Raw genomic sequence first — 57,671 nt, forward strand, 5'->3', positions numbered from 1 at the left:
GAGGAATGGCCAATTTCTACGAGTTTCTTCAATTCGTTTTAAGTCGATATCGACAAGCAGCACTTCTTCTTTTTCGACAGAGGCTTGAGCTAGAATCACTCCAAACGGATCACAGACAAAGGAACTACCCCAAAACTCGATTCCATCTCCACCTTCTGACTGAATCTCATGACCGACCCGATTCACTGAGACGACAAATACTCCATTGGCTATCGCATGGCTTCGCTGAATGGTGATCCACGCCTCACGTTGCGCGGTGCCCTCTTGCGTCTTCTCAGCAGGATGCCAACCAATCGCTGTGGGATAGACCAGCAACTCTGCCCCTTGCAATGCCGTTAGCCTCGCTGCCTCAGGATACCATTGATCCCAACAGATCAACGGACCGATGGTAGCATAAGATGTCTTAATGGCTTGAAAGCCTTTATCCCCCGGCGTGAAATAAAACTTTTCATAATAGGCTGGATCGTCGGGAATATGCATTTTACGATACAGACCTGAAATTTCACCTTTTTCATTCATCACAACGAGCGAATTATGATACACCCCCGCTGCTCGCCGTTCGAACAGTGGAACCAGAATGCTCAATTTTTTCTCTTTGGCGATTTTCCCCAACACCTCTGTCGTCGGACCAGGAATCGATTCGGCTAAATCAAAGAGAGCCGCATCTTCGCGCTGACAGAAGTACTGCGAACGGAACAGCTCTGGTAAACAGACAATGCACGCACCTCCACGCTCAGCTTCTTCGATATGAGAAACAGCTTGCGCCACATTCTCCGATGGATTCGGAGAGCAGGACATTTGAATGAGTCCAATTTTCATCACTCCGTCATATCCTTTTTCAACCCTTCTCAAAATATATTTTCACAATAAGGGAAAGCACAAAAAAGAAAAAGGGAAAGTCATCGATGCCTATGAGTCATGCACGGCTGGAGATGGAACAGTCTCAGCTTCTTCGGCATGTATCAATCGAGGGGTTGCCAGATCTTGCGGCAAACGACCATTGAGTGCAAGGGATCGCAGAGTGACATCTTCGAGAGCGTCTTCGACAGCATCGTCTCTTCGTCGTAACATTTGGCCGACTTCCTTCATATCATCATTAGAAAAGAGAGCACAGGCTTGATCTTGAGCACGAACTAAATCAAGAATTTCTACAACTGATACTTGCTCCGGAGGCCGCCCGAGTGTGACACCAATCGGCTCTGCGGTCCTCACAAGTATTCCTCCCTCAATAAGCAGCTTCGTGGCATCTTCTACCACCGAAAGCGGAACGTTCAAGGCCTGTGCAAGACGCCACTCTTCCAATGGAGGTGAACTCCCAAAATACCGACGGGTGATCTGTAGCAGAATGGCTAGAGCAGCATGTTCACGAAACGTATGCGTGTTCTGTCGCCACCGTAACTGCATCAGATACGCCGATGGATGTTGATGGTAATAGGCAACTTGCGCCCCTGCCAAGACGATGAGCCATCCGACATAGAGCCAGATCAGGAAGAGAATGAGCACCGCAAAACTGGAATAGATTGCACTGTAGTTCCCTGAACTGGCGACGGTTTTGGCAAAAACCAGTCCAGCTAATTGCCACAGTACCCCGGCCGTTACCCCACCCATCAATGCTGACTTCAAATTCACAGTTGTGTAAGGAACAAATTTATAGAGAAAGGTAAACACAAAACAGATGAAAACAAATGGCAACAGCTTTGTCGCCCAGACCATTAGGTACCCGAAGGGCTGAATTGAGACGACTTGCTGCACAAGCCAATGACTTTGTGCCGATGCCGTCAATCCAAATGCCGTAAACACAAAAACAGGACCGACGAGCACGACACTAAGATAATCGGTAAATTGACGAGCAAACGGACGACCTTGCTGAACACGCCAGACCGAGTTCAAGGCTTCTTCGATTTTCGCGATTAAGGAATACGTCGTGTAGAAAAGCCCAGCGACACCGACAGCCCCCAACACTCCGACCTCTAGATTGTCGATAAATCCAATAATATTGCGAGTAACCTCACCACCTTTTTCACCTAATGGCTCTAACGCATGACCCAGAATTGGTTCTATTTCTTGATGAACGCCAAACGCTTTAAGCACTGAAAACATCACCGCTAAAAACGGCACGATGGAAAGCAAGGTGGTGTATACAAGACTCGTCGCGCGTATACTAAGAACACTTTCCTTAAATTCCCAGGCCGCCACAAACATCAGACGCAGGAAACTGACCCAATATCGCTGGAGCGGCTCCAGACTTTCGAGATTGGTTTCCCACAAATCCCTCTGGCAATATTCAATGGATCGTTGGATCATGCTAAGCCTTTCTCATCATATTCAAGCACCTAGCGTAACTCGCATGCTGTAAAATGTCTATACAAGAGCCTACGCATATTCCTTCAAAGTAATGTGGACATCTCCGTTCATCAATACTATACATGACGTTGGCATTCTCTTCGAATTAAACGTAACACTCTAGAACCATACTCATGATCAGGACCCATAAACTTCAAAGTGCAAATTCTAAAGAAACTCAGGAAAACAACCATTTGACTTCCTTCTCTTTCTCATAATAAACACAGAGTTAAAGGAGTCGAGCCGGTGAGTTTTTTCCGAACCACTCTGATGGGTTTCTAAAAACAAAGAGCCGTCTCAATCGCTAAGGATTCAGACGGCTTGTCGAAGATCTAGTATTCTCTTGTATAAACTCAGGACTTCCTCCCATCCAACAATATCACCACGGCCAGGACTTGGGTTAACTGGCCGCTGTCATCGAAGCAGAAATCGTATTGAGGGTCGTCCCAATCACATTGCCGAGCGTCGTGACTGATCCAATGATCACGGCGCTAATCAAGGCCGCCAATAAGCCATATTCCATAGCCGTCGCACCGTCTTCGTCGTTGATGAAGGTCATGATGTGGTTCATGGGGGATCTCCTCTGTGTAAGTTGGTGAGGGTTGTGAATGTCATTGTCGTGGTTCGCGTTCATACCGTCTACTAAAGCAAACGCAATGCCATCGTCCCTCACCAACCCTTTCGTTATCCACTCGTAGCCGTTAGACTCAACTGTTGTCCATCCGACGCTCTTACCGCTAAAAGTGATTTCCTATTCACCCATGCCCAATGTTAACCTACACGACAGCGGTATAGCAGAAATCCCCATCAAATCCAGCCACCGCATAACAAACGATAGCAAGTCGAAAAATCCCGTGCCATCGTCGCCTGTTTTCACATGAAAACAGAAGTCTGTCACTGGGATAAGCTTTCGAATCAATCGATCTGAATCCTTCTCAAACGACACGAGCCGAAACCATTCTAAAGTAACAGACAGCGTTAACTCTGCCGACATCCCACTTATAGCCATGTCAGTTATACCGAAACAGTAAAGCGCCAACCTACTCAATTTTGATATCCAATACGTGATATGAGACCTCAATCATTATCAGTACATCCAAGCGGGTATAACCTTCCGATGTTTAAGGCATTGCCTTGTGCTGTCTTGGCGACTTCTCATCAACACCTTAGGAGGAAAACCGGGGTCAACGTTCTCTGACTATTCGGTCTTCTGGCAGATAGGGAACAAATCGTTGCCAAGACGACCTCTAATCAACAATTCAGGAGAAAGCCCGAGTTCAACGTTCAATGCCTATTCGGCTCTTTCTCAGATAGACAACGATTGTAACTTCTGAATTTCCGAACTGGGATCGAGAGAGAAAATCCTAGATGTAGCGAGGTGAGACAAGGAGAATATACGTTTAGATCTCATGCCTGAGCAGGCATGAGATCAAACATCGCATTTCTTAGAGACAACTTCCTTGCTGAAGTTTGACGGCACGCCGTTTAAAAGGAGATAGTTTGGAAAGTTCTTTCTTTGCCAGAGTGAGATTTTTTTGTGCTTTTTCATAGAACGTCGTTTGCGCACTGACTGCGTTCTCAAAGCACTTCAACGCACGAGCTGTTTGCTTTTCTTCTAAAAAAAGAAGTCCGAGATTGTTATATGCTTTAGGAGCATCAAGCCCTCGTTGAAACGCATCGTAAGACGATGAATATTGACCAATTTTTGCGTAGGTCATTCCAATATTATTCCAAATTTTTGAGTTATTCGGATTGATATGAATGGCCTGTTGAAAAATATCAATTGCTTTACCGTATTCCTTGTTAAGAAAATGTGCCATGCCGAGATTATTCAGAACATGAGGTTCATTTGGTTTAATGAGAAGAGCGTGTTGATAGTGATCCATAGCCGTAGAATGCCGAGATTGGCGATCAGCAATGATACCTAGAAAATTATGGGCACGCCACAACTGACTATCGAACACCAGCGCTTGCTGAAATTCAAGTTCAGCTTCCGCATCTTTATTCATTCGTAGAAGAGCCTGCCCCATGCCTTCGTATGCCAACGCATAGTTAAAATCATAATCTAGAATTTCATGATACCGCTCATAGGCCTTCTCAGCCTTTCCATGTTGCAGATAGACCTGTGCAGCCTTATATCTGGCAGAAACCCGTGATGGTTCTAACTTCAATGACGCTTCATATTGCACCGCAGCAAGAACAATTTTCCCCTGCTTCATATGTGAATCCCCAAACTGCTCATACTCTTCAGGTGTGTATTCTTTGATATCCACCTTACTGACACTTTCATCAAACGGGAGCCCTGCCTTTTGACGTTCTAGGACCGGTTGATAATGCTCGTCCTGCATTTCAAAGAGTGAATCAGACGCGCAGCCGGATAGAAAAAGCAGACATCCCAATGACACGAACGCAATCCGTATTAACGAAGAATTCTGTTTTCTCTGATTATGTAACTGCCCTGGTTGTTTTCTGTTTCGGCCTCTCATGATCCCACCGACCTTTCTTACGTATCCATACCTGTGACGAGTTAAAGATAGTGCATGTTTCATTATCCCCCTCCCATGGCCGGGAAGACTTTTTTCATAAGGAGAATGACGCCTGGTCCCATAATCACGATCAAGAGCGCTGGAAAAATGCACAGAATGAGTGGCCCCATCAATTTCACCGGCAATTTGGCGGCCATTTCCTCGGCCTTCAAGCGACGATTCATTCTCATCGAATCAGAATGAACTCGTAAGGCTTGTCCAATACTGGTTCCAAATCGATCGGTTTGAATCAACAATGCGACAAGACTGCGGATTTCATCCACGTCGGTCCGTGCATTTAAATTTCTGAGGGACTGTTCTCGTGTGAGTCCTGCCCGCAACTCCAAGCTTAAAATTTTGAATTCCTCGCCAAGATCCTTATGCCCGATACTAATTTCTTCTCCTACTCTCGCGATCGCTTGATCCAGACCGAGACCTGCCTCAACACAGACGACCATGAGGTCTAAGGCATCAGGAAATCCATCGAGAATACGTTCACGACGCTTTTGGACAGAGGTAGAGAGCCACAATTGAGGGGCATAGAATCCTGCCATGGCTGACCCGACCATCCCACCGATAAAATACGACATCGGTTTATCTTTCGTCAGATCTGAGCCAAACAGAAAAAACAGACCGAGGAAGATCAACATCAAAAATATTTTCGTTCCAAGAAAGATAATGGGCGCGCGCGAACTTCTGTAGCCTGCAGAAACTAACGTTTTACGAAGCCTTGACGTTTCAGCTTGATCCTTGGGCTTATTAGCTTGCCCTAACTTCTCCAAGAGATGAAGCATTTGCGCTTTGAGATACCCAAGACCTTCATCTTGCTTGGCTTCTTCTTTAGCTTTAGCCTTCCCTTTAACTCGTTCACCCCACTCTTTCGCACGCTGTCGAGATTGGAAAAGAGCATAGCTCCCTACCATGAGCACTAACATGCCGACAAATACCAACCCACTGATGACTAATGCCATTTCCATAGTCTGCCTATTAAGTCTTGATATTGATCATCCGCTTAATAACCACGCCACCAATCGACATCCACACGATAGCGACGGCCAACATCAATTGTCCGGTTGGATCGTTGTACAAGGGGTCCATATATTCAGGATTAATCCATGAAAGTCCAAAGAGCAAAACAATCGGTAACGCCATCAAGACAATGGCCGACCATTTCCCTTCAGCCGACAAGGCTTGAACTCTTCCCAGAAGCTCAAACCGCAATCGAATCAATCGACTAATGGCTTCAATAATTTCTGCTAAATTACCGCCAGTTTCTCTCTGAACAATCAATGCGGTCACAAAAAACTTTAAATCCACACATTCAATGCGTTTTGAAAGACTTTTTAGGGCTTCTGGAATTTCAATGCCATACGAAATTTCTTCGACAGCTCTCCCCATTTCCGGCCCAATCGGATCAGGAAATTCATCGCCGACCATTTTCATTCCAACGGAAAAAGCGTGACCAGCTCGTAATGCTCTTGCCATCAAATCTAACGCGTCGGGTAACTGCTGTTGAAATACTAAAAATCGGCCTTTCCGCTTCCAGCGCATGTATATAAGTGGAAGAAATAAACCAACCATCCCACAGCCTAACATCCCAAGTACTCCCAATTGATAAAGCGCGGCCGCCACAGCCGCGAATGCCGCCGTGACAAATGAGATTAAGACAAACACGCTGAGAGGCATGTGACTATTCGCTTGAATCAACAACGTTTCGACTGCTGAAAGGCTTGTTACTTTCGACAACAGAACATTGAGCCATTGCACATTGCCTGTCGCCCGTTGTCGAATAACATTCGCTTGCTGCAACTGCTCATGACCTGATGTCTTAGGCTTTCCCGAGTTCCGCAATCGTCGTTTAATTTTTTTGTTTCTCGGACTGATATACGTGTGATAGATATGAAATCCACCTTCAAGAAACAGAATGATACTGACGAAGATGCCGATGCTGATAAGAATCGTCATCTCAATTCTGTCTCCTCAAAATACTGGCACCACTCCGTCATTCCGTTATATTTCATACACTTTAGTCGGATCGAAAATTTCCTGATCAATATCAATGCCTAAAGCTTTAAATCGTTCAACAAATTTTGGTCGAACACCAGTCGCTGCAAATTTCCCTTTGACCATACGATTTTCGTCTAACGAGGTTTGATGAAATGAAAAAATCTCTTGCAATGTAATAATTTCACCTTCCATACCCGTAATCTCTTGCAAACTCGTCATTTTCCTCGTTCCATCAGACAACCGCGTCATTTGCACCACAACATCAAGGGCCGAACTAATGTAGTGACGTAACGCCTTGGTCGCCAAATTCAACCCGGCCATGGCTACGAGTGTCTCGACACGCGTTAACGCATCGCGAGGTGTGTTTGCATGGATGGTCGTCAACGATCCATCATGACCAGTATTCATAGCTTGAAGCATGTCCAAGCACTCTCCCGACCGAACCTCTCCAAGGACAATCCGGTCTGGTCGCATTCGAAGTGTATTCTTAACTAACTCACGTTGCGTCACTTCACCTCGGCCTTCAACGTTTGGAGGTCGAGTTTCCAGTCGCACCACATGGTCTTGCCGGAGTTGAAGCTCGGCGGAATCTTCGATGGTAATAATACGCTCGTCTGATGGAATAAAACTCGACAAAATATTTAAAATTGTTGTCTTTCCACAACCAGTACCGCCTGCAATCAAGATATTCAGACGGGCTTCGACAATGCCCTTGAGCAATACCGCAATTTCCGGAGTCAGAGATCGTTTCGCCACCAAGTCGTCAATCTGCAACTTATCTTTGGAAAATTTCCTGATGGATATTGAAGAGCCATCTAACGCAAGTGGTGGAATGATGGCATTCACCCGGGAGCCATCAGCTAATCGGGCATCAACCATGGGAGAGGATTCATCAACTCGCCGGCCAATGGCCGAGACAATTTTTTCGATAATTTTCCGTAAGTGCGTCTCATCACGAAATTTAATATCCGTCGGTTGTAGTTTTCCTGCACGTTCCACATATATCTGATCAGCCCGGTTGACCAGAATATCGTTCACCGTGGGATCTTGAAGTAATGGTTCCAATGGACCAAGCCCCATCACTTCGTATTGAATTTCTGTAATCAGTTGTTCCCGTTCACGTGCATTTAAGGGGACGGGTTCTTGTTCTAAAAATTTTTCGACTAAGTTGCTCAATTCAGCTTTGAGCAAACCTTGATCAAGCGTCGCGACCACAGACAGATCAAGCGCTTCAATGACCTGACGATGCAATCGACCTTTTAATTCTTCGAGGTTCGTCCCTCCGGTTCCGACTTGTTCCCACTCAGATGCAATCATCGTTCGTTCACACCTTTAATTTTAGATAAGAAATGGTCAGGCTGGCGCCGCATTCTGATGAGCCCGCTTCCCCTTGACAGACTTCATCCAATTTCCCCAAAAAGAACTGCTCTGAGGTTCTGGAGCATGATCGAGGAACGAGGCCGCCAACCGTTGATAGGTTTTGGTCAACGGTGATCGAGGGGCAATCATCACGACTGGCTTTCCACTATTAATCGCGTTACTGGAAGAGACATAATCATTTGGCAGTAACCAGTTGGCTTCCTGTTTCAAGATATCCTTCGTTTCCGTTAAGACATCTTTTTCATGGGGAAGATACCGGGTAATGAGTAAATCAATTTTACTTTGCGGAACGCCGGAACCGCGCAGCAATTCGAGGATGCGTTTTGTTCGATGCACAACAGGAACCATCAAACTTGAGACCACCATAATACTCGAAGATAATTCCAAGGCTTTTTTCGTTGTCAAATCTAAGACATGGCCACAATCAATGACCACAAATTCGAACATCGACTGAAGAAGCTTGATCGTTGGCTCAATGCAGTCTGGATTCAGTCGCCCTGCACTCAAATCATCATACCCGGATGGCAGCACATGCACTCCGGACTCATGTTTAGTTAAGACGCTCGCGAGGAAGGCTAAATCCACACGACTGAGATCAGCGGCAATGTCTCGAAAACTATGAGCCGTCGGTAAATCAAGGTACAGGGGAATATCTCCACCATGTTGATTCACATCTACCAACACCACGGCAGGCTTTTTGGCACTCAGATGAAGACTGGCTGCAAGATTCACGGCAACACTGCTTGTTCCCGTTCCCCCTTTACCACCAAATAACGTTATCACCTTCCCCGCCTGCTTCTTCCCTTCATATGCCGTTTCACCATTCCGGGTTGTGAAGCGTTCTAACGCCGCCTTCACTTCATCTGGTTGAATGGGTTGCGGTAAAAACTCCTTCATGCCAGCCCGAAGCGCTTCCAACAAGAGTGTCGAATCAGTTTTGGCAGATGTTAGAAAAATCTCAGTCCCTTTGGCGGAACTCAAGACCGTCTTGACGAGAGAAAACGTTTTTTCTGGATCCTCATCTATCTCAAGTACTAAGAGATCAGGAACCTGTGTATCGCCCTGCGGTTTAAGACAAAACCCAGCATCAGCGCGAATCTGATCTTCAATGATTTTCTTGGCATCTGGTGTCATGATCGACACTTCAACGACTTTGACATCCGTGGAAGACTCTGAGCCGCTCACACCGACACGTGTTGGCTTCCAGCTAGACTCACTCATTTGCTACCTCCACCAGACGATTCAGTTTTAAAAGGAGGCGAAGAATAACCTTTTCGGTAGAGCTCTATAGAGTTGTATGTCGCAGTTCCATCTTTTCCCGTGACGACATCGAGATTTTTGGATGCATCAGGGTTCAGAATTTGATTGTCTCTTGCGGTTTGAAATGCATTGCCATAACTCTCACTTAAATGAACAGGTTGCGGCGCGTAAGGATGCATGACCTGGTCGGCTTTCCCCATATCACGAATTTTCCGGCCGTCTTCATTCGACATAATGGGCCAGAGTTGACATCCTGAGATGCCAGCAACAAGCACTACACTCACAACAAGATGGATTACTCTACTCAAGACGTTCCTCATGTGTTTTCCTCTCTATTCACCTGCTATGGAGCTAAATGCCCAAAAGATCCTTCTAGGCCACCACCATTCCAGGCCATTGCTTTGGAAGCACGTCCCATCTGTAGCAGGCCGTTCGCATTCTTTGTCTGCGGAACACCCTCAAGATACCCTAACAACATCAATTCAAAATCATTTGGCTCTAGATAGTCATCTCCCGGAAGAGATTGCTTAGCCAGATCCACGGGCTTCACAAGTCTTGGGGTCACGATCACCATCAGCTCTGTTTCACTTTTCTGAAATGACGTACTACGAAAAAGAGCGCCAAGAACCGGAATATCTCCAAGAAGCGGATACTTTGCGACCGTTTCGCGAATGTTATTTTGCAATAACCCTGCAATCACAAAACTTTGCCCATCGTCTAACTCCAACACAGTCTGGATCTTTCTTGTAGTAATCGCCGGAATCGTAAATCCTGCAGAATTTACTCCATTGGCAAAATCAAGCTCAGAAACTTCAGGAGAAATCTTCAACGCAATTTTGTCGTCATTCAATACCGTTGGATTGAAACTCAACCTCACGCCGAACTCTTTGAAATTGATGGTCGTCACGCCAAGTGCCTGCGGAACAGGAATGGGAAACTCTCCTCCAGCTAGAAACGTCGCCTCTTGACCACTAATAGCCACCAAGGTCGGTTCAGCCAGGACTTTTGATAAATTATGCTGCTTCAAGAAATCTAAGAAAATCATGTACAGATCATCCCCAAAAGGAATCCCAAATGTGGCATTGACAGCTGCAGATCTTAAGAATGTAAAGACACCATTCTCAGTGCTTAATTCACTCAAATCATTGAGCTCTCCGAAAAAGAAACTCTCGCCAAGTCTGGAGTAGTTAATACCCATACGTCGTGTGAGGCCACGATTCATTTCAACCATATGTACTTCAAGCATAACCTGTTGAACACCACCAACGTTCATAAGATTGATGACTTTTCCGGGCGCGTATGGCTCAGCCATTTCCACAATTTTTGTTAACTGCTCTGCCGTCGACACTTTGCCGGACAACGTAATATTATCGTGACCTGCGGTGACCTCGACATTTCGCTCTCCTGGAAACACCTGATGTATTTGAGCCTTGAGTTTCGTTAAGTCAGGAGTCACTAACACCTCTAACACATGACTCACGGTGCCATTTTTCCTCCATAATGTCAGCGTCGTCGCACCAACGGCTTTTGCAGTCAGATAGATCTGTTTCGGGGAAAGAATGAGCGTATCCGCAATAGCAGGACTCGCCACAGAAGCCCGGACAAAAGGTGTCGCACTATCGATGACAATTGAAGACCCAAGCCCCAGAGGGAGTGACTGAGGTACATTCGTCTCAATGGCCTTGTGTGTCAGCCCTTCAGCATAAACAGGTGAAAGTCCCAATATGACAACTGACACAGCTCCCAGAATAACTGTCACCCATGGTATTCGCCGGAGTGTTCTATGCATTGCCATATTTTGCCCTCCCTGGACATCTGCGTGATAACCAAACATCTCGTTTCTGGCCATATGATTAGCTCTCAAAAATTTAAATAGCTCTATACATTAAAACTTCACGACACTTTTTGCATTACCTTTGATCATCTCAACTCGGGTTTGCCGTTTAGCTTTGCGCTTTGGAGGAGCGGCATGAAATGACGCCCGCAGGTCAGGAATGGTCGCCCCACGCGTTTTCTTCAAAGCCGTATTAAGTGGACTGCGAAGCGCAAATCTCAGCTGTCCTCCATTTGACGCCATCGCCAGTAATTCGGCTTCTTCTAAGGTCACTTCAAAAGTAATAATTTTGACAGGATTAGGTTTCCCATCTGCTGGATCACGTTCCAGTTGTGTGCCAATGGCAAGCACAAGCATATTTTCGAGCACGGTCTTCGTAATCTGCTCTTTGCCTCCGCCAGACATGGTGACCATAATATCGACTCGATCTCTCGGCTTGACAAACCCAGGAAGCGCAACCACTTGATTCACTTTCACGGCCATCGCACGCTTGTCTGGGTCCAGGACGGCCACAACCCCACCGTTCTTGATGTCGATTGGGGCCAGTTTTGATTCAAGAATTGGTTCATTCCGTTTTACCGGAGACAATAATATGCGTCCTTGTAATTCCTCGAGGTTTTTGAAGTGCCCAACAGGAAGATTTTCCTGAGGGAAAGGAATTTCCCGAATCATGTCTTTTTTGATGGGCGTTCCCCAACCCATATCTGCACTGGCAACCGCAATAGGAATGCCTTCAATCGTCACAACCTTTTGCTCGACGACATCAGGACTTTCCTGTTTCTGTTGCTGAAGCCAATTGTAGATCAGGATCGTCGTGACTAAGGCTATGCCGACTGCAAGCCCCATGAACAGGACAGGTCGGTTTTGAAACATTTCGTATACCTCATTGTTCGTTAAGCTTTAAAAAAGGATAAATGAGTTCACGCATTTCACGTGAGGACCTTTCATGTCCTTCCTTCATCGGACAACTATGACTATTCTTAAATTCTCAAGACCTTATACCAACATCACAGTTGGATAACGTCCAACCAGTGCCAAACCTGTGAACACAAGGCACCGAGTCCTATCACCAGACCATACCGTAATTTTGGCTGCGTATGATCGACTGGAGGTGGGCTGGTAAAGATTCGAGCCACTAACCACGTTGTTAATATCACTTTGACTCGTTCTGCCGTGCTGGGAATTCCCCAGGTCAGCACCATAAGACCAATGGCATACAATCCGCCTAAACACGCTGTAATAAGAAATGCAAGAAACACATCAGAAGGACCGATTACCGCACCAACCGCACCAAAGAGCTTGACATCACCAGCTCCCATCCCTCCCAACATATAAAAAATCAGAAGAAGCCCAAAACCAAGACCTAACCCTTCAAGGCTAAACAAAAATCCGTTCAGTCCATTGGATACACCATGAATTAAAAGACCAAGTCCTGCTAAGGGAAGGGTAATTATATTGGGGATCTTGCTCCAGCGAACATCCGTAATAGCGGCTCCAACCAGGGCACAAGACAGTATGATAATCAGGAGAATATACGTCATGCTAATATACAAAACGTCAAAAGACTGCAGAACATTCCCTAGACACACGATAACAACAACGATCCTCACACAATACCCACACTTCCCCAATGGGGAAGACATCACAAGAATTAGCTAGGCTCTTCGGTAAAATCCATCAACATCTGAAGCCTATGTACCTCAAAAAAAAATGACCTCGTAGGACATTCCTACGAGGTCATTACTCTGCCTGCGGTATGACTATACGGTAGCTATTAAACTTGGATTAACCGCAATTTGATATTTTTTGCAATGTTCTGGAAGACTTCCTCCAATTGCTCAGACGTGAGTGCTGGATAGTAAAAGGCTTCTCCACTCGACATACTTTTCAATTGTGATGTATTGAGACTTCCGCCCAACCCAATGGTATACACTTTCACACCTTTGGCTTTCAGTTCTTCGGCATGTTCGATCGCCATCTGCTTGGCTTGATCTTCAACATACTTCACCATTTTATGAATCGGAATCGAACAATGCTCGGCATCATACCCTGAAATTGGCGAACCCTGATAATTCTTCCCATAGTTGGGATCTTGCAAAATCCACCACTTCATCGTATATGACACGCAACTTGAAGACAGAAGCGGCATGCCATCACCAGTCTGAAACTGTTTCGCATAACTCCCCAAAATATTGGGAAGTTGAGAGCCATCAAAGGGATCATACAATCGTGCATTCGAATCGTTAGACGCCGCCACAACCACATCAGGCTCATTGGTCGTGGTATTCACTTTATTGACTCCACCTCGCGTAAAGAGGCGGTACGGTGCCGTATTAGGATCATACGTTGAACGAAATGCTGTAGGAATTCCATCTGTGAAAAATACTAAGAACTGCTGGACTCGCTGATCTCCAGGCACTTCCGATTGATCCGTAAATCCTGAAGGGCCATCGGCTTGATCAATGGCATCTTCCATATTCGTCCACCCATTAGCAGACATCGAATTAATTTTAGTTTTCATTGAATCTACAAAATTTGTACTGAGTGGCTCATCAACGGTGACTGCCGTTGAATAGCTGATAAGTCCAATCTTGTCTTCTTCCTGGGTATCTTCAAAATAATCTACAAAACTTTTCGCCGCATTTTTGAGGTCATTCATTTCTTGCGACATCGAACCTGAACGGTCTAACACCAGCATAATTTCAACATCACGTTTTTGCGCACCACCAAGCGACCCGACATGAGTCGTATCGAACTTTCCACTGCTTTGAGCTGTTTCGAGTGTTCTGGCTGCATAATTCGTGACATCCGTGTTCCCTGAAACAATCACTTTTCCATCTTGCACTTGGCCAGATAATTCAATCGCAGCAGCACTAGCGCCTAAAAACCCTGGAGAAAAGTTTGCCGTACCGACTGCTTTTACTAATTGCCCTAACCCCTCTCCTTCACTCACATTAAAATGTTGATCAAGCCAAGGATTAGAGATATTTCTTGCGCCAATCAACGAAGCAGCGTCAACTGATTTGGAGAGTTCAGCCCGTACGATATACCACTTGCCAACCTCTATCCCCAAAGCCACAAAGCCAAAAAGTGACACAAGGGCTATCGCAGTCGTCAAAGCAAATATTCCTCGCTGATTATCCACCACATTATCGACGAGAGTCCGTAATTGATGTTGTTGTCTTGAAAAGACATTTTTCATATAGCATCCTCTCTTTATCATTGCCTATTCACGTTAAAACAGGAAGCATAAAACAGCCGTAGGGATTTCATGCAAATATGCGCTTTAGACAATTCGAACCTGCCTAAAAAACTGCCCTACTGCCCACTAGAAACGAATCATAATTGGCTACGTAGGGAGGTTCGGACATTGCTCCTGTACTGTCAAAATTGAGAATAGTGACCGTACCATCGCCGAAATACGGAACAGTCTTTAAGAGCGCAGACAATGGCGTTAATGGATCATGACGATAATACACCTTGACCACGGTTAATTGTGATAATAACGACGTCCCATAATCCTGCTTATACGTGAGGGTTTCCCACAACTCCTCGGTCAATCCACAATGCGGATCGTCATTGGGTTTAGTCATTCCGCTACCTGCGGGAGGAGTTTCTCCGATATCGACTAACAACTTTCCACTCTCAAGCGGAGTATGGCAAGTCGGGGAAATTGAGTCACTTGTCCCAGCATCAACTTTGGTAATATAGATTTTAAATTTGCTATCTTGCTCCGACTGCACGCAATTCGGGTCTTCGGCCGGGCATACAAAGTTCAATGGCCATGTGGATGCTTCCAGTAATTGTAATAAACTTGAGCCGTTCTTCAGATCGCGCGAGGCTAAGCTACCCCCTTCCCGAGTCACATTGGTCACCACCGCTTGAGCACGAATAAGAGAACCAAATTCTACAATGCCAAAGGCCAATGCCATAATCACCATTGCCACCCCAGTAAATTCAACACTTGCCATGCCTTTTTGTGATCGTATGGTTCTTCGTAACATAGATCTATGCCTCCGTCTGAATATCATAGAGTTCATTTCGATATGTGGCTTGTGCGCGCATTTTGGCTGATCCGTCATCTGAGAAAATATGCCCAACGAACGGGGTTAAAAATGTATGCTCATAATCAACAACCACACGCATATAGTCAGCAGGGTTTCCCGCATTTGGGGCAGCAGTTTCCCACCCTTCGGGGTTTTCATAATTGTTTCCAACTTTAAAAATCGCAATATCGTCTGCATTGATCGTCATCGCCCAAGACGCATTTTCCTGAATCGTTTTAATAATCGTATCTTCCCGACTCAGCGCATTCCCTTGTTCATCATTCGTCACTCCGCCCACCAATGCGATTCGCATGCCCTCACTCGTGGCGTGCTGCAATGTATGCTCATGAAAGTAATACCACCCAAATTCGAAGACAGAAGACAAGAGCAAAAGAAATGGAAGCAAGAGTAATCCGATTTCCATCATCGTATTGCCTCGAGTATTATTCAAATTCTTCTTGAAGAATTTTCTTGACGTACTAAAACCTTTCATAGACGTTCCTCCTCCGATAGTCTTATTTGAAGCGCATCTCGAGCCTACTGAACGCACGTCAGTCTCGACTGACAACTATACTTACTGAGGCTTACGCAGAAGGACGACAAGATGACTGTCAGTTCACTCTCCGAATTCAATTCACCGGCAAACTCTTCTTGCCGGAGAAGACAGAAGAGTTACTGAAGAAAGGTGGAATGATTCTGACGTTGATACTCTAATCTCTTCCTTGAGATTGACCGATCCATAACAGCACTATTCCCTTCTTTAACACTAGCTCAATTCACCAAGATAAGAAGATTATTATCATACTGCCGGTGTACAGCTATAAGCTGTTGACATCCCCGATACACAGACAGTCTACTGAACTATCCTCTCACACCTTACACACCAAAGCGAAAGAACAAGAAGACTCAAGGCAAATGTCTTTCGTCACCCTCAAAAACAATTATTGAGTGAACATAGACAGAACTAAACGCACGTAAAACTTAGGAAGCTGCCTTCATCGATGAGGCAATGTTGTTAAATGTATTCCCAACCACTTGCCCCAGTGTGGTGACAGCGCCAATAATCACCGCAGCAATCAATGCGGCTAACAGCCCATATTCCAAGGCCGTCGCCCCGTCTTCATCTTGAAAAAATGCAAGAAGTGTCACCAAAGTTTGCTTTTCCATAATTGTTTCTCATTTCTACATCATGCATACACAGCATGATATTGTTGCGCACATTGACTGCCAGTTCTTTCCTTGAGCCTCCATGACTCAAGGGACAGAGAAGTCCAAACTTTGCAGTTATCTAAAACCGCTATGTTTATGAAGCAGCCTTCATCGATGAGGCTATACTATTGAATGTATTCCCAACCACTTGTCCCAGTGTCGTGACAGCGCCAATAATCACCGCAGCAATCAATGCGGCTAACAGCCCATATTCCAAGGCCGTCGCCCCGTCTTCATCTTGAAAAAATGCAAGAAGTGTCACCAAAGTTTGCTTTTCCATAATTGTTTCTCATTTCTACATCATGCATACACAGCATGATATTGTTGCGCACATTGACTACCAGTTCTTTCCTTGAGCCTCCATGACTCAAGGGACAGAGAAGTCCAAACTTTGCAGTTACCTAAAACCGCTATGTTTATGAAGCAGCCTTCATCGATGAGGCTATATTGTTGAATGTGTTGCTCACAACTTCACCAAGTGTGGTGACGGCTCCAATGATCACCGCAGCGATCAATGCGGCTAACAGCCCGTATTCCAATGCAGTCGCACCTTCATCATCTTGAACAAATCGCATAATAGCTTGAGTCGTCATTCCATCTCTCCTTTCGGGCACATTGAATAGATGTCAGTTTCGATGGTGTGCCCATACATACCCCATCACTGACCTACATATCTGTTATGAGCCTACGGTTTGATCCTCGCTCCCCTTACACTTGATACGACGAAGCAGCTCGACATTCTGCTCACAGCCTCTATGGTCTTTACAGAATGTAAAGAAGCAACTCGTAGACTTCGGAGTAATCTCGTTATGAGCTTCTGCCCATCGAAGCCGTCTAGAGCCATTCTGTTTCTGGACATATTGGAATGGAAAAAACGTACAGATTGCATCATCCGGTACGAACACACGAGACCACACTTTGTATTTTAGACACGGCTGCAGAAAAGAACAATTTCTTTGATTTTTCAAAAATGTTTGGGACGAAATGAAACGGGCCTGAGGACAGGGTTGTATCAACCAATGAAGAGGAAGCTTCCTCGCATTGGTCCAAGGTTTTGTTCTTTTTTCTTCTAAGGCAGATCGATCTCCTTCGATGTCATGAGAGGAGGGAGAACATGACCAAAATCTTGTCGGCATATTAGCTCCTTGACGTCGTCTCGGAACTCCATCCCAGCAAGATGTGTCGCTTTCCCCTTCGGCAGCTCGGCCATCAGTCCCACGACCAATCCGTAGCTTTGCGTCCCAGCGTTACAACTGGTTTGCCTTTTTCGGGAGAGAGTTCTTATTAACCAAATGTGACTTTGCTTATCGGATCGAGGATAAAAAACTTGAGACCCATTTGGGACAATATTTTTTCATGTGGACATTTATCACGTATAGGTACGGTTCTTATCCGTTCTGCTCTGGGCATAGATCAAGGAATCATTCCTTCTCCTATTTTATACAACTTACCCTACGCTCAAGATACACCACTGATAACCGACCTTTAAAGAAAGACTCGAAAGAAACACTGTCCTCTACAATCACGAACACATACGAAAATATCCAACACATGAAATCCCAAGGCAAAGTCGAAACATACTCTCTGAACATCCCTCCGGCTTTGACTGATGCTCAAATGAGTAGCACCCCAGAAGTATCAATCGTTTTGCCCTGCCTCAATGAAGTACGAACACTAGAAACATGCCTACGCAAAGCCAATCTCGCCATCGCATCTCATCATCTTTGTGCAGAAATCATTGTCGCAGATAATGGAAGTCATGATGGCTCACAAGAAAAAGCCGTCGCCTGTGGCGCACAGATGATTCAGGTTCAAGAACGGGGGTATGGAGCAGCACTGATGGCAGGGATTTCAGTAGCCCGCGGAAAATACGTGATTATTGGTGATGCCGATGACAGCTATGACTTCAGAGGTATCTACCTATTCCTAGAAAAACTTCGGGAGGGCTTTGATCTTGTCATGGGATGCCGCCTACCAAAAGCTGGAGGAACCATTGTGCCTGGTGCGATGCCATGGCTTCACCGGCATTTCGGAAACCCGGTTTTAAGCGGTATTGGCAGACTCTTCTTTCAGTGTCGTGTCACTGATTTTCATTGTGGAATGCGAGGATTTTCCCGCCACTTCTATCAACGTTTAGACCTACGGGCCACTGGAATGGAGTTTGCTTCAGAAATGGTCATCAAGGCTACATTGAACGGAGCACGCATTACCGAAATCCCTATTACTTTACACAAAGACGGGAGAGACCGATCACCTCACCTTCGTACCTGGCGAGATGGCTGGCGGCACCTACGCTTCATGTTACTGTACTGTCCACGGTGGCTTTTTCTCCTTCCAGGGTTTCTTCTTTTTATTATTGGCATGACGACCGGAACTATACTTCTCACTGGTCCCGTCACCATGAGTGGGATAACGTTCGACACCAATACACTATTGATTGCAGCTATGACTATTCTTGCAGGATTTAATCTCATCGCCTTTGGCGTGTTTTCAAAGACATTTGGAATTTCCGTGGGCTTTCTTCCCAAAGACAAAATCTTTGAACAGTTGGTCGAACGCATTCCAATTGAAATAGGAATTATCAGCGGCGGGCTCGTAACGATATTTGGCTTGGGACTACTAACCTTGGGGACCTGGTATTGGTATACCACCGGATTTGGACCTTTATCGTATCCGGAAAGTCTTCGACTCATTATTCCAGGGACGACAGCACTCACCCTTGGCGTTGAAATGATTTTTTCAAGCTTTTTAATGAGCCTTCTTTTAATGACTCATAAATAAGTCATATGCTGACATAAACTGTCTAAGCCAGATCATTTTCGAACATTGACTTCTATTGACCTTCCCTTTCGCTCTAAACCAGATTCCTCTTCCATCAACAAGTGCAAGAAAACCAACATTCAGTCACATAAGTTAACCAGGCCATGAGTGTTATTGACCGAGAAATCCCTACATTCACGAATGTCACTATGTTAAGGAATCACTTCAAATAAGCGGAATTTCTGCAATGGCTCGGAGGGAAGACGAATTTGACGAAGCCAGTTAGGATGTGTTCCATCGAGAAGTTTTTCATAAAATGTAGGGTTAGGGTCAGAAACCGCATAATAGCCCGGCTCTGCAGGCGAGGAAGGACAGATCAATATAAGGTTCACTTGTCGGGCCGTGATCAGATGTTGAGACAATTCTCCGCTTGTATCCGTCATCGTATTATAGGTATCAACCACTCCTACCGTGTTGCGATGATAGGGTGTCGCAATGACTCTATGCGGAGTTCGATAGAGCAATTCCGGTCCAAAATCAACAAATGCCATAATCGTTCGCACTCGGTCACCCCAACGAGTCGGTTCACTCAAATAGTCCGAGAGTGGTTTAATCGGGCAATCTGCTGCCGTGGTGCTCCCAACCCCACTCCCTTCATGCGCCATTAAGGTTGCTCCACCGACCACAAACCCCAATACTCCAACCATAACAATAACCGCTTTGACAAGACCCTGCAACGAAGCTCTCAGGTGTGATCCAACTCGCGAAACAAGGTGATGAATGAGATGAGCATACGGGAACACAAACAGCAGTTCAGCATACGGAACCCATCTCATTTCTTTGACGGCGAGTGGCAGATACACCATGACTCCAAGCATAATCATGAACCAAAAATGCCGTGCTTGAGAATCTCGTTCCTTCCAAAGTAATCTCAATAAGTATGGAATTCCTGGAAGCGCAATTCCTAACATGAACAGAAATCTTCCGAATTGCCAAGGGTTAACGGCAATCAGAGGTTGGGTCTCCGTCACCCGGTCCCATTGTAGTGTCTTAGCGAGAGGATCCACATCAACAAGCGGTCCTTGAAAAAACTTTGGAAACAACACGGCCATCAAGCTAAACATGACCAAACTACACAGAGCCCCAAGAAGCAGTCTACCGAACAAAACCGCATGAATAGGTTTCCAGTTTTTGATCGACCACATACCCAACCAGACACATGCAAGAATCGTAAACAACGTCCAATGAACGACAGAAAACCGATCATATTCCGCCAATCCAACATTTCCCACTCCACGTTCGATCACAAACACAACACTCGCCACAATCCACAGTGACACGGCCATAACCATGATACCTTTCCCCCGGTCTCCTCCGTGAATCACCCAACAGTAGGCAAGAAATGTCATACTGACAAAGACGCCAATCATAAATTCAATACTGACCCACACGCCAATCGCTGCAATCACGCCAGCCGCAATACAAGTTTTTCTTTCACAGGGTATCTGACTCATTCGGACGGTGCAGCCTAGCAGTAGAATCAAACAACAGAGGAGAATGCCATGATGGTCAACTCTGCCCACAAGATAATAGCCAATGACACCAGGCTGCAGGATAAAAATTCCTCCAACGATCAACAATTGCTCTCTATTCAAGATTGAACGCCCTAACCACATTAAACCAATAAGCGTAATCACTTGAAAGAATGGACTCATCAAGACTCCCCACCAATGTAATGCTGCCGAAAATGACATAAACGGACTCACCACTATAGCCCCAACGATCAACAGACTATCAACGGCTCTTGTCCAATGCGGCACCTCTCCATAAGGCGCATTACTTCGAGGATACGTCGAATCAAACCAATTCCCTGACTCAACTAAATATAGAACTCGATTCAATCTCATGAAACTGTCAGTATCAATGAGATCTCCTTCTTGTAAGACAATCGGACCCTGTGTCGCCCAAAGAATTTGAATGACCAAAGCCATAAATACAAGAAAAAGAATCGGACTTTTCCCTGAAGGGTCTTGAGGCCATGTAGTGGGGTGTTGAGGAAGTAACATATTGAGAAAAAACCAATTGATCTGAAACCGCGCACAGATTGACTCAATTACTCTCGTCACGCGAAGGCCAATACTTAAACTAGAAATAAATCACTTTCGTGAAATGGACAGAAATACGCCACAACACGTTTTTTCAAGCTGACCGACTTTCAGTCCGATACAGCCTTCAAAGGCCATTACAACTAAAAACACTGAAAAGCCTGTATTCACTACACCCAAAATTTGTTTATGCAGCAGAAAAAAGTGGCCTGCATGATTAGCACAGACCTTCACCCTTATCTGGAACAGTTAATCCAACGACAGACAGATCAAGGAGGATTTTCTGAGCAATCCGGTGGAATCGACCAACCCGATGCTACAGCTTGGGCCATATGCATTCTCCAGCACGATGAACAATTTACGAGTCAACTCAAGCCTGCTCGGGATTACCTAACCAAAAATCAATTAAAGAACGGGAGCGTCCCCATCGTACAAGAACATCCCGATACGGTATGGCCAACACCCTTAGCCGTCTTAGCTTGGCATAGCTCGTCAAAGCACCAGGCGCAACAGAAACAAGCTATTGAATTTCTACTAAGCCGCTATGGCCATCATTGGGCTTCTAATCAGCAAAAAGAAGATTCACTTCTTGAACATGACCCATCGATACACGGATGGCCATGGGTAGCCAACACTCATTCTTGGGTTAGTCCAACAGCACTCGCTATGCTTGCCCTTTCCGTCACCGGACATCGCAACCATGAACGAGTGAAAGAAGGAGCGGAGATGATAGTGAACCGACAATTACCTCACGGCGGATGGAATTACGGAAATACCTTTGTTTGGGGTCAAGAATTACGTCCTTTTCCAGAAACGACAGGAATGGCACTCAATGCCTTAGCTGGTCGTGTTTCGCCAAACCATGTGGAGCGGAGTTTGGAATATTTAGCTAGAGAACTCCCCACACTTCGTACTCCTGTAGCCTTGGGATGGGGTCTTCTTGGGCTCGCAGCATGGCAACAACGACCGGCTCAATGGCAAACATTGATTCAACGTTGTTTCGAACAACAAGCAAGGTACGGACTCTACAACACCACATCACTCAGTCTGTTACTCGCAGCCAGTATCGCTCCCGAAGGTTTGGAAAGCCTGTTTAAAACAATCGCACATCGTATAGCCATCTAAGCACTATCATGTCTTCTCCTGTTCCACAAAAGTCGGAATTGACTCGACGACAATTATTGAAGGTAGCACTCGCTGGGGGCGCACTCGCGGCGTCTGGTTTTGGCATTTTACAATGGCATCAACAGCCCCGAATGCATGCCTCAACTTTTATTGGGCGAGCCGAATCATACGACGTTGATTTACGATCAATTCTAGTATCCGGATTCAATGAATTGGGCGTCACGCCATCGGAAATTCGTGGAAAGCGAATTTTACTCAAACCCAATCTGGTTGAAACTCATGTAGATTCTGAACACATTAATACCCACCCTCTCGTGATTCGAGCCGCGATTGAAGCCTTTCTCGAACTCGGAGCCTCACAAGTGATGGTTGGCGAAGGACCAGGTCATCGTCGGGACACTCTAGAAATCTTGGAGGAATCCGGGCTCGCACAAGTCTTGTACGACGACCAGATTCGTTTCGTTGACCTCAATGAAGGTGGAGGACACACCGTTTACAACCAAGGTTCCCAGACGGGATTAGCAAACCTAACATTCCCTGCGATATTTCAGGAAATCGATTGGGTCGTCTCCATGGCAAAACTTAAGACTCATCACTGGGCGGGAGTCACTTTATCGATGAAAAATTTATTCGGTGTGATGCCAGGCATGTTCTATGGTTGGCCGAAAAACGTCCTGCACCACGTTGGTATACATGAATCCATTCTGGACATTACCGCCACGCTGAAGCCTCACTTTGCCATCGTTGACGGAATCGTCGGAATGGAAGGAGATGGACCCATCATGGGCACTGCCAAACAGGCTGGCGTACTGGTTATGGGTAGGAATGTCACAGCTGTTGACGCAACCAGTTCAAGATTGATGGGAATCAATCCCCACAAAGTAGGATACCTCGCAACCGCATCAAACTGGCTTGGACCAATACACGATTCGGCTATTCAACAACGGGGAGAACTTCTCAATCCTTTACGAAAAGATTTTTTCTTGTTGAACCAAATCCCTGCTCATCAAGGACTTCGATTACATGCATGAGGCATCCATTGGTTTCATGGCCTAAAAATCAACTCAACATACTGAGAGGATTAGAAGCCCATAGATCCAACTTCTCATGGATCAATTCCATCCAGTTTTTAGGATTCAGTCTTGCTTTTATTCTTTTAGTCTTCTGGAATACGTGTCATCTATGGACAATGATCCATGATCTCAACATGAATGACTTTGGAAAGTTCTACTATGCCACAGTGGACTTTTTAAACGGCCTAAATATGTACGGATCCAATCCTTCGACATTTATTCAAATCAACGACGACTACGGACAAGAATTCTGGAATCTCAACCCCCCTCATTTCCACATTCTTTTATTTCCTTTGGCCTTTCTACCGGAGTTGGCTGCTCTGAGCCTTTGGAGTTTGGCAAATTTACTCGCACTCTTGGTTGTATTACGTTTAATCCACAACGAGCTCAACCTTTTGTTTTCTCTCAATCAGCAACGCTTGCTCACTCTTGGCTTCTTAGCCTTTGCAGGAACAGGTGCTCACTTTGTGACTGGACAATTGTCGTTTCTACTTGCGCTACCCGTAACACTTGCGTGGATTTCTGCACGAAAAAATCAATGGAACAAAACAGGCATGTATCTTGGCATCGCATGCAGCATGAAGCTGTTCTTTCTTATCTTTCTTCCCTATCTTTTCCTACAACGACAGTTTAAAGCCATGTTTGGAATTATTGGTGTCTTATTTGGATGTTTTGGAATTGGCCTTGCGGTATTTGGAATAGAACCTCATTTGGCATGGCTCAATCGACTGTCAGCGGTTGATTGGCATTGGGCTGGAATGAATGCTTCTCTTTGGGGAACCCTTTCACGCACTTTCACCGAAAATCCAACCTATCAATCCGTTCTTCAAACTGAATTTAACATCTATCCTCTATGGGGGATTCTCAGCATATGTATGGCAATCGTCGTCTATTATATTTCATTTAGTGACACTTCGCATCGTTCTACAGACCGCGCCTTTGCCATCCTCATTGTCAGTGCCATTATCATCTCCCCACTCGGATGGACCTACTATCTCTTCCTTTTACTGGGTCCTCTCACAGCACTGATTTGGCAATATTACCAACGTTTTCAGCTTAATACCCCACAACAAATATCTGGACGTCAATACTTACAGACTTTCTTACTACTTGGATCCATCCCAGGTTTCCTCATGCCGTTAGTATTCATTTCTCAATTAGATTCTTCGCCACTCGGCTCTCTCACTATTGGATCGGCATACTTTTGGAGTACACTTATGCTCTGGGGATTTCTCGTCATTAATTGGTGGCTCGATAATCCACAAGGTACAAAGGTACAGGAATTCGTCAACTGATCTTTCACAACGCCTCAGGCCTTTCCAACCATGTTCCATTATCACGCATTCCTCATAACCAATTCTTGATAAGAAAAACTTGAATAATTTCCGGAAAAATAAAGCTCTACGTAGGGAGGTATAAATGTGAACGTATGATTTACACAGCGTATATTTGCAATTATCTAGTCCCTCAACTGGCATAGATAACCTCTGCAAGGGTCATAAACGAACATCCCATACAGAGATTCAAATATGGTTAACTTTCCACTATTTTTGTTGGGGCGAATAGAGACTTGGCAAGATCTAAGACTGAAGGGAAAGCATACAAGAATCCAAGAGAAACCAATGGGGCATACATCATTCCCCAGTATGAATTGTTCATTCTGCCGGCAATCAAATAGGCGACACAATACAACGCTAAGGTCAGGGAACTGCGTAGACCTTCTGCTCCTCGCCGACCATTCATACCAAGTAACGAAAGTGGAAGCACAATAGTGACGACCCACTGAGGAACAGCAAGTAAAAAAGCGTTCCAAGTCCCAGTACTTAAAACAAACGGCCACCCGCCAAATTGGACCCAACTTTCATTGACTTGATCGATTGACGAAAGCAGTCCAGAGACAGTCGAAGCATGCCATGTGAGAGCTATAGAAAACACCGTTAGTCCGGCCAACCATCCCAGTGTTTCTCCTTGCTGCCGTTCCTTCCAGGCCATGGCAAACATAATAAGAATATAGAGTAACGCTAATTCTCGTATTAACACGGCAAGACTTCCGGCAAGAATACTAGCGGTAATGTTCCCACGAGCACGTGCTGCTAATGATAATGAGATCATGACACCTGCCCATAATTCATGATAATAAAAGCCTTGTTCGCTGAAACAGAGAAGCAGCGGTCCGCAAAGCATCACCACACCAATCAGGGCAAACAACAATCCTTCTTCTCGCTCTAACACCTGAAACCACAGCAACATCGCCAAAAATGACAGTATGATCAGAAGCCACTTTCCCCATTCGTGATTTGGGAAATGTCCAATGGTCCATGCAATAGTTGGTAAGCGCCAATTAAAAAACGGGCGAGACGCATACCCTCGAGACCGTAGTTCTTCTCCAACGATTTGATAATAATTTTCACCTGCATGAATTCGATCAATGACATGACTATACATTCGAGCATCTTCGCCATCCGTCTCCTCTTGCTGACGTATTGGAAAAGCTTGGGTCAGCGAGATAAGCCCATACACAATAAGCAAACACACTCCAAGGACAATAAAGCCGGCCTGCTTCTTGCTCACAACACTAAACCTCGTCTTGGGAAAACTGAGACCACTCATATGTGATGTTTCATCCCTTCGCACGCCTCTTGAGAAGAACCTGCCAATCTTCCAACACCCGCACACCTTGCCTCCTATGAATGTTGTTCGGTCCTCATAGTCAAAACTTAAAAATAACAACCTCATGAACTATCCCATGCTCAAACGACATTTCACTTAAGTCAGCCCTGAAAAGACTAAGAAAATCATTCAGCAATGTGCCATAAACAAAAGTATTTCTTAAGAATTTCTATCATTTTCCGACATAGTTCATAACGAGTATTACCCTTTAGCCTTCATCTACACATTATCCAGAATGGTTATGTCTGCTTACAGCGATCACCATCCGGTCCCGCAATCAGTGTCTCTTCCGTCACAGCAATCTGGTCGTGCCTTTCTATTCAATCCGGACTACGGTGTCACATTATCGATAATCGTTCCCTTATATAACGAATCAAGCAGTATCGATCTGTTCCTTAATCGTACAGAGCATGTCCTGCATGACTTACTCTCCTCCTTGGGAGGAAGCTATGAGATCATCTTTATCAATGACGGAAGTACAGACGATACGGTAGATAAACTTCTTCAACACCGAGACCGCAATCCGTGGATAAAAATTATCAACCTATCGAGAAACTTTGGAAAAGAAAGTGCCTTATGTGCAGGCCTTCATTATTCTAATGGTGCAGCAGTGGTCCCGATGGATGTTGACCTCCAAGACCCTCCCGAACTCTTGCCGGATCTGTTTAAAAAATGGCTCGAAGGCTATGATGTTGTCTACGCCACTCGACGTGATCGACACGCAGACTCATGGATCAAACGTTTCACCGCATTTGGATTTTTCCGCTTATTCAACCGTCTTGCAGAAACAAAAATCCCCAAGGATACCGGAGACTTTCGACTCATGGATCGACGTGTCATCCAAGCTATTGGGGAACTTCCTGAACGAACACGCTTCATGAAAGGATTATTCACATGGGTAGGATTTCGACAAGTCGGAGTAGAATATGATCGTCCCTCCCGAACCAGCGGAAAAACAAAATGGAACAATCGAGGACTGTGGAAACTCGCGATGGATGGAATTACATCATTTAGTATTGTCCCGCTTCGAATATGGACATATATTGGGTTGACGGTTTCCTTCTTAGCGTTAAGTTATGGCCTGTTCCTTACGATTCGCACCATGGCCGGGGGCATTGACGTACCAGGTTATGCCTCACTGATGGTCACGATTCTCTTTCTGGGAGGATTAAATCTATTCACCCTAGGAATATTAGGTGAATATTTGGGAAGGATGTTCATGGAGGTTAAAGGACGCCCTCTCTACTTACTTCGTGAAACCTATGGTTTTGGTACCAACGCATCAAACCACATAAAATGAAACCATACCTCTACACTCAAATGGCTGCCCTGGAAACAAGCCATTGGTGGTTTGTCGGGCGACGGCGAATACTCACAACAGTACTTTCCACGTTCACGGACCTTCCATCCCAATGCAATATTCTAGAAGTTGGATGCGGAACTGGAGGCAACTTAGGGATGCTGTCACAATTTGGACAGGTTTCCGCACTTGAACCTAATGAAAAAGCCAGAGAATTAGCCGACCAGAAGGGCAACTTTGACATTCGTAAGGGCAGTCTTCCCAACGATATTCCCTTTGACATTCAAACCTTTGATCTCATTGCAGCACTCGACATCCTCGAGCATATTTCTGAAGATTTCGAATGTCTCACCACATTTCGAAACCTGCTACGCCCGGATGGATGGTTACTCCTTACAGTCCCAGCCTTTTCCTTTCTGTGGAATACCCATGATGACGATCATCACCATAAAAGACGGTACAACAAACCCCACCTTCAACACATCGTTCAGGAGGCTGGGTTCTCTGAAGTTATGATTTCCTATTTCAATACGCTTTTGTTTCCTCTAGCAGTCAGCATTCGTCTGTTCAAAAAAGTTTTAAGACTCAAAGCGTTTAATGAACAAATGATCTTGCCGACCTCAATTAATAATTTATTGACAAACTCATTCTCTTCTGAACGTCACATCATTAAAAATCGTCCACTTCCAATAGGCCTCTCCCTCCTTCTCCTTGCGCGAAAGGCCTCTTAATATGGCCTCTTCTACTTTGGAAATTCATCATGCAGATTCCCGCCGTTTGACTTTGTTTCGCTTTCTACCGCTTCTCACTATCTGTTTGCTCATCAGCTTAGGGTTTATCAATACTCTTTCAAAAACAATCAATCATGATGTGGCATGGCATCTCTATACAGCAGCCGAATATCTGGCAGGTGGCACGCTCTATCACGATATTTTCTGGGAACCCAATTTTCCTCTTACCCTCTACATCACGATACCCCCAGTCTACCTTGCATACATTACAGATCTTTCAGCTATCAATCTTTTTATCCTCTATATTTTCTGCTTAATATCGCTCTCACTATTTCTCACGTGGAACCTACTCACTCTCTCACCAGAATCGCCACTTCGTAATAGCTACGCTCTCTTATTGAGTGCGAGCTATGCCTTAGTCTTTGTTCCTGGAGCCGACTTTGGACAGCGAGAGCATATGATGAGCATTCTCACGATGCCTTACATCATATTGACCATCTTTCACATAACAGGTGGATTGTGCAACTGGCCATTAGGAGTTTTTATTGGATCACTTGCAGGTATTGGGTTTTCTCTCAAACCACAATTTCTTCTCATTCCGATAATCATTGAGTGTTATCGCTGGATTACGTTGAGACGCTTCAACGAAATGATTCCATGTGAGACATTCGCATTTATCTCCGTTACCGGCATCTATGGTATCACTTTGGCTTTTCTTAATTCAGAATATTTTTCAACGGTACTCCCATATGCGTTGACCGTGTATAACATCGCGTATCAATCAACACTACAGGAAATCCTCATTCAACCTGAGACGATTTTGCTACCACTTACTTGCCTCATGTATTTCAAAACTCGACAATCCCAAAACCATGTAGTAGCTACTGAAATGTTTCTTCTTTGTGCCATAGGCTTCTACTTCATTTTCTTCATACAAATGAAAGGCTGGCACTATCATATCTACCCTGTCCTTTCTTCCTTAATCCTTACCGTCACCTCTATGCTCATCCATGAAATACAGAGGTCGCGCACCTTAGTTTTCGGGTCAGGAAAAAATGAACGATTGCCTTTAAACGTATGGATCCTCATGACTCTCTTCCTCTGTACACTTGGCACTCCATACCTCAAGACCAACTATGAAAACCCCACCATTAATCAAATGATGCCTATCGTCAAAGAGCATGCAGCTGATTCGTCTATATTTACTTTCTCGTCTTCGCTTCATACAGCATTTCCACTCGTAAATTATGCTGAGGTAGGTTGGGCCTCACGGTTTCCTACCCTCTGGTTACTTCCGGGCATTGTGCGCTTACAACGCGATGCCACAACAAATCTCACGACCCATGAGGTGAAATACCTCCAAGAAATTAAACAGTTCGTAATCGACTCCGTGATTAGCGATCTATCGATGAAGCAGCCGGCCATTATTCTGCTGGATGTCAACCTACATAAGTATTTCTTTGACGATCATCCTTTCGACTATCTCAAATTCTTCTCATCAGACCCGAAGTTCATGGCCATTTGGTCGCACTACAAAAAGATAAATGATTTGGGTGGGTTTCAGGTCTTTCTTCGAACCTCGACTTAAGAAGTTCTTCTTGAATTTTTCACCAGATTAAACGCTCTAATTTTCCTTCTTTTCCATAAGGTTTCGGGCAACGAAGCCGATAATTATAGGTGTCAACGTGTGTCCTCTGGGACACCGATACCCGACGTACGATTTTGATGAATACGAGAACTATGCTTCTACCATTGCCTTTCCTAATCTTCCTCGGGCTTTGCACCGTGGAAATGCTGTCGATTCTGTACACCAACTCCGGGCATTTTCTGTATACACTTGACGATCCCTATATCCACCTCGGATTGGCGGAAAATATTGCACAAGGACACTATGGCATCAATCTCTCCGAATACTCGGCACCGTCATCGAGTATTCTTTGGCCTTTCCTCTTAGCCCCCTTCACTCTCTTCAACATTGGTCCATACGCCCCCCTTATCCTAAATATTCTTCCAAGCTTGGGAACAATCGCGATCTTTACCCACTTGTCGACTCAAGTCGTCGAGAACCGTGTCGGCGCAACGATTATTGCCACCGTTTTACTGTTCGCAAGCAACTTGATCGGCTTGACATTTACTGGCATGGAACACGGCTTACAAGTTCTCCTAACCGTCATCATTGCGGCAGGACTTATTGTCGATACTCAAAAAAGTTCTCCACCCTGGTGGCTTCTTCTCGCAACCATCATTGAGCCTCTCATTCGGTATGAAGGTGTCATGGTGACCGCCGTGACCATTCTCTATTTCGTCTGCCGCCGATACTACAAAATTGCTTTTTGGTGCAGTGTGGCCGCACTCTCATTACTCGGGGGGTTTTCTTGGTTTCTTATGTCTCTCGGTCTGGAAAGCTTACCGAATTCTGTCATTGTCAAAATGTTTACGCATACGAACGGTGGGGATTGGTCTATCGGAGTTTTCAGAGCTACGCTCAATCTACATTCAAGGGCAGGCGCCATTCTGCTTTGTGGACTGTTATTGCTCACTGGATTCCTGATGAGTGCAAATCGTCCCTTTCCTGAAAAACTCCTTGGGATCTGGGCGGCGGTCATTACCATGGGACACCTTGTCACTGCGCCATTACGAGATACCAGTCTCTTTATTCAAATTTCACGATATGATGCCTATGTTATGGCTATGCTGTTGGTCGTATTGTTGTATGGGTATCGTGACGTCATTCAACGTGTCTTCCAACAACAGAACCTCTTTTGGGTAGGAGGTCAAGCGGCGATGCTCTTAGTCTTCATTGCTCACCCTTACCTCATGGCCATCTTACTCACCCCCATTGCGTCTAATAATATCTATGAACAGCAATATCAAATGCAGCGATTTATTCAGGACTTTCATCATGAACCTATTGCGGTAAATGACCTCGGACTCGCGGCCTATGGAAACTCGAATTATGTTTTAGATTTGTGGGGACTTGGAAAACTCGAGGCCTTCTACGCGCGAGCGCACCGAAAACCGGAGGAATGGATGAATCAACTTGCCAAGCCTCACCATGTTCAAAGCGCCATCATTTACGATACATGGTTTCCAACCGTGCCGCAAAACTGGATACGAGTGGCCACCCTTCACCTCAGCAAATTACGGCTAACTCCCGCTGAATCCGAAGTCAGTTTTTACGTGCTGGACCGAGAAGCTTTCCCGCACATGTATGCAGCTTTGAAGGCGTTTAAAAAAGAATTGCCACCGAAGGTGGAACTCAAATTCGAACAACGCAAACATGAGAGTTTGGCACACACTGCAACCAAGCCATCGACAGCTCAACATCTACCGAAACCCCACGAAATGGAGACGTCTCAAGCAATGCTGTTCAATCAACCAATCATCTCCAAGCTGTCAACACTGTGACATGGTCTATGAAAAATATTGAATAACCTATCGCCACACATCATCTTGACTACCGACTGACACCATGCCATCCCCTATTGTTGACACACAAAACGAGACTTTTCAGACCGAACTTCCGACTCACATAAACAGGAAAAAGGAAGTCTTGTGTGTCGACCTCGACGGAAGTCTTGTCGCCACCGATGTGCTATGGGAATCCGTCCTTCTCCTTTTAGTACAGCGCCCGTGGCTCATGATGGCCCTTCCATTTTGGATACTTCAAGGACGTGCCACATTCAAGCGTCGCGTGGCAGAGCAAGTCATTTTAGAACCAAGCGGTCTTCCCTATCGTCAGGATGTCTTATCCTTTGTTCATCAACAAAAGGACCACGGACAAACGATCGTACTTGCGACAGCTGCAGACTACCAACCCGCTGAAGCCATTGCCGCCCATCTCGGTCTATTCTCTGAAGTGTTGGCAAGTAATGGGGTCGTGAATCTCTCCGGACACGAAAAACAAAGAATATTGGTTTCGCGCTTTGGCGAGCAAGGATTTGACTACATTGGCGACAGCGCCACAGACGTTCCAGTGTGGAGTTCCGCCAAACATGCGTTGCTGGTTGACCCTTCACGGACAGTGCTTAAAAAAGTCACAAATTCCTACCGAGTGACGAACGTTTTTCGCAGAAAAGCTCATTCTATTCGTAATATTGTTCAGGCACTTCGCTTAAGACAGTGGGTTAAAAACATCCTGGTCTTTTTCCCATTACTCGCATCGCATCAGTTCAATCATTGGGATTCAACTATTCAGGCGATCTGGGCATTCTTCTCATTCAGTCTCTGTGCCTCAAGCATCTATATTTTCAATGATCTTCTGGATCTCCCCGCTGACCGTCGACATCCCAAGAAAAAGTATCGTCCCTTTGCGAGTGGCGCACTCTCGATTCGCTATGGCCTCGTTCTCATTCCGACCTTATTCTTGTGTTCGGCCACCATCGCTCTCGCAACACTACCAATTTCATTTCTGCCGCTCTTAGGTCTCTATGTCGCAGCCACAACAGGATACTCCTTATTTTTCAAACAAGTAGCCATTCTCGATGTGTTAATCCTGGCAGCATTGTATACACTGCGAGTTTTGTCTGGAGGATTTGCCATCGATGTTCCGATTTCTGCTTGGCTCTTAGCATTTTCAATGTTCCTCTTCTTGAGCTTAGCTTTTACTAAAAGGCATTTGGAACTTCACCTCAGGAAAGTCGGAAAGAAACAAGGCCTAGAAAGAAGAGCGTATCAAGGTTTGGACAAACACGCCCTCGGCACCATGAGTATTATCAGTGGATACTTATCCGTGTTAGTGCTTGCGCTCTATATCAATAGTCAGGACGTACTCGCTCTCTACAATAATCCAAAGATCTTATGGCTCATGTGCCCACTGCTTCTCTATTGGACTAGCCGAAATTATCTTCTGGCTCATCGAGGCCTGTTAGATGATGATCCACTGGTCATTGCGATGAAAGATCCGCAAAGTTACATTATTGGTGCAGCGATGGGGATTGTGGCTCTCTTAGCTTTATAAATCTATTCATCATGCGAGACTATCAATCATGGGGCGGTTATCCTAAATCAAATCCCAAACAGGTACATACTTTGTCCTGGCGACACGAATCCATCGCATTCGAAAAGTGGGATACCCCCGTTCTTCCTTATGCCTACGGCCGAAGCTATGGTGACAGTTGTCAAAACAATGGAGGGGTCTTACTCCTCACCAAAGGACTTCAGCGCTTTCTCGCCTTCGATGCAAAACGTGGCATTCTTCGATGTGAAGGGGGAGTATCACTTTCGGAAATTCTTGAATGCTTTATTTCTCGTGGCTGGTTCCCACCCGTAACACCCGGCACAAAATACGTCTCCATTGGAGGAGCCATCGCGAATGACGTTCACGGCAAAAACCATCATCGGGCCGGGACATTTGGATGTCACGTTCTAAAATTTGAGCTCCTTCGTTCAACGGGAGATCGATTGGTTTGCTCTCCTGAACAACATTCGGATTTATTTCAAGCAACGATTGGAGGACTAGGACTTACGGGCATCATCTTATGGGCCGACATTCAATTAAAGTCCATCAGTAATCCTTTCATACACACAGAAAAAATTCAGTTTTCTTCACTTGATGAATTTTTTGAGCTCACAGAACGGTCAGATCACACAGCTGAATACACGGTGGCATGGATTGACTGTCTCGCTAATCGTCGACACCTTGGCCGAGGCATCTTTATAAGAGGAAACCATGCTGGAAGCGAAAACAAACCAACGCATCTTCCTCCAACAAAGCGCCTGTTCTCGATCCCATGTCATGCTCCCTCATTTTTTCTCAATCGATACTTACTGAAAGTTTTTAATACCGTATATTTTCATCGCCAACCAGCACGTCCAGCTCAAAAGATTGAATTCTACGATGAATTCTTTTACCCATTAGACCGCGTACAAAATTGGAATCGGTTATACGGTACTCGTGGCTTTCTCCAATACCAATGCGTAATCCCTACTCAATACGAACGTGAGGGAATCCACGAACTCCTCTCAATCATTAACGAATCGAAGCAAGGCTCTTTCCTCGCCGTTCTGAAAAAATTTGGGAATGTGAGGTCACCTGGACTTTTATCCTTTCCACGTTCAGGAACAACACTGGCTTTAGATTTTCCTTTTCTGGGAAATAAAACCCTTTCTCTCTTAGCCAAACTGGACCAAATAGTTCGGAAAACTGATGGAGCCGTCTATCCTGCTAAAGATGCTCGAATGTCAGCTCAAGACTTTAAGACATACTTTCCTAAATGGGAAACCTTTCGTCGATATACCGACCCAAAGTTTTCTTCAGATTTTTGGAAGCGCATCATCAACACAAGGGAACCTGATTCCTCAACTTTAAAGAATCCACCATGCCTACACACACACCGCCTCAGAGAGACATCGGGATGAAAATATTAATTATCGGAGCCACCTCTGCAATCGCTCAAGAAACTGCAAAGTTACTGGCACAAGACAGGACCGACATATTTCTCGTTGGAAGAAGTCAGGAAAAGTTATTGGCTCTCGAACAAGACCTACTCGTACGAGGAGCCAGGCAGGTACATAACATGGCCATAGATCTTTGTCTCCTTGATCACCACCAACACCTTATTGATACAGCCATTGATCGGCTTAATGGCCTTGACACTGTGCTCATTGCCCACGGAACCCTTAGTGACCAACAAGACTGCGAACAAAGTGTCTCAAAAACATTACAGGAACTGACGACGAATTGCTTAAGCACCATCTCTCTCCTCACTATTCTTGCGAATTACTTCCAACAACAACAATATGGCTGTCTAACCGTAATTTCCTCCGTCGCAGGAGACCGTGGGCGTCAGAGTAATTATGTCTATGGAACAGCCAAGGGAGCCGTCAACATTTTCCTCGAAGGGTTACGAAATCGCCTGACACACGCCAACGTGAACGTTGTTACTGTGAAACCGGGATTTGTTGATACTCCCATGACGGAAAAGGTCAAAAAGAATCTATTATTTGCCGATCCTAAAATAGTAGGGAGACGGATCTACGTAGCGTTACAGGGGGGGAAGGATATTGTCTATGTCCCACTCTATTGGGCACTGATCATGAAGATGATTCGAGCAATTCCGGAACGTATTTTTAAGACTTTAAAAATCTAGAAAAAAACTATTTCAGCGGAATGAACAAAGGAAGCTAGGTTCTTTTATAACGAACCCATTTCAATTTCATCTCACTTTTTACCATTGACTCTTGCAGACATACATCATCGGACCTAATAAACTCTCCAAAGCCACCTTCAATGAACAACCAAGTGGTCATGAAGAGAATACTTTTAAAAACTTCGTAAGCTATCTCGGATACTTAAACCAAAAATCTTTGACGTGTAGATGTTCAATTTTCTGAAAAATTGACTTGCTCTGTGATGTCAATAAACTTGTATGGGTTCTCCCATGTTGAATAGTAGCTCTTATTCTTAAGGATCTTGAAATCCGTGCCAAAGTAGGCATTGAATACCAGGCGAAACGTATTAACCGGAGAAATATCATTATACGCAGGACGAAATGTCATCCCAGGCAGATAAAGTGCACTAAAAATCGAATACGCTTCATTGAAATTTGTGTTCCTTGCGCTACCCCAATCTAGTTGCATTCGAGACCCATGATCAGCCTGAAGTATGATGACTGGGTCCTCTGGGGAACGATGTAAGATTTCTCGAATAGTCATTGCAAGTTTCTTGTTGAGATAGTGAATCTGCCTCGGATAATTCTTTAAATATTCCTCCCTTGTCCCACCTTTTTCGTAATAATGAGTCCCATCAACTGTTTCGTACTCTCTTTCCGGATCGATTGGCTCCCCATTTTCCCCAAAGACAAACGGTGGGTGAGGAGCCAACACATGAGCAAATGCAAAAAGTGGCGATTTCAACTTTGTAAGAGTGGGCAACGTATTCAACGCATACTCGATACGCTCTCGATGGGCCTGATAAGCCAACGAGGGTATTGGCATATGTTGAGCATCAGCAAGTTGCTGAGTCACATAGAATATTCCCAACAATGGCGTATACCGTAGTAAAGTACCAAGGAATTCGTCTACCACAGGTTTACGAGGAAGTACGATGTCAGCCTTTGCCATATCAGTAAAATCCATTCCAGAGTCAAAAGAGACAAACGTGTATGCATATGACTTCAAAAAATCTACCACCCAGTTATTCTGAATCATGTCACGTAAGGGAGTGCGGTCATGAGATACAATAGACTCAATGTCAAGCAATTGATCGACATAATTCAAATTTAGTGAAGCCGTTAATGACAACCAAGTTTGGCAATAGTTCGCATGCGCTCTATCAGAAACATAAAAATTATTTTGTCGTAAAAAATTGAGAAATTCATGGTTGTCGTAGTTAAACACCTCTTGAAGAATATCCTGTCTGGTATAGCCATCAATCATGATGTAGTAAATATCAGGAAGCCTGGATGGTCCCTGAACCTTATTAGCCTCAAGCGTTAATTTAGATGATGAAAAAGATACTTCAGGGCTCTGCCTCATTACTGCAGCAAGGAGATCACCAGGAATTATCGACATACTGATAAAAATTAGCCCAATAACATTGCCAGCATGGGATAGGAAAGTGAGATCTTGTGCCGTCCGTTTGATCCACCAAACCCAGCAGAGAAACAGAGATGGCCAAAGAATCAATAACAAAACATAGCGGTTAAATAAGGAGACGTTATTTGGCAAGAGTTCAAGCGCATGACCAAACGAAAAAAAAAGTAAAAAAAAGAGCGACACAGCGAGACCGGACTTCACAACGCCCCTAAGAAGGACCCCCAATAAAAGCCAAATGCCTATCAAGAGCAATACAGTGAACTCTAGCGGAAGCACCAATTGTTTGATGGTTACCTGACCATAGTTATGAAAAAAAAGAAAGATGATGGGAAACAACGCGAACAAAATAGGATGTAGAACAATGCTCCGAATAGACTGTTCACTAGACTCTGCCGCTAACTTCACAATGCTGCTACCCTTCTTTTCATTACATCTTCTCGGTCACCTTGAGAAAATCATAGGGGCGGTCCATCGTCGAAAAATAACTCTCATCTTGGAGAAGCGGTAGTCCCGTATTAAAATAATGATTCAGGATAATTCGAAATGTATTGACCGGAGTCACATCAGGGTACAAGCCAATAGGCTCATTATTGGGAATATGATACGCATTGAGAATCGACATACGTTCTTTCAATGATGTCTTCTCCACATCTTCCCAATCCAAGTCAGCTCCAGGGCCATGATCGGACTGCAAAATAATTACTGTGGGTCGGTCGGCCTCTGAAAGGATCTTCAGCAATACCGTTTTTATGTATTCATTAAGCGCATTCAATTGTTCAATGTAACGAGCCCGATACTCTTCGCTACTGACATGATAGTAATATCGATATTCGCTCCCATCCCTAAATGAAAAAGAGTGTTCGTGTTGCCATTCCACATCCTGATGTCCTAACACGAATGGAGGATGAGGCGTGACAAAATGAGCAAAAATAAACTGAGGTTGAGACGTTTTCTTTACTTTTGGCAAATTCTCAAACAGATACTGCAAACGCGTTTTGTGGACGTCATAGAGAGAATGACCAAACACGGTCTTCATGACTTGAGGAATAGGAGATTGTAAGAGGAAAAAACTTTCCCACTCATTCAATGTCCCAGCTGGAACAATGTAGGAATCCGTCTCTCGCAATTCAGTAAATGATATGCCTGATGAAAATGCTATCGTTTTATATCCAAAACCTTTTAACATTTCCACTAATTTATTCTGATGAATCAGGTCTCTTAAAGGTCGTCGGTTTGATGTTTCTTTTCCCCATTGCGTAGAGATGTCATCAAGATATTGAAAGTTCAAGGAGGAAGCGAGAGAAAGCGTTGTTTGAGCATAATTCGCGCGACTCTGCTCTGCGACATAAAACCCACTGTTCGTGAGGTCTGCTAAAAACTTCGAATTATCAAAATCGTACCGCTCTTGCAAAACATCATTCCTCGCATATCCATCAAGTATGATATACACAATATTAGGGAATGAGACATGGCTCTCATCTTGGGACACATTATCAAGCAACAGCGGTTGCGTCGGGGACACGTGAGTCAAATCATAAGACGTCGACAATGCATCAGAAGAATACTCAAACATCCCGAATACAGGAATGACGAGGAGGCATCCTCCAGTAATGTTCAAAATTTTTGTCGCCTGCTCGGAACAATCTTTGAGACGATACACCGCCAAACAGGCCGAAATCCAAAGCAAAAGCGGGATGAACCCGATATATGAATTTCTCACCATGGGAAGATGTTCCCAGACAAACTCACTCTGAGCTTTGTAGGTAAACAGCAGGAGCAAACTGACCCACACAAATAGTGCGCCCAACGTCCAGTTTCTCAGCACAAACCCTAAAAAAAACCAAGACAATAATGCAGAAGCCGGAATGAGGAATAATGCTCGAGAGATATCTTCTATTTGTACCTCCCCAAACTTCAAATGAGGTACATACGCTCCAAGCACAATCCAAATCGCAATGGCAAGGGGATAGAAAATAAATTGGCGTTTCACGATCGATTACAATTTTCGCATGACGTACAACAGTCGTAGAGAGTGACCAATCGGTATTGATTGTTCAATATGAAAGAATCTCTGAAAAGATTCTTCAAACTGACTCTTCGTATAGCCATGAAAAATGTCGCGACGACTCGAAAGCAATCGCCTCACTTGAGAATCGTCCTTTGGAACAAACTCAATGATGAGCGTTTCACACAGGTTGCTCAAGAGTTCAGCAATTTTTTCAAATGGGACATTATTGGCTATCGCCAGGTGATGAATCAGTGCCAACGCCAAGATCACATCGGCGGGTCCTCGCTCGACAAAAGATTGACGTTCGTGATGAGCCCATCCAATTGCAGAACTGGGGTTTGCCAAGTCCATCATCAATGGCAATATTATCTTTTCCCCTCGTTGAACACAGGCTTGATAGTGCTGTTCTGAACTAAGCGGATCACTTTCAAACGAAATGGTATGAATACCTTTTTCTGCGGCTAATTGACTGAAACGGCCCGTATTGGCCCCGAGATCCCACATGGTCCCCGGCTTAAGTTCATCTAAGATACACCCCACCAATACGATTTTTTCCGTCATATCGTTTCCTGCATACGAATGCTCATCGTAATACGAAGACCAACACGATTTCTCTTCCTGATACTGCAACTGATTAATCGTAGAATACAAACTGTCAATGAGTCCTAAGAAGGCATTGCGAGTCACTGGTCGGGAACAATCTGCAATATTGGCAGAAGCAAAACGTTTCTGACTGTTAGCGTGAAGATGAATATGCGAAAGTACCCCAAAGCGAAACCGTGAACTCCATGGAAGTAAGGAACTCGTTAAGTCTAATGGAATGCCATCGAGATGAATTTGCAGGAATTGGTTGAGTCGAATATCCCGATAACTCATGAGAGCAAGAGGTGCGAGGAAGTGTTGGCAGAACTGTCCATATGCAACCCACGGAAGGCCTTGCGTATATGATTCAAAAGAAAGGCTATCAATAAAAATAGGGGAACCTTTCCAATATTGAATATTATAGGCACTCGCATCCTTGAGTATCATGCCATGCCGGAACGCACAACGTAGAATTTCAAGCGTGAGAAGCGCAGCGTGTTTCAATTGAGAAAAACACCACTCATATGGATAGGAGATGAAGGGTATTGATTCTGGTTTCAGAATTTTATACGCGTCAGAATCGAAGAAAAATTCATCAGAGACATCCTGATGCGGAATCAGCAAATTCTCGTTAACAAGAGAATCATACAGCCCAGATTGAATCAATTGATCATAGTGGTCTTGATAGACTCTATTCACTTGACGATAGAGGGCACCCTCACGAAAGAACAAAAAACCACTTGGGTCTCGAAAGGAACTCGTAACGGGTGTATCAATCGTTCTCATGTTTTTGGGAATCACTCTGGGCGAAAAACCTGGAAAAGTAGACCCGAATATTTCGCCACATCATTTTCAGGGCAAACATTGAGCCTAATAAACCAGCCATTAACATTTGAAAAAGATAGCTTCCTGTACCAGGATCAATATACGCAAATGCATGACTGGACATGATGAGTTGGAATAACTGCATGAGCATCACCAGGCTCATAAAGAGTTTCAATTCTTTCATGGTATTTTTCCTTCCCTAATAATATGCCATTCACGGATACTGTCCTGTACAGCGATCTACTTCCAATATCCAGCAAGAATGCTGCAAGTACACAAACATGACGCAGTAAACTGCACTTATATCAAAGCTTGAAAATGACGCATTCTTCACCTATGAGGTCAATTCTTTTTCGGTTCAAAATGGAAAGTCTTGAACTCTACATTTTGAAATTGATTGAGAATTTGGCTGTGACAGTCGCATTTTCACAAGAAGGGTGACTTCGACAGGGTTCTTTGATCTTATTGAACGCCTTACACCTAGCATGCGCTGCCTGGGAGATTGTAGCCAATCAATTCCAGGCTTTGATCGGAAATACATAACGAGAGATAAAGACTCTCTATGTTATAACGTTGTTACGAAGAAAGTGGGGGAAGCAAGTTTCGTGAATGAGGAGATAAATCTTTTAACAGGGCGGTTTCAAGGTCCAAGTGCAACGGATGACTCATGACGGCATTGGGTAAAGACCTCAAGCGGCGTGGCATAGGCCAGGCCTTTTCTCGGGCGCGGATTCAACCGCCGCGCGATTGTGTTCAGATCTCGTTGGGTCTAGAGAGACAAGTCCGTGCCCTTGGGCTGCTACTGCCGCAAAAGTCCATTCGTGTGCTCATTGGTCCCGCGTTGCCACGGGCTATGCGGATCAGCAAAGTATACGTGGAGACGCAGGCGCTGCGCGAGTTGCTCATGCTCCGTCATTTCTTTGCCTCGATCATACGTCAACGTTTTGCGCAGCGCGGCGGGGATGATTCGGAGTTTCTTCGTAAACCCGTCACAAGCACTCTGGGCATCGGTGCCTGCCAGGCGGGCCAAGATGACCAAACGCGAGGTCCGTTCCACCAGGGTGCCGACAGCCGAGCCATTGCGGGCTCCCTTGATGAGAGCCCCTTCCCAGTGCCCGGGGACCATACGAGTGGCGACTTCTGGGGGCCGTTCAGAAATGAGCGTCATCTTGGGCATTGGGCCTCGACGATCTGGTCCGCGCGCCCGAGGCCGACGAGTTTGGTGAGCCTGGCGCAGCGTGGCCAACAGTTCACGGCGCACCGTGCCACGGGGAAGTACAGACAAGCTGGCATAGATCGTCTCCGGCGAAAGCCGTTTGTCCATGTCGGTAGGATATTCCCGCGGGAGCCGACCGGCAATCTGTTCGGGGGAAATGGCCGTGACGTAGTTGGGGTTGCACATACCGCCACAGCCAAGACTGCAGGAGTTTCCGTGGGCGTCGAGCTTGCCGACTTCGGTCGGTGGCCAGAGTCTGGGCCGGACAGGCTCGATAGGAAAGGTCCGACAGCGTATTGCGGGCACACTCACAACTCAGCGTTCTCGGCGTTCGCCTCAAGACGGTGGCTAGGGTGCGCAGGGACTGGTCTTGAGCGAGCCCCAGGCTCAAGGTCTCACGTTCTTCGAAACTCACGTGCGTATACGTGTTCTTGCTCAAGGCAACAACTTAGCCCAATTTGGCCGGAAGTGTTGCACTTGGAGTTAAAATTTAAGCAGGTAAAAAATGGAATGATTCAACTAGAGAAGACAGTAAACACGATAAACAGGAAACAACGAGCAAACCTATGTAAACAGACACGAGGAAGTCTCTCTATTGACTTTCAGGAGGTGAAACCGTGAATCAGGAAGCTCCGTTTCGAGGCCGATTCACTTCAGTCAGTCTGGCATAGGCTTTCGACGCGGCACGACTTTTGGGGTAGGTGCGGACGAGTTGACGAAACATTGAACGTGCGGCTTTGTCATCATGAAGACCTAAATGAGAATACCCGATTTTCAATAACGCGGCGGGCACCTTTTCACTCGTCGGATACCTGCTCATGACCCGTTCAAACTCTCGAATAGCTTGGCCGTACTGCCGTTGTCCATAATAACATTCACCCAACCAGTACTGAGCATTTGAGGCGAGGGAAGATCGAGGGTACTCCTGAAGAAACTGGCGGAATCCCTGATAAGCTCCAGGCAAATCACCGGCTTGCAATCTTTCATAGTGTTGCCGATAGATTGCCACTTCACGATCGGTTGGTGTTGCGTTCTGCTGAACTTGTCGAGGCAACGATTGGCGCGGGGCAACCTTTGAACGATCCAGCATTGCTAGTGACGCTTGAGTCGAGCTTTGCTCAAAGAGCCGATCTCGTGCCTGCACAGAGGCCGAGGGTTGATCCAGAGCGACTTCATCATGTTGAGGAGGTGAAAGACTGGCAAGTGACTTCCGAAGATCTTGAGTTGGAGTTGAGCTTGTGGTGCTGGAACGAGCTGCAGGACGCTCAGGACGTGAAGAAACATTCTCAGGCAGTGATCGATTCTGAACAACCTGAGCTAGTGTTCGTTCATGCTGATCAACTCGATCGGCAAGGGTTTGGCTCACCTGTTCGAATGCAGACACGACACTATCGACACTCTGCTTCATTTGCTGCCAATTTGCCTGCGCAAATTCGTTATTGCCATGCTGATCGCTCGCTAAACTGACCATCTGCGTATCGGCTTTGACTAATTTGGCTTCCTGATCGACAAGCGCTTGGCGAACCGTGTCCAACGCGTCTTTAAAGTCGACAAACGAGGTCTGAAACTCCGAAACTTTTTGAGCTTGCGAAGTCAGAACTTCGTTTTGCTGTTGAATTTGTTGTTTTAATTGTTCGACCTCGGAACGTAAATTTTCTTCACGCACCTGAGCCTCTCCTCGAGACTCCACGACCTCTTGGCCAAGTTGATCCACTTGCTTCGTGATCGATTGCAGGTGATGTTCGCTTTGATCAATCGCTCCGCGCACTTCAAATAAATCGCCATCTTTAATGGTCGTGACTTGATCCATCACTTCAGCACGCGCCACAAGCAGCTCCTGGATCTCGGCACGCTGCGTTTTAATAATTCCATTGGCTTCCTGAAGAGCCCGATTGGCATCCTCCACTGCTTGTTGCAGATCAACTTTACTCTTATCTAACTTTGTGATTCGGGCATCAAGATCACGCTTGATGCGAACCACATCTGCCTGCTGAGCGACGCATCCGCTGCTCAGTAAACAAGAAACAATGACCAATACGGCCGAACATGCCCTCTGAGTATTATTCACAAATCTACAAACCATTTCTCTAGCCGTACAATGATATTAAAGCGACAGAGGTTCAATCGATCCATTCATTCCTATCGGAATTCCACGGCCTGGCATCGGCAACCTTAACCCCAAGTAAAAAGTGAGCACGTCGATTTTGCTGAAAGCAGGACTCGGCACCTCCACGACACAAGGGATTATCTTTTCCATACGTCATGATCGTCAATTGTGAAGACGAGACCCCGAGGCTGGTTAAATATTTCTGCACTCGCAAGGCGCGCTTTTTCCCCAAAATATAATTGTAGGCTCGAGTACCTCGCTCATCGCAATGTCCTTCAATCGTCACAGCATTTGTCGGATTTGATCGTAAAATTTCAGCATTGTTCATCAAGGCCCGCTTGGCTTCATCAGTCAATTCCCAGCTATCTAATTCAAAAAAGACATCATTGAGCCCTGAACGGTCGGAGAGTAACTCGGCTTGCCGTCGTTGATTCCAATATTGTCTTGCAAGATCAGCTGGTGAAAGCGGTTTAATGTCCGCATCCTCTTCTTCCAACGACTCTTGAGAGAATAACTCGTTTAATGGAGAAAATTGGTTATGAGTTTTTTCTCCCGACTCGAAACCATCAACCCCGGCACCAGCAGAATTCCCATGTGACAATTCATCAAGAGAGGAAAGTCGCCCAGAATTTTCGTCCTGCATATTGTTCTTCTTGACCTTTTGACCATGGCCTGTTGCATGAGTTGAACGGTGACTGCACCCGCTTACCAACAAGATCATCGAAAGAAGTATGACAATGGTTACAAGTGATCGGTAGTACATGCCTAGTTGCTTCATGTCAGTCACGCTCCTTTCATTATTCTTCGCATAATGGATCGGTAAGAGATGTTTCGCACCAAATAAAATCGCACAAATTACCATGCATGCAATTACAAGACCAAGTAGATGGATAAGATAATTCTATCTTGTTCCAAATGGATTCTCCTTTAACCATGGCTAACTGACGACAAACTCATCACTCGGTCAACGGTCGCAAAAATTTGGGAGACCTCCCCAAAAAACACTTGCAGGCCAACAACATAATGTCACTCCAATCTCGTTTGACACAAAGATAACCACAGAGCAACTCGACGATGAATGAACGTCGGCATACTGTCTTGAGCAGGAATACTGACCAAAAAGTCTTTCTGAATCAAATCAGATGAAGGCCATGGGGTCGAAGCATTTATTCAACATCAGTGGTATTTCTCCAACGCACTCAAGATACACCACCACATATCGTCCTAAGGAAAACACACGAATTCTGGTTAGTAATCGCTCAGGGATGGTTGCTGGAAACGGATGTAGAGAGATAGGAGGCAGGAAGTTCTATGAGACATCAGGAACACACGACCGGGCACCGCCAGACGAAAAAGCCCATGCTTGCCCACCAAGCTCCTTCGCTTTATACATGGCTCGATCAGCTTGACGCAGAAGATCTTCAGGCTCCACCGCATCAACTGGAAACAGTGCGATACCGATACTCGTCCGGACCTGGATCATGTGATCATCAATGGAGATAGGGACGACGACGCAATCTAAAATTTTCTGTGCGACATGCTGGGCGTCATCGGCATGTTCAAGGTCTTGTAGAATCAAGGTAAATTCATCACCACTTAAGCGGGCAACAGTATCAGTGGCACGCACACAATGAGCCAATCGTTCGGCGACGGTTTTTAACAACTGATCACCCGCACGATGTCCATATTCATCATTGACGCGCTTAAAACAATCAAGGTCAATAAAAAACACCGCAAGTAGTCGTTGATGACGTCGGGCCTGAGCTAAGGCTTGTTCAAGACGGTCCTGAAACATCACTCGGTTCGGAAGATCCGTAAGCGGATCATGATAGACACGATGAATGATTTGCGTCTCGGCCTCTTTCCGGCTCGTAATATCCTGAAGAATCGCGACGATATTTGACACGTGTCCATCTTCATTCAAGAGCGGAGTCAGGACTTCTTCCACCGTATACTCTCTGCCATTCTTTCGAGTCGCGGTCGATTCGACCTTCCACGATTGTGCCGGCAATTCCTGTTTTGCGGCCCGTTTCAATAACAATCGAAACGGTTTGGATTGTGAGGACGGAAGGACCGTCCCGATGACTTCTGCGACTTCGTAGCCACTCATGCGGCAATACGCATCATTCACCCACTCAATACGTCCTGCTGGATTGGTAATGCAGACGGCATGCTCGGCAGAGTTCAACGCTTTACCCTGAAGACGCAAATGATCATAATTTTGGGAGACAAACATCGCTTTGCTGATATGCAAACCAAGTTGCTCCAACCAACTGACGATGCTAGGCTCAAATTCACCTGGATGATAAGAACAGATCGTTAAGACTCCCAACACCCGCCCATCGATTGACAATGGCACAACAATCTGTGAATGAAACCCCTGCGTACGAAGCCATTGCACACCTTGAAGGTCACTCGTATCGTCGCGTTTCAGCAATTGAGTGGTCTTCTGTTGGATCGCTTGATTCACGACACTCAGCAGCTCACCAGGATCATTTAATCGTTCAAGCCGTTGCAGGGACGTCACACACGAATTACCGTCATGAGCAAAGGAACACATCGAACCTTCAGCTTCCTTGGTCCCAATCCACACTAATGGATACCCAAAGGTCTCAACCAAGCGACGACAGAGAATGAATAACGCTTGCCGGACGGTCATGCCTGACAGGAGTAATTGGATCAGTTCATTAGAAAATTCTTGCGCGATGATCCCATGACGATGTTCGGTCACATCCCAGAGCAGCCAGTGCGCACCAACCAATTGTCCATCAGTATCTCGAAGAGCTGATAGCGTACAAACAACAGAACGGGGAGATTGCGAATACGGAAAAACCTGGAACTCTCCTTGCCAATTTTGCACATGGCCATTTAATGCTTGCAGACGTTGCAAAAGATTGGACCAGTTATCTTCACTCATCATGTTTGACAAGGAACGGCCAAGCAACTGTTGTTGCGTCAACTGAAACAGCCGAGCCGCCTGTTGATTAGCCATGTGAATGATGCCATCAGAGGAAGTAACAATATGGCTATCAGGAATACAATTTAAGATCTCTTGTACGGGTTGAGCAAACGACAGGGATGAGCCATTTGCTTGAAGATTGATTGGCTCATGGAACGGCAAATTCTGGCCGGATTCTGATGATTGAGGGATCTTTTCTAAGACCAATTCTAATTGATTACAGGCCAGAGTGAGGGATTCTTCTAGTGACGAATTTAATGGGACATCCTGAGACTCCAACGCCTGAAGAAGCCGCGAAAGCCTTGCTTTATATTTATCTAAGGAAGAAACCTGCATCTGAATACTCATATTACACTGGTAAATAACTCACGTCATTCTTGTCTATAGGCTGAGCGTTCCATTCCAAGTCAATCCCCTATTCGAACTATCCTCAAACACGTGCCATCGATTCATTTTTCGCATACGTCATTAAAACCTTATACGATTCAGGACTAAACATCTACCCGAGGCATCACCCAACCGCGCGAGAAGCCAAGGACAAACGCCCGGCATCGACATCTTGCTGAGCTTGTTCGTAACGTTGAGGAGTCCCAATATCAGACCAATAGCCGGAATGGAGATACCCCATAATCGTCGCTCCCCTTTGTAGCTCTGTGACATACGCATCGATAATGGATGAAGAGCGGCCAACCGGACAATGAGACAAAATACAAGGATTCAAGATATGGATTCCAGCAAACATGCGCTTGAGTATTTCGGAAGGATGATGGTGATCAGGTAGACCTTGTCCATTAATGCTTAACACATGATTATCGTTCGATGTTTCGACAACGCCCCACTGTTCGACGTGAGGATCATCTCGTAATACCATCGTGGCTCGGGCCTGGCTGGCGGAATGAACTCTCTGGACTTCACCGAGGTCGAGTTCAGTCAGCGTATCACCATTCAATACGAGAAAGTCTTCTCCTTGAAAAAAGGCCTCGGCCTTCCTCAGCCCCCCACCCGTCCCAAGAATCACTGGCTCTTGTGAGTAGGATAACTGCATTCCCCATTGAGCTCCACCACCCAACTCCTGCTGAATCATATGTCCCAAGTAATGGAGATTGATCATGACCTCATCAATGCCATACTGCCGAAGGAGGAAAAGGTTCCAGACAATGAGGGGAATTCCGCCAACGGGCAACAACGGTTTGGGCAGCGTGTTCGTGTACGGTCGTAACCGAGTACCCAACCCTGCTGCAAGGATCATTGCTTTCATAAACGTTGGCTATGATCGGTTATTGCCATTCCGGCACATGAGGGGAGAGATGGCTCAAAAGAGTACGCAATTCAGGGTATTTCGTCAGATTCTTCTGCACATATCCTAATGTGCGTGGGATATCTGCAAGAAATTTGGAGTTCTGCTTCACACGATCAATATAGACAAACCGACCTGCGGCCTTGAGATTACGTTGAATGCTTGTGTAGTCGAATAGTCGACGAAAGGCGACAGGATCTGTGAGCAACAACTCACCCTGTTTGGCACGCCCCACTCCTGCGCACATCCCCTGAACATAGCGATCAATCATCTGGTCAATCAGATGTTCCGGAAGTGCAATATAGGAATCTCGAAGCAAAGACGCTAAATCATAGGTCGCCGGCCCAAGCAAGGCATCCTGGAAGTCAATCACTCCCAATCGTTCTCCATCAACCATGAGATTGCGTGAATGATAATCACGATGCGTAAACACTCGAGGTTGCGCTACGAGGTACTCAGCCATGGTTTGAAACACATCACGTATCTGACGAGCCGCAGCATCGCCCAACGGCTTCCCCTGGCGAGCCTCGACACCATATTCCAGAAAATGTTCAAACTCCCACATCAACAACGGAACATCAAATGACCGTCCGAAGGCAAGACAGGAGGATTGCTCATGAGAAGAGGCACGAAGATGAATCTGCACCAAGGTATCTATCGCCTGACCATAGAGCTGTTCACGCCTAGCCGGATCTGCTGTTGAGCAGGCTTCAGTCAAAGTCAAATCGCCAAAATCCTCCAGGTACAATAACCCAGCCAGCTCATCAAAGTAGTATAAAGCCGGAACCACAATATCGAGTGATCGAAGAAAAGTCAGGACATTCAAAAAAGGAAGCTCGGTTAGGTCCTGAGTTGATCCGCTCACAGCTTCTTCCGACGCCTTAAACCCTTCCGGGTCGGCCAATTGCATGAGAATGAGAGAGTCGACCGGGGCCTCTGCCAGAGTCAGTCGATAATAACGGCGGTTGGATGCATCACCGGCTAACGGGTGACATTCAACAAACTGTGCGGAAAACGGAAGGTCTGCCTGAAGTGTCTTTTTCAGCAGATCATCATTCAATGCGGAGGGAGCTCGGAGGACATGACCCTTCATGGTACGGATTATACGGTCGATTGAAGGTTCTGTCACGGGTGAAGGCTTGAATTCACATATCCGGCATCATGCCATAAGAACCGACCATACAATCCACAGACCTATTTCTAGCAAAACGAAATAACTTCTTACCGAATGAATCCAGCTAACACGGCACGAGACGACACTTCCATAAGTGCAAATGTTCTTTGGAAACGGCTAGACAAAAAATAGGCTTGAAGGTTTAACTAACTGTCACATTTCAACCAAATCGTCGAGTTCTCTACTCGTCAAGAACCTTTCCCTTAGGTTTTTTTACAATTCTTCCGATACATTATGATAAGAGTAGGAATCGTACCCATTCCATTTAATTACTACTTCACGGAGGAGGTGGGTTATGGACATTGGAACAACGACACCTGTGAGTTTTCCGCAACATCGAACGACGACTGCCATCGGCGATCGTGATGCCGGGCAGAAGGGGGGATATTTTCGTCGCAAACCACGTGACAAAAAACCATCAACCCCTGAAAAATCAACAAAAACTCGTCAACCCGGCAAGGGCCCTCGACATACGATTGACATCCGAGTCTAGGAGAATTTGATGCTTCTTCATCATTGCCAGGACCCCACCCCTTGAACATTCGCCTGTCGAAGATAACACAAGCGAAAAAATGTACGAGGGGGGTAAAACCCAATATGCCCTAGTGGCCTCATTGCGACGCCTGAATATAGTGCTAAAAAAAATGAACCACACTATATATGGTATTTTGAAAATTTCACTGCTATAGTGAGCATCGATATATCATGGCTTACAAAAATATTGGCGACTACGGCATCATCGGAGATCTTCATACGATCGCACTCGTCGGTCTTGATGGCTCAATTGATTGGTGCTGCCTCCCGCATTTTGACTCTCCAAGTCTTTTTGGATCCATCCTTGACCACAAAGCTGGCGGACATTTCAAGATCGCTCCGGTGCAGGAAGGCAATACCCGCCAAATGTACCTGCCGGAAACCAATATCTTACTCACGCGATTCCTACAGGACGACGGCGTCGGAGAGCTCACCGATTTTATGCCGGTGGAATCAGACGAACCCGGGTACCGTCCAAGACGGCATCAAATCATCCGAATGGTGTCGGTTGTTCGCGGGAAAGTTCGATTCCGTTTGGAATGTGAGCCTGCGTTCAATTATGGCCGCGATACGCATACGGCAGAAATCGTTGGAAAAGGTGCCATCTTTCGAACAGCAACCAGCACCGTTGGACTCGTCAGCCCCATTCCCCTAAAAGTTCGAGAAGGAATGGCCTACAAAGAATTCGTGGTCAAGCAAGGCGAAAGCCTCACGTTTTTTCTCGAATTTGCTGAAAACAATGGGAAAACCGATTTACTGGCGAATCCCGAAACTGGAGATGAAGCTTTTCAAAATACATCGGCGTTTTGGCAACGATGGCTAGGACAGTGTCAATATGACGGCCGTTGGCGTGAAATGGTGCATCGTTCCGCGCTTACGCTCAAACTCCTCACCTACGCCCCAACCGGAGCCATCGTCGCCGCCCCGACCACAAGTCTTCCTGAACACATTGGCGGCCCACGTAATTGGGACTACCGATATACCTGGATACGCGATGCCGCCTTTTCACTCTACGGCTTGCTTCGTCTGGGATTCACGGTTGAAGCCGCTCGGTTTATGGATTGGCTCAACGCACGCTGCCATGAACTCAATCCAGACGGCTCCCTCCAACTTGTTTATGGAATTGATGGACGACGGGATCTCGCTGAAGAAGAACTGACGCACCTTGATGGACATCGCGGTTCACGTCCGGTCCGTATCGGCAATGCCGCAGCCAGTCAGCTTCAGCTAGATATTTACGGCACGATCATGGATGCCGTGTATCTTTATAATAAACACGGCTCTCCCATCTCGTATGATTTATGGGTCAATCTCTGTCGTTTGTTAGACTACGTTTGTGAAAACTGGGAACAGCCTGATGAAGGCATCTGGGAAGTGCGTGGCGGACGTAAACATTTCGTCTATTCAAAAGTCATGTGCTGGGTTGCCCTTGATCGAGGAATTCGCCTTGCCGATAGTCGAGGCTATCCAGGGAATCGGGCCCGATGGATGGCGGAACGCGATCGCATCTACACCGATGTCATGGAGAAAGGCTGGAATCCTAAAGTCGGGGCGTTTGTGCAGTCATATGGTAGTGAAGCCCTCGATGCGTCCAACCTCATCATGCCGCTCGTCTTCTTCGTCTCACCAACAGACCCGCGTATGCTTTCAACGATTGATCGAACGTTAGAACAACTGGCTCTTGGAAGTCTCGTCTATCGATATGAAGTTGGAAAAGCCGCGTCTGACGGACTTGAAGGCGAAGAAGGCACTTTCAGCTTATGTACCTTTTGGCTGGTTGAAGCCTTGACGAGAGCCGGTCGACTCACCGAAGCGCGCCTTATTTTCGAAAAAATGTTAAGCTATACGAATCATCTCCGTCTGTATGCTGAAGAGGTTTCCCACACAGGAGAACAACTGGGGAATTTCCCTCAAGCATTTACGCATTTTGGTCTGATTACGGCGGCGTCAAATCTTGATCTGGCATTGAATTCTCGAAAAGGCACCCATACCGTTGTACGGCGAAGCCGGTCATCTGCTCGAACCACCCGTAACAGATAACTGGCTCACCAGGCACACAATTACAGAAACGAAGACCGGCTCTACTATTCCAGGGAGGGAACACGATGGAAATTGGATTTATCGGCTTAGGCAAAATGGGTATGAATATGGTCACGCGGCTTCGCCAGCAAGACCACCGCATCATCGTCTATGATCGCGCCGCCAACCTCGTCAAAGAAGCAGAAGAAAAGGGATGCATAGGGGCCTCATCATTAGAAGACCTGGTCTCCAAACTTTCAGCACCTCGTGCCGTCTGGGTCATGGTTCCCTCAGGAGCTCCGACCGAAGAAACCATCGAAACCGTATCCGGACTCTTGGATCGTGAAGACACCATCATTGATGGCGGAAACACAAAATTTCATGACGATCTTCGTCGAGCCTCACATCTTCAATCCTTAGGATTACACTACGTCGATGCCGGAACAAGCGGAGGGATCTGGGGATTACAGATCGGCTATTGCCTCATGGTCGGAGGAGAAAAAGCGCCAGTCAACCGACTCGAACCCATTTTCACGACACTCGCACCACCAAACGGTTGGGCACATGTGGGCGGCCCTGGAGCTGGACACTATGTCAAAATGGTCCATAACGGCATCGAATACAGCATGATGCAAAGCTATGCCGAAGGGTTTGAACTCATGTCCAAGAGTTCCTACAACCTCAACCTTCCGCAAATTGCCGACTTGTGGATGCAAGGCAGTGTCATTCGTTCATGGCTCTTAGAATTGGGAGCCTCCGCGCTGAAAGAAGATCCCAAACTCGAAAAGCTCAAAGGCTTTGTGCAAGATTCAGGAGAAGGCCGATGGATGCTCATGGATGCCATCGAAAAAGATGTCCCTGTCCCAACCTTATCAACAGCGCTGTTTACACGTTTTCGTTCACGTCAAGAAGAATCGTTTGCGGAAAAAATGCTCGCGGCGCTCCGAAATGCGTTTGGCGGACATAGCGTGAAACGCTAGAATCACGACAATAAAAATTGACCGAAGCTCCCTGACGTATTAGGGTGAAAAATAGCTCATTTCACTGGCCATTTTTGCATTGATGACGTACAGTCTTCTTTCAGTGAAGACCACTGGTTCACACGTATAGGCTCTGGCCTCATCCTATCCTCTTGTCCTATTATCGTTTTTGCGGGGATGAGCGATTTGTGACATTCGACACTTAAACACAAAGGTCTATCATGCCAACGACTCCCCCAAGACAACAAACGTCAGACAATCCTGGAACAACCCAATCCGTTATCGCCGATCCCTGCACACTCATTATCTTCGGCGCCTCTGGAGATCTCACCCGTCGTAAGCTGTTACCGGCGATCTACAATCTGTTGCTCGACGGTCTCCTCCCCGAGAATTATGCCGTGCTTGGACTGGGGGGACGAACGAAAATGAGTGACGAGGCATTCGGAGATATCGCTCGGGAGGGAATCGAGAAATTTTCACGGCAAACGTTGGACGAAGAAAAATGGAAGGACTTTCAACGTCGTTTGTTTTATATGAATGGGCCAATTGATGATGCCGCGACCTATACCACCATGAAGTCCCGGCTGGAAACGATTGAGTCGACATTCAATTTACCGGGAAATCGTATTTTTTATTTAGCCATCCCTCCGACGACGTTCAAACCAGCCTGTGAAGGCTTGCACCAGGCAGAACTTATTTACGATGTTAATGACCCTTCACACTATTCCCGTGTGATTGTCGAAAAACCCATCGGCCGTGACTTAGAATCGGCAAAAGAAATCAATGCGATTACCGGTCAAGTTTTCGACGAATCACAGATCTATCGTATCGACCACTATCTGGGAAAAGAAACCGTTCAGAACATCATGGTTATGCGCTTTGCCAATGCCATCTTTGAACCAATCTGGAACCATCGTTATATCGATCACATCCAACTCACCGTCAGCGAAGCCGAAACGCTTGGCACCCGCGCCTCGTACTATGAAGAAGCCGGAGCGTTGCGTGATATGATCCAAAACCACATTTTGCAATTGCTGTGTCTGATTGCGATGGAACCCCCCTATTCGCTTGATCCTGATGTCGTCCGCAACGTGAGAATGGATGTCTTGCGCGGCCTTCGACCAATCCGGGGTCAGGACGTTGAACAAATGACCGTCCGCGCGCAGTACGCCCATGGCACCATTCATGACAAAGAGTTTCCTGGCTATCGGCGGGAAGAAGGAGTTCGCCCTGACTCGACCACTGAGACCTATGTGGCGTTAAAAGTTTTTGTAGAAAATTGGCGCTGGGCTGGTGTTCCATTTTACATCCGCACCGGAAAAGCCATGCCTAAACGAGCGTCGGAAATCGCCGTACAGTTTAAAGACATTCCGCAAATCCTCTTTAATGCCAATCCCAGCATTCCACAAGCCCCTAACTTACTCACCCTCCACATCCAACCCGAAGAAGGTATGGCCCTGCGCATTATTTCAAAACGTCCGGGCAGCAAAGCCAAAACCCATCCCGTGGAGATGAACTTTAAATATGGTGATGCCTTCGATGCTCCATCGCCAGAAGCCTACGAACGACTCCTTTTGGATGTCATGACCGGAGATGCCTCGCTGTTCATGCGACGCGATGCAGTCGAAGCCTCCTGGACATGGGTCACCGATATCCTCAAAGGATGGGAAGACCATGGAACCAAATGGCTCCCCGAATATCCAGCCGGCACCTGGGGACCTATTGAAGCTGATCGGCTCATCGAAACCGATGGCCGGAAGTGGCGGCTGGTATAAGGAATTACTGAATAGACCAGTAAATAGTGTGTCGGATTCCTCAAGCAGTATGACCCACATGTTCAAGGCCCGTCGGCATCAGTTCGTGCTCTTTCACGGAAGGATCCCCGGAAAAAAACGCCCCCCACCTGCTTCATACATTTAGAGAAGATCCGGCCTGCCGTATCTTCCTGTCAACCGATGCTGGTGGTGTCAGCCTTAACCTGCAACACGCCACGGCCGTTTGCAATGTGGACTTCCCTGGAATCCGGCCGTCCTGAAACAACGCATCGGGCGGTTCCACCGATTGGGCCAATATCGACCCGTGCAGGGCTACCATTTCATCGCCGAACACACCATCGAACATGACATGTTGGAACTCCTGGCCTTCAAACAATCGTTGTTTCCCGGTGTGCTGCAAGAAGAACAGGAAGCAATCTTTCTGGTGGCACGAGACTCAAGCGCTTCATGGATTCGTGGGACATAGACGAGAAGTGTATCGAGAGAAGTAACTCGCGGGATTCCGCGCAATCCCATAGAGCTTTATACCTACAATGGCAATAATGACAGGCGTCAACCATAGATTGTGAAGCAAGCGTGTTGACCTCCCACCAGGACTATCGTGGGATCGGGCAAATAGGACTGAATCCCGTGTCTGGAATGAGTGGACGGCAACAAACTGTCAAGATCAACGATGTCGCGTTGGGATCTGAGCGACGGCAAGGGAGAAGGTAGAGAAGGTAGGCTAACGAGCGAAATCGAGCATCGCGCGCATTTACTCTCCCTATTTAGTCAGTCCCATTAGTTGACTCTCACTGCCTTGTAACATACGATTTCAATGTTACTCACCTGTCATGTGGGGAGGTTGGTTTTGTCTACATCTGTCATGATGCAAGTGCAGCCAGAGACTATTATTCAAGCTGTCAAGCAAATGAAAAAAAAACAACGCGATGCTTTTCTAGAAGACCTCTTAGCTTCGACTTCACCCGACTATTTAGTCAGCATCAGAGAAGCGAGAGCTCAATATAAAAAAAGGAAAGTGAAGACGTTGAAAGAGGCGTTTGGATAGTGACGTTTCTCTATCTTATTACCCATCGGGCACTTAAAGATCTCAAAAAAATTGATGCCTCGACAAAAACCCGACTTCACAACGCCCTCCTTCGATTTCAATCTGACCCCCTCAAACATGCCGAGAAACTGACGGATTCTCAACTTGAATCTTACCGGTTTCGAGTTGGGGATTACCGTATTATTTTTGATCTTGTCGAGTCAGAAATTGTGGTATTACGTATAGGCCATCGACGGGAAATTTATCGAACGTAAGTTGAGCGATTCTTATGGATGAGATGTGCCAAGGCCTTGGGATGCCAAAAACGCTGGCGCGAAAGTTTGGTGCAGTTCGCCATGAAAAATCGCTCAATTGAGGTGAAAGGCCGTCCAGATAACATTTGTCACACAACAGAGAAGAATCAGACAAGCAATAGTTGCAGATCTCATCCTCTTGGATGCGCCAGCTTTCGCGTTTTCCTTCTTAAGTCTCTCAGGGAAACCCTTCCTATTTTCCTGCAAAAATACTTTTCATGTAGGTTCCAAAATCCTTGTCTGTCAAGGGATACAGACCATTCCGGACACCCAACTTTTTGAGAACGAGCATGCTTCCGTCGACAGAGTATTGGATGATGACCCACGATACTTGAGTGAAGCGGATAGCTCCATAAGAGTATTATGAAACAAGCGAATTGACCCCCTATTCGAGCTTCTTGAGAAAACGCTCGCTCCCACACGGCAAGCCTTTTTCGATATGGCGTCGAATCACGGTCAGCTTCTCCGGCTCATCGCCTTCCGCTAACCAGCTTGCCCAATCGTCGATGGCATTGAACTGGGCCCACCACCCCGCTTTGGTCGTAAGGACCGGATCTTCTCGGATATGACAATGCGCCGCGGCACTGGACCAGCGATAGCGTTCGGCCTTGAGCACCAGACCAGCTCGTACCGGATTCCGTTCTACATTCCGGATCGTGGCCCACAGATACGTGTCGGCCATCGGATCGGAAAAATACCGCCCTTGGCAGACATGGCCCTTGAACCCCCGTTGTCGATTGAAGCGTTGCGCTTAGCGCAATATGTAAGGGCTTGAGGACGCGTTCAAGCGCGGCTTCGGTGGCGGGAACGGCCACCAGATGAAGATGATTGCTCATCAGACAATAGGCCAGGATCTCCAGGGCGTGCTGCTGACAATACCTCACCAACCACGCCGGTAGAGTTCACGATCATCGTCGGTCAAAAAGATATCTTCCTGACGGTTGCCCCGTTGAGTAAGATGATGAGGCACCTTGGCAACGACGGTTCTCGCAACTCGGAGCATATACAAAGAATACTACAGCGGACCTCATAAAGGGTTGCGTCCACTTTTTGAGGCTATTGCTGTTTAGCCTTCTAACGAATATCGTCAAACATTCTGCCAGATGGGTCTCAGACGTCAAGAAAGCAGAAATAGAAAAAAGGCAACAAAGTATTTTTCATGAATGCCGCTCACCACATTCCATCATTTCATCAACAAGTATCCCCTCTTGGATTGTGCCCAGGTTCTCTCACGAGGATTAAGAAACGGCGGGAAGGACGACCAATTCTGAGTATTTGGCTATATTCGAAAAATCACGGTCGGCGGTTAATATCGGAAACCCATGGCTTATACAAGCCGCGGCAATTAAAAAGTCTACAGGACTGGCTTGTACGCCGTTAGATCGACAAGCATTCCTCAGTTGTGCGGCTTCAATATAGGTCTCACGATTCAGAACAAGATGAGGAAACGACTCAAGCAGTTTAATAAGACGATGAAAATTTTCTAGAGTTTTCACCCCATCTAAAAGTTCTTGAAGAATGTTCCCGATTAAAAACACACCATCTTCTTGGTTAATGTGAAACCGAAAGGCCTGCACAAACACGTTGCCTTCGTCTACTCGAGGACGACGAAGGACCAACGACCATACTGAGGTATCAACGACGAGATTCACGATCCTGCCGGTCTGTCTTGTAGTCCCAATTGTCCTGAAACTCAATAGATCCCATGGCCCTTAAGATTTTCTTTTGTTGGCGACGTTGAATGAATTCCTCCAATGCCTTCGTCACTGTTTCTTTCTTGGTGCGAAGACCGCCAGCCCTAAGAGCCTTTTTTAAGAGAGCATCTTCAATAGCTAGGTTTGTAGGCATTTCCTCCTCCATGTGTAAGTCTTACACAAAAATACTACTCAAACAACGTCTTACTGTCAAACTGACCGACCACTTGAGATGACGCAAGAAAGATCCTGCT

General features: G+C 46.0%; 52 protein-coding genes, 1 pseudogene and 1 riboswitch (1 of these 54 cut by a window edge). Of the genes and pseudogenes, 19 read left to right on the forward strand and 34 right to left on the reverse strand.

From position 1 onward, the window contains the following. From ACWQXP_RS12260 to ACWQXP_RS12350, 19 genes are all read right to left on the reverse strand, one after another. Window positions 1–819 carry the 5' portion of a carbon-nitrogen hydrolase gene (locus ACWQXP_RS12260; protein WP_454063159.1) on the reverse strand. Its footprint begins 60 nt before the window's first position, so the window shows 819 of its 879 coding nt (coding positions 1–819); the start codon lies at window positions 817–819; its stop codon lies beyond the left edge, outside the window. Window positions 820–909: 90 nt separating this feature from the next. After that, window positions 910–2,304 carry a YhjD/YihY/BrkB family envelope integrity protein gene (locus ACWQXP_RS12265; RefSeq protein ID WP_454063160.1) on the reverse strand — a complete coding sequence of 465 codons (1,395 nt, stop codon included), beginning with the start codon at window positions 2,302–2,304 and terminating at the stop codon, window positions 910–912. Between the two features lie 439 nt (window positions 2,305–2,743). Continuing rightward, window positions 2,744–2,914, reverse strand: coding sequence for a Flp family type IVb pilin (locus ACWQXP_RS12270; RefSeq protein ID WP_454063161.1), 171 nt, complete (start codon window positions 2,912–2,914; stop codon window positions 2,744–2,746). Window positions 2,915–3,094: 180 nt separating this feature from the next. Continuing rightward, a complete protein-coding gene (locus ACWQXP_RS12275; RefSeq protein WP_454063162.1) occupies window positions 3,095–3,352 on the reverse strand; it encodes a hypothetical protein in 258 nt (85 codons plus the stop codon). A gap of 436 nt (window positions 3,353–3,788) precedes the next feature. Continuing rightward, window positions 3,789–4,748, reverse strand: a complete 960-nt coding sequence (locus tag ACWQXP_RS12280; protein WP_454063163.1) for a tetratricopeptide repeat protein — start codon at window positions 4,746–4,748, stop codon at window positions 3,789–3,791. A gap of 143 nt (window positions 4,749–4,891) precedes the next feature. Continuing rightward, window positions 4,892–5,845: a type II secretion system F family protein gene (locus tag ACWQXP_RS12285; RefSeq protein ID WP_454063164.1), complete on the reverse strand. Its 954-nt coding sequence runs from the start codon at window positions 5,843–5,845 to the stop codon at window positions 4,892–4,894. A gap of 10 nt (window positions 5,846–5,855) precedes the next feature. Further along, on the reverse strand, window positions 5,856–6,833 hold the full coding sequence (locus ACWQXP_RS12290) for a type II secretion system F family protein (protein ID WP_454063165.1): 978 nt from the start codon (window positions 6,831–6,833) through the stop codon (window positions 5,856–5,858). Window positions 6,834–6,878: 45 nt separating this feature from the next. Further along, a complete protein-coding gene (locus tag ACWQXP_RS12295) occupies window positions 6,879–8,192 on the reverse strand; it encodes a CpaF family protein (RefSeq protein WP_454063166.1) in 1,314 nt (437 codons plus the stop codon). Between the two features lie 36 nt (window positions 8,193–8,228). Then, window positions 8,229–9,476, reverse strand: a complete 1,248-nt coding sequence (locus ACWQXP_RS12300; RefSeq protein WP_454063167.1) for an AAA family ATPase — start codon at window positions 9,474–9,476, stop codon at window positions 8,229–8,231. After that, window positions 9,473–9,823: a hypothetical protein gene (locus ACWQXP_RS12305; RefSeq protein WP_454063168.1), complete on the reverse strand. Its 351-nt coding sequence runs from the start codon at window positions 9,821–9,823 to the stop codon at window positions 9,473–9,475. Before ACWQXP_RS12305 ends, ACWQXP_RS12300 begins: the two co-directional genes overlap by 4 nt. 35 nt (window positions 9,824–9,858) lie before the next feature. Next, the gene (locus ACWQXP_RS12310; protein WP_454063169.1) at window positions 9,859–11,310 is read right to left on the reverse strand and encodes a type II and III secretion system protein family protein; all 1,452 of its coding nucleotides are present in this window, start codon (window positions 11,308–11,310) and stop codon (window positions 9,859–9,861) included. A 90-nt stretch (window positions 11,311–11,400) separates the two neighbouring features. Beyond that, window positions 11,401–12,222: a Flp pilus assembly protein CpaB gene (gene cpaB, locus ACWQXP_RS12315; protein ID WP_454063170.1), complete on the reverse strand. Its 822-nt coding sequence runs from the start codon at window positions 12,220–12,222 to the stop codon at window positions 11,401–11,403. 134 nt (window positions 12,223–12,356) lie between these two features. Further along, entirely contained in the window at window positions 12,357–12,890 is a 534-nt protein-coding gene (locus ACWQXP_RS12320; protein ID WP_454063171.1) for an A24 family peptidase, read from the reverse strand. 233 nt (window positions 12,891–13,123) lie between these two features. Continuing rightward, the gene (locus ACWQXP_RS12325; protein WP_454063172.1) at window positions 13,124–14,551 is read right to left on the reverse strand and encodes a vWA domain-containing protein; all 1,428 of its coding nucleotides are present in this window, start codon (window positions 14,549–14,551) and stop codon (window positions 13,124–13,126) included. 103 nt (window positions 14,552–14,654) lie between these two features. Then, window positions 14,655–15,353, reverse strand: coding sequence for a TadE/TadG family type IV pilus assembly protein (locus tag ACWQXP_RS12330; RefSeq protein ID WP_454063173.1), 699 nt, complete (start codon window positions 15,351–15,353; stop codon window positions 14,655–14,657). Between the two features lie 4 nt (window positions 15,354–15,357). Next, window positions 15,358–15,888: a TadE/TadG family type IV pilus assembly protein gene (locus ACWQXP_RS12335; protein ID WP_454063174.1), complete on the reverse strand. Its 531-nt coding sequence runs from the start codon at window positions 15,886–15,888 to the stop codon at window positions 15,358–15,360. 488 nt (window positions 15,889–16,376) lie between these two features. Then, window positions 16,377–16,562, reverse strand: coding sequence for a Flp family type IVb pilin (locus tag ACWQXP_RS12340; RefSeq protein ID WP_454063175.1), 186 nt, complete (start codon window positions 16,560–16,562; stop codon window positions 16,377–16,379). Window positions 16,563–16,698: 136 nt separating this feature from the next. After that, entirely contained in the window at window positions 16,699–16,884 is a 186-nt protein-coding gene (locus ACWQXP_RS12345; protein WP_454063176.1) for a Flp family type IVb pilin, read from the reverse strand. A gap of 136 nt (window positions 16,885–17,020) precedes the next feature. After that, a complete protein-coding gene (locus tag ACWQXP_RS12350) occupies window positions 17,021–17,197 on the reverse strand; it encodes a Flp family type IVb pilin (protein WP_454063177.1) in 177 nt (58 codons plus the stop codon). A 600-nt stretch (window positions 17,198–17,797) separates the two neighbouring features. Next, a riboswitch (cyclic di-GMP riboswitch) is annotated at window positions 17,798–17,877 on the reverse strand. 278 nt (window positions 17,878–18,155) lie between these two features. Here ACWQXP_RS12350 and ACWQXP_RS12355 point away from each other — a divergent pair. Next, on the forward strand, window positions 18,156–19,385 hold the full coding sequence (locus ACWQXP_RS12355; protein ID WP_454063178.1) for a glycosyltransferase family 2 protein: 1,230 nt from the start codon (window positions 18,156–18,158) through the stop codon (window positions 19,383–19,385). Between the two features lie 191 nt (window positions 19,386–19,576). Here the strand turns inward: ACWQXP_RS12355 and ACWQXP_RS12360 are convergent, their stop codons facing one another. Then, a complete protein-coding gene (locus ACWQXP_RS12360) occupies window positions 19,577–21,430 on the reverse strand; it encodes a hypothetical protein (protein WP_454063179.1) in 1,854 nt (617 codons plus the stop codon). 252 nt (window positions 21,431–21,682) lie between these two features. Here ACWQXP_RS12360 and ACWQXP_RS12365 point away from each other — a divergent pair, with 252 nt between their 5' ends. From ACWQXP_RS12365 to ACWQXP_RS12375, 3 genes are all read left to right on the forward strand, one after another. Further along, entirely contained in the window at window positions 21,683–22,594 is a 912-nt protein-coding gene (locus tag ACWQXP_RS12365; protein ID WP_454063180.1) for a prenyltransferase/squalene oxidase repeat-containing protein, read from the forward strand. Between the two features lie 8 nt (window positions 22,595–22,602). Further along, window positions 22,603–23,625 carry a DUF362 domain-containing protein gene (locus ACWQXP_RS12370; RefSeq protein WP_454063181.1) on the forward strand — a complete coding sequence of 341 codons (1,023 nt, stop codon included), beginning with the start codon at window positions 22,603–22,605 and terminating at the stop codon, window positions 23,623–23,625. A gap of 176 nt (window positions 23,626–23,801) precedes the next feature. After that, window positions 23,802–24,962: a glycosyltransferase family 87 protein gene (locus tag ACWQXP_RS12375; RefSeq protein WP_454063182.1), complete on the forward strand. Its 1,161-nt coding sequence runs from the start codon at window positions 23,802–23,804 to the stop codon at window positions 24,960–24,962. 238 nt (window positions 24,963–25,200) lie between these two features. On the opposite strand, the gene ACWQXP_RS12380 is transcribed toward ACWQXP_RS12375, so the two are convergent. Continuing rightward, window positions 25,201–26,277 (reverse strand): hypothetical protein, encoded by a 1,077-nt coding sequence (locus ACWQXP_RS12380; RefSeq protein ID WP_454063183.1) that lies wholly within the window; start codon window positions 26,275–26,277, stop codon window positions 25,201–25,203. 301 nt (window positions 26,278–26,578) lie between these two features. Between ACWQXP_RS12380 and ACWQXP_RS12385 the strand changes: the two genes are divergently transcribed. The 7 genes from ACWQXP_RS12385 (at window position 26,579) to ACWQXP_RS12415 (ending at window position 35,459) form a co-directional block, all read left to right on the forward strand. After that, the gene (locus ACWQXP_RS12385; protein ID WP_454063184.1) at window positions 26,579–27,637 is read left to right on the forward strand and encodes a glycosyltransferase family 2 protein; all 1,059 of its coding nucleotides are present in this window, start codon (window positions 26,579–26,581) and stop codon (window positions 27,635–27,637) included. Further along, window positions 27,634–28,368, forward strand: coding sequence for a class I SAM-dependent methyltransferase (locus ACWQXP_RS12390; protein WP_454063185.1), 735 nt, complete (start codon window positions 27,634–27,636; stop codon window positions 28,366–28,368). The genes ACWQXP_RS12385 and ACWQXP_RS12390 overlap by 4 nt, the downstream gene beginning before the upstream one ends. 1 nt (window position 28,369) lies before the next feature. Beyond that, window positions 28,370–29,956, forward strand: a complete 1,587-nt coding sequence (locus ACWQXP_RS12395) for a hypothetical protein (protein WP_454063186.1) — start codon at window positions 28,370–28,372, stop codon at window positions 29,954–29,956. A gap of 137 nt (window positions 29,957–30,093) precedes the next feature. Continuing rightward, window positions 30,094–31,776, forward strand: a complete 1,683-nt coding sequence (locus ACWQXP_RS12400; RefSeq protein ID WP_454063187.1) for a hypothetical protein — start codon at window positions 30,094–30,096, stop codon at window positions 31,774–31,776. Between the two features lie 64 nt (window positions 31,777–31,840). Further along, window positions 31,841–33,328 carry a UbiA family prenyltransferase gene (locus tag ACWQXP_RS12405; protein ID WP_454063188.1) on the forward strand — a complete coding sequence of 496 codons (1,488 nt, stop codon included), beginning with the start codon at window positions 31,841–31,843 and terminating at the stop codon, window positions 33,326–33,328. A 71-nt stretch (window positions 33,329–33,399) separates the two neighbouring features. Continuing rightward, window positions 33,400–34,728, forward strand: a complete 1,329-nt coding sequence (locus ACWQXP_RS12410; protein WP_454063189.1) for an FAD-binding oxidoreductase — start codon at window positions 33,400–33,402, stop codon at window positions 34,726–34,728. Then, window positions 34,725–35,459 carry an SDR family oxidoreductase gene (locus ACWQXP_RS12415; protein WP_454063190.1) on the forward strand — a complete coding sequence of 245 codons (735 nt, stop codon included), beginning with the start codon at window positions 34,725–34,727 and terminating at the stop codon, window positions 35,457–35,459. Before ACWQXP_RS12410 ends, ACWQXP_RS12415 begins: the two co-directional genes overlap by 4 nt. Before the next feature lie 232 nt (window positions 35,460–35,691). On the opposite strand, the gene ACWQXP_RS12420 is transcribed toward ACWQXP_RS12415, so the two are convergent. From ACWQXP_RS12420 to ACWQXP_RS12465, 10 genes and pseudogenes are all read right to left on the reverse strand, one after another. Further along, entirely contained in the window at window positions 35,692–37,107 is a 1,416-nt protein-coding gene (locus tag ACWQXP_RS12420; protein WP_454063191.1) for a hypothetical protein, read from the reverse strand. Window positions 37,108–37,333: 226 nt separating this feature from the next. After that, window positions 37,334–38,896 (reverse strand): sulfatase-like hydrolase/transferase, encoded by a 1,563-nt coding sequence (locus ACWQXP_RS12425; protein WP_454063192.1) that lies wholly within the window; start codon window positions 38,894–38,896, stop codon window positions 37,334–37,336. A gap of 6 nt (window positions 38,897–38,902) precedes the next feature. After that, on the reverse strand, window positions 38,903–40,282 hold the full coding sequence (locus ACWQXP_RS12430; RefSeq protein WP_454063193.1) for an SAM-dependent methyltransferase: 1,380 nt from the start codon (window positions 40,280–40,282) through the stop codon (window positions 38,903–38,905). Continuing rightward, complete coding sequence (locus tag ACWQXP_RS12435) at window positions 40,269–40,505, reverse strand: hypothetical protein (protein WP_454063194.1); 237 nt, start codon at window positions 40,503–40,505, stop codon at window positions 40,269–40,271. Before ACWQXP_RS12435 ends, ACWQXP_RS12430 begins: the two co-directional genes overlap by 14 nt. Before the next feature lie 456 nt (window positions 40,506–40,961). Further along, window positions 40,962–41,976: pseudogene (locus tag ACWQXP_RS12440) on the reverse strand (IS30 family transposase). A gap of 183 nt (window positions 41,977–42,159) precedes the next feature. Then, entirely contained in the window at window positions 42,160–43,605 is a 1,446-nt protein-coding gene (gene ybgF / locus ACWQXP_RS12445; RefSeq protein WP_454063195.1) for a tol-pal system protein YbgF, read from the reverse strand. Between the two features lie 52 nt (window positions 43,606–43,657). Continuing rightward, entirely contained in the window at window positions 43,658–44,422 is a 765-nt protein-coding gene (locus tag ACWQXP_RS12450; protein ID WP_454063196.1) for an OmpA family protein, read from the reverse strand. Window positions 44,423–44,953: 531 nt separating this feature from the next. Then, entirely contained in the window at window positions 44,954–46,951 is a 1,998-nt protein-coding gene (locus tag ACWQXP_RS12455; RefSeq protein ID WP_454063197.1) for a diguanylate cyclase domain-containing protein, read from the reverse strand. 163 nt (window positions 46,952–47,114) lie between these two features. After that, window positions 47,115–47,861, reverse strand: coding sequence for a nucleotidyltransferase family protein (locus ACWQXP_RS12460; protein ID WP_454063198.1), 747 nt, complete (start codon window positions 47,859–47,861; stop codon window positions 47,115–47,117). A gap of 19 nt (window positions 47,862–47,880) precedes the next feature. Further along, window positions 47,881–48,993, reverse strand: coding sequence for an aminoglycoside phosphotransferase family protein (locus ACWQXP_RS12465; protein WP_454063199.1), 1,113 nt, complete (start codon window positions 48,991–48,993; stop codon window positions 47,881–47,883). A gap of 376 nt (window positions 48,994–49,369) precedes the next feature. Here ACWQXP_RS12465 and ACWQXP_RS12470 point away from each other — a divergent pair, with 376 nt between their 5' ends. The 8 genes from ACWQXP_RS12470 (at window position 49,370) to ACWQXP_RS12505 (ending at window position 55,684) form a co-directional block, all read left to right on the forward strand. Beyond that, window positions 49,370–49,567, forward strand: a complete 198-nt coding sequence (locus ACWQXP_RS12470; protein WP_454063200.1) for a hypothetical protein — start codon at window positions 49,370–49,372, stop codon at window positions 49,565–49,567. A 212-nt stretch (window positions 49,568–49,779) separates the two neighbouring features. Beyond that, on the forward strand, window positions 49,780–51,648 hold the full coding sequence (locus tag ACWQXP_RS12475; protein ID WP_454063201.1) for a glycoside hydrolase family 15 protein: 1,869 nt from the start codon (window positions 49,780–49,782) through the stop codon (window positions 51,646–51,648). Between the two features lie 65 nt (window positions 51,649–51,713). After that, window positions 51,714–52,607 (forward strand): phosphogluconate dehydrogenase (NAD(+)-dependent, decarboxylating), encoded by an 894-nt coding sequence (gene gnd / locus ACWQXP_RS12480; protein ID WP_454063202.1) that lies wholly within the window; start codon window positions 51,714–51,716, stop codon window positions 52,605–52,607. Window positions 52,608–52,828: 221 nt separating this feature from the next. Further along, the gene (zwf, locus tag ACWQXP_RS12485) at window positions 52,829–54,382 is read left to right on the forward strand and encodes a glucose-6-phosphate dehydrogenase (protein ID WP_454063203.1); all 1,554 of its coding nucleotides are present in this window, start codon (window positions 52,829–52,831) and stop codon (window positions 54,380–54,382) included. A gap of 128 nt (window positions 54,383–54,510) precedes the next feature. Continuing rightward, complete coding sequence (locus ACWQXP_RS12490) at window positions 54,511–54,642, forward strand: helicase-related protein (protein WP_454063495.1); 132 nt, start codon at window positions 54,511–54,513, stop codon at window positions 54,640–54,642. Beyond that, entirely contained in the window at window positions 54,606–54,848 is a 243-nt protein-coding gene (locus tag ACWQXP_RS12495) for a hypothetical protein (protein ID WP_454063204.1), read from the forward strand. Before ACWQXP_RS12490 ends, ACWQXP_RS12495 begins: the two co-directional genes overlap by 37 nt. A gap of 384 nt (window positions 54,849–55,232) precedes the next feature. Next, on the forward strand, window positions 55,233–55,430 hold the full coding sequence (locus ACWQXP_RS12500) for a hypothetical protein (protein WP_454063205.1): 198 nt from the start codon (window positions 55,233–55,235) through the stop codon (window positions 55,428–55,430). After that, window positions 55,430–55,684 carry a type II toxin-antitoxin system RelE family toxin gene (locus ACWQXP_RS12505; RefSeq protein ID WP_454063206.1) on the forward strand — a complete coding sequence of 85 codons (255 nt, stop codon included), beginning with the start codon at window positions 55,430–55,432 and terminating at the stop codon, window positions 55,682–55,684. The genes ACWQXP_RS12500 and ACWQXP_RS12505 overlap by 1 nt, the downstream gene beginning before the upstream one ends. Window positions 55,685–56,108: 424 nt before the next feature. Here the strand turns inward: ACWQXP_RS12505 and ACWQXP_RS12510 are convergent, their stop codons facing one another. The 3 genes from ACWQXP_RS12510 to ACWQXP_RS12520 all read right to left on the reverse strand — a co-directional run bounded on the left by ACWQXP_RS12510 (window position 56,109) and on the right by ACWQXP_RS12520 (window position 57,571). Then, window positions 56,109–56,405: a hypothetical protein gene (locus tag ACWQXP_RS12510; RefSeq protein ID WP_454063207.1), complete on the reverse strand. Its 297-nt coding sequence runs from the start codon at window positions 56,403–56,405 to the stop codon at window positions 56,109–56,111. A gap of 556 nt (window positions 56,406–56,961) precedes the next feature. Beyond that, a complete protein-coding gene (vapC, locus tag ACWQXP_RS12515) occupies window positions 56,962–57,375 on the reverse strand; it encodes a type II toxin-antitoxin system VapC family toxin (RefSeq protein ID WP_454063208.1) in 414 nt (137 codons plus the stop codon). Further along, on the reverse strand, window positions 57,359–57,571 hold the full coding sequence (locus ACWQXP_RS12520; protein ID WP_454063209.1) for a type II toxin-antitoxin system VapB family antitoxin: 213 nt from the start codon (window positions 57,569–57,571) through the stop codon (window positions 57,359–57,361). Before ACWQXP_RS12520 ends, vapC begins: the two co-directional genes overlap by 17 nt. Window positions 57,572–57,671: the final 100 nt, after the last annotated feature.

Source organism: Candidatus Nitrospira salsa (assembly GCF_965152625.1).

Excerpts from the sequence above, each read along its gene's own strand:
- ACWQXP_RS12265 (WP_454063160.1), bottom strand. The coding sequence starts at position 2,304 with ATGATCCAACGATCCATTGAATATTGCCAGAGGGATTTGTGGGAAACC.
- ACWQXP_RS12270 (WP_454063161.1), bottom strand. The coding sequence starts at position 2,914 with ATGAACCACATCATGACCTTCATCAACGACGAAGACGGTGCGACGGCT.
- ACWQXP_RS12275 (WP_454063162.1), bottom strand. The coding sequence starts at position 3,352 with ATGGCTATAAGTGGGATGTCGGCAGAGTTAACGCTGTCTGTTACTTTA.
- ACWQXP_RS12285 (WP_454063164.1), bottom strand. The coding sequence starts at position 5,845 with ATGGAAATGGCATTAGTCATCAGTGGGTTGGTATTTGTCGGCATGTTA.
- ACWQXP_RS12290 (WP_454063165.1), bottom strand. The coding sequence starts at position 6,833 with ATGACGATTCTTATCAGCATCGGCATCTTCGTCAGTATCATTCTGTTT.
- ACWQXP_RS12295 (WP_454063166.1), bottom strand. The coding sequence starts at position 8,192 with ATGATTGCATCTGAGTGGGAACAAGTCGGAACCGGAGGGACGAACCTC.
- ACWQXP_RS12300 (WP_454063167.1), bottom strand. The coding sequence starts at position 9,476 with ATGAGTGAGTCTAGCTGGAAGCCAACACGTGTCGGTGTGAGCGGCTCA.
- ACWQXP_RS12310 (WP_454063169.1), bottom strand. The coding sequence starts at position 11,310 with ATGGCAATGCATAGAACACTCCGGCGAATACCATGGGTGACAGTTATT.
- cpaB (WP_454063170.1), bottom strand. The coding sequence starts at position 12,222 with ATGTTTCAAAACCGACCTGTCCTGTTCATGGGGCTTGCAGTCGGCATA.
- ACWQXP_RS12320 (WP_454063171.1), bottom strand. The coding sequence starts at position 12,890 with ATGACGTATATTCTCCTGATTATCATACTGTCTTGTGCCCTGGTTGGA.
- ACWQXP_RS12325 (WP_454063172.1), bottom strand. The coding sequence starts at position 14,551 with ATGAAAAATGTCTTTTCAAGACAACAACATCAATTACGGACTCTCGTC.
- ACWQXP_RS12330 (WP_454063173.1), bottom strand. The coding sequence starts at position 15,353 with ATGTTACGAAGAACCATACGATCACAAAAAGGCATGGCAAGTGTTGAA.
- ACWQXP_RS12335 (WP_454063174.1), bottom strand. The coding sequence starts at position 15,888 with ATGAAAGGTTTTAGTACGTCAAGAAAATTCTTCAAGAAGAATTTGAAT.
- ACWQXP_RS12340 (WP_454063175.1), bottom strand. The coding sequence starts at position 16,562 with ATGGAAAAGCAAACTTTGGTGACACTTCTTGCATTTTTTCAAGATGAA.
- ACWQXP_RS12345 (WP_454063176.1), bottom strand. The coding sequence starts at position 16,884 with ATGGAAAAGCAAACTTTGGTGACACTTCTTGCATTTTTTCAAGATGAA.
- ACWQXP_RS12350 (WP_454063177.1), bottom strand. The coding sequence starts at position 17,197 with ATGACGACTCAAGCTATTATGCGATTTGTTCAAGATGATGAAGGTGCG.
- ACWQXP_RS12355 (WP_454063178.1), top strand. The coding sequence starts at position 18,156 with ATGAAATCCCAAGGCAAAGTCGAAACATACTCTCTGAACATCCCTCCG.
- ACWQXP_RS12360 (WP_454063179.1), bottom strand. The coding sequence starts at position 21,430 with ATGTTACTTCCTCAACACCCCACTACATGGCCTCAAGACCCTTCAGGG.
- ACWQXP_RS12365 (WP_454063180.1), top strand. The coding sequence starts at position 21,683 with ATGATTAGCACAGACCTTCACCCTTATCTGGAACAGTTAATCCAACGA.
- ACWQXP_RS12370 (WP_454063181.1), top strand. The coding sequence starts at position 22,603 with ATGTCTTCTCCTGTTCCACAAAAGTCGGAATTGACTCGACGACAATTA.
- ACWQXP_RS12375 (WP_454063182.1), top strand. The coding sequence starts at position 23,802 with ATGAATGACTTTGGAAAGTTCTACTATGCCACAGTGGACTTTTTAAAC.
- ACWQXP_RS12380 (WP_454063183.1), bottom strand. The coding sequence starts at position 26,277 with ATGAGTGGTCTCAGTTTTCCCAAGACGAGGTTTAGTGTTGTGAGCAAG.
- ACWQXP_RS12385 (WP_454063184.1), top strand. The coding sequence starts at position 26,579 with ATGTCTGCTTACAGCGATCACCATCCGGTCCCGCAATCAGTGTCTCTT.
- ACWQXP_RS12390 (WP_454063185.1), top strand. The coding sequence starts at position 27,634 with ATGAAACCATACCTCTACACTCAAATGGCTGCCCTGGAAACAAGCCAT.
- ACWQXP_RS12395 (WP_454063186.1), top strand. The coding sequence starts at position 28,370 with ATGGCCTCTTCTACTTTGGAAATTCATCATGCAGATTCCCGCCGTTTG.
- ACWQXP_RS12400 (WP_454063187.1), top strand. The coding sequence starts at position 30,094 with ATGAATACGAGAACTATGCTTCTACCATTGCCTTTCCTAATCTTCCTC.
- ACWQXP_RS12405 (WP_454063188.1), top strand. The coding sequence starts at position 31,841 with ATGCCATCCCCTATTGTTGACACACAAAACGAGACTTTTCAGACCGAA.
- ACWQXP_RS12415 (WP_454063190.1), top strand. The coding sequence starts at position 34,725 with ATGAAAATATTAATTATCGGAGCCACCTCTGCAATCGCTCAAGAAACT.
- ACWQXP_RS12430 (WP_454063193.1), bottom strand. The coding sequence starts at position 40,282 with ATGAGAACGATTGATACACCCGTTACGAGTTCCTTTCGAGACCCAAGT.
- ACWQXP_RS12435 (WP_454063194.1), bottom strand. The coding sequence starts at position 40,505 with ATGAAAGAATTGAAACTCTTTATGAGCCTGGTGATGCTCATGCAGTTA.
- ACWQXP_RS12450 (WP_454063196.1), bottom strand. The coding sequence starts at position 44,422 with ATGAAGCAACTAGGCATGTACTACCGATCACTTGTAACCATTGTCATA.
- ACWQXP_RS12455 (WP_454063197.1), bottom strand. The coding sequence starts at position 46,951 with ATGAGTATTCAGATGCAGGTTTCTTCCTTAGATAAATATAAAGCAAGG.
- ACWQXP_RS12460 (WP_454063198.1), bottom strand. The coding sequence starts at position 47,861 with ATGAAAGCAATGATCCTTGCAGCAGGGTTGGGTACTCGGTTACGACCG.
- ACWQXP_RS12465 (WP_454063199.1), bottom strand. The coding sequence starts at position 48,993 with ATGAAGGGTCATGTCCTCCGAGCTCCCTCCGCATTGAATGATGATCTG.
- ACWQXP_RS12470 (WP_454063200.1), top strand. The coding sequence starts at position 49,370 with ATGGACATTGGAACAACGACACCTGTGAGTTTTCCGCAACATCGAACG.
- ACWQXP_RS12475 (WP_454063201.1), top strand. The coding sequence starts at position 49,780 with ATGGCTTACAAAAATATTGGCGACTACGGCATCATCGGAGATCTTCAT.
- gnd (WP_454063202.1), top strand. The coding sequence starts at position 51,714 with ATGGAAATTGGATTTATCGGCTTAGGCAAAATGGGTATGAATATGGTC.
- zwf (WP_454063203.1), top strand. The coding sequence starts at position 52,829 with ATGCCAACGACTCCCCCAAGACAACAAACGTCAGACAATCCTGGAACA.
- ACWQXP_RS12510 (WP_454063207.1), bottom strand. The coding sequence starts at position 56,405 with ATGGCCGACACGTATCTGTGGGCCACGATCCGGAATGTAGAACGGAAT.
- ACWQXP_RS12520 (WP_454063209.1), bottom strand. The coding sequence starts at position 57,571 with ATGCCTACAAACCTAGCTATTGAAGATGCTCTCTTAAAAAAGGCTCTT.